Origin of the sequence: Euryhalocaulis sp., from assembly GCF_013911995.1 — a bacterium.
Taxonomy (GTDB): Bacteria; Pseudomonadota; Alphaproteobacteria; order Caulobacterales; family Maricaulaceae; genus Euryhalocaulis; species Euryhalocaulis caribicus.
Genome location: NZ_JACESD010000024.1, coordinates 1 through 43,018, shown reverse-complemented (window position 1 = coordinate 43,018; position 43,018 = coordinate 1). Strand labels below are relative to the sequence as shown.

The following is a 43,018-nucleotide window of genomic DNA, read 5'->3' as shown; positions in this document are numbered from 1 at the left end:
CGCAACCCCGCTATGGGCCGAGAGAAGGCGTTCCAGCAGCGTCGTGCCCGAGCGCGCGGTCCCCGCAACGAAAATCGGGCGCGTGCTGTCGTGGCGCCCCTGCTCCGCCCCTTTCGCCATGGCTTCGGCGGAATGCGCCTGCCGAGAGGCGTCCGCGAACTGACGCACCCGGGCGGGATCGTAATTGCCGGTGGAGGCGAACAGACGATTGGCCTTCGAGAAGTGCTCGAACGATGAATCCGTGTCTCCGGCGCGGTCATTCATGACGCCGAGCGCAAATTCAAAAAGCGCCGTCTGCTTGGGATCGGAATCGCCAGCGGCGCGATAGACGTCCATGAAGCGGTCGAACCGGGCGCCTTCATCCTTCGACAGGCCCTTGAGCACGGCCAGCTGATACCAGCTTTCCGCCGAATTCGGCTCCAGCTCCAGGATTTCCTCGTGCTTGGCGCGCGCCTCGTCGAACCGGCCCAGATGGGCCAGCGCCACGGCGGCGCGCAGCTTCAGCTTGGCGTAGCCCGGATTCTGCTTTTCAAGCCGGGTCAGGACTTCCAGGGCCTTCTCGTCGCGGCCGAACTCGATCAGGTAATGGGAGAGCTGATAGACCCGGTTGAGATCGCGCGGATCCTCTTCCTGATTTTTCATCGCGCACTGAACAGCGGCGCCAGAATCGCGAAGGTCCCCGGCCAGATGCGCCAGCGGCCCCCACGCGCCCTTGCGGATGGCTTCGGGCTGCTCCAGCGCCCGGCGGATGATCTGAACCGCCTGCGCCGGTTCGCCGTTCTTCACGGCGGCCTGCGCCCCCTTGACGGCGGGCACCTTGCCGCCGCGCTCCTGATTGCCGTTCGCGCCTGCCTGCTTGTTGCTCATTATCTTACGTCTTCCCCCGGGAGTTCGCGGCCCGCCTTTGGCCTGTCGCCGCGTCGTTTGCGCGCCTTCTTAATCGTCTTGCAGGCGCCTTGTCATCCCGCGAGGCTGCGCGATGGCCGCGCGATGGCCGCAGAGACGATCTTGACCCGCCGATAAGAGCGTGGTGAGGCTCGCCGCGATCTAACGCACATGGAGACGCTTCATGCCCGCCCCCCTTATGGACACCTATGCCCCGCCGCCCGTCGTTTTCGATCACGGCAAGGGGGTCTATCTCTACAGCGACGATAACGAGGAATATCTCGACTTCATCGCTGGCATCTCGGTGAACGCGCTGGGCCACGCCCATCCTAAAGCTGTCGAGGCGCTGACGGCGCAGGCCGGCAAGCTGTGGCACCTCTCCAACATGTTCCGCGTGCCGGGGCAGGTCGAACTGGCGAACAAATACATCAAGGCGACCGGCTGGGCCGAGCGCGTCTTCTTCACCAATTCGGGAACCGAGGCGATTGAATGCGCGCTGAAAACGGCGCGCAAATACCAGTTCGTGAACGGCCATCCCGAGCGTTACCGGATCATCAGCTTCACCGGCGCTTTCCATGGCCGCACCTATGGCGCGATCAATGCCGGCGGCAACCCGAAATATCTCGAAGGCTTCGGCCCCGCCATGCCCGGCTTCGATCAGGTGGAATTTGGCGATCTGGAGGCCGTGAAAGCAGCGATTTCCGATGAAACCGCGGCGATCATCGTTGAGCCGGTGCAGGGCGAAGGCGGCGTTCGCGCCCTGCCCGAGGAATTCCTGCGCGCCCTGCGCGATCTCTGCGACGAACACGGCCTGATGCTGATCTATGACGAGGTGCAATGCGGCGCCGGGCGCACCGGCAAGCTGTTCGCCTATGAATGGGCCGGCGCGGACGATGCGCGGCCGGACATCATGGCGGTCGCAAAGGGCGTGGGCGGCGGTTTCCCGATGGGCGCCTGCCTTGCGACCGACGCCGCGGCGGCCGGGATGCAGATCGGCTCCCACGGCTCCACCTTCGGCGGCAATCCGCTGGCCATGGCGGTCGGCAACGTGGTCATCGACGAGCTGACCAAGGACGGCTTCATGGACCACGTCGTGAAGGTGTCCAATTTCCTGCGCCAGCAGGTGGCCGGGCTGGCCGATGAATATTCCGACCTGGTCGAGGACGTGCGCGGCAAGGGCCTGCTGATGGGCCTGAAGCTGAACGAGCGCGTGGTGAACAAGGACGTCGCCGCGCTGGCGCGTGACGAGAAGCTCCTGGTCGGCGCGGCCGGCGACAATGTGCTGCGCATGGCGCCGCCGCTGATCATCGAGGAAAAGCACGCCCGCGAAGCGGTCGAGAAACTGGACCGCGCGTTCGCCAAAGCGCGTGAGAAACTGTCGGACTGACCCGCATGGATACGCCGCGTTCCAACAGCCCCGCCGGACTGGACGATCTGGCTGCGACCGACGACACCGTCGCGCCGTTCCAGATTGAAAAACAGCCCGTGCGCGGCCGCGTGGTCCGCATGGGCCCGGCGCTGGACCAGATTCTCACCGCCCACGACTACCCGGAGCCGGTCGCCCGGCTGCTGGGCGAGGCGGTGCTGATCACGGTTCTGATCGGCGCGTCGCTGAAATTCGACGGCCGGCTGATCCTGCAGGCCAGCGGCGACGGGCCGGTGTCCTTCCTGGTGGCGGATTACGCCACCAGCGGGGCGATCCGCGCCTATGTGAAGCTGGATCCCGAGCGCGTGGACGCCGCCATCGAGGCGGCTCAGGAGGGTCTGGGCGCGCTTCTTGGCGAAGGCACGATGGCCATGACCATCGACCAGGGTCCGGACATGGACCGTTATCAGGGCGTTGTGCCGCTGGAAGGCGAGACGATCGCCGAAGCCGCCGAAGCCTATTTCGCCCAGTCGGAGCAGATTCCCACCCGCATCAAGTCCGCCATCGGTCGCTGGCAGGGCGAGGGCAAAGCCACGCACTGGCGCGGCGGCGCCATGATGATCCAGCAGATCGCCGCCGACGATGCGCGCGGCGACGCGGGCGAGGCGTGGAACACGGCCCGCGCCCTGTTCGACACGCTGGCCGATGACGAGCTGATCGATCCGGAGCTTTCCGGCGGTCGCGTGCTGTTCCGCCTGTTCCATGAGGACGGCGTGCGCCTGATGGATTCGCAAGCCATCCGGTTCGAGTGCCGCTGCTCCCGCGACAGCGTGCGCAATCTTCTGTCCAGCTTCTCCGAAGAGGAAATCGGGGAGATGGTGGAGGATGGCGCGGTCAGCGCGACCTGCGAATATTGCAATACGCAATACGCCTTCGACGCGGCGGAACTGGCCCCCGGTCAGCCGCGCCAGTAGGCGGGCGACAGCAGGACCAGCACGGTCACGACCTCCAGCCGGCCGACGAACATTCCCGCCGCCATGGCCCATTTTGCCGCGTCGGGAAGCGGCTGGAACGTGCCCGCCGGCCCGATGATCGTACCCAGCCCCGGCCCGACATTGGCAACGCTGGTCGCCGCGCCCGACAGCGCGGTCACCAGGTCCAGCCCGATGGCGGACAGGAATATGGCCAGCGCGGCAAAGCACAGGAAAAACAGGAAGAAAAAGCTGAGGACCGAGAAGATCGTGTCCTCCGGCACCACGCGGCCATTATATTTCAGCCGCGCCACCACGTTGGGCCGCGCCATCTCCAGCACATAGGTCTTCAGCGCCAGGAAGGCGATCTGGTAGCGGAAAATCTTGATGCTGCAGGAGGTCGATCCCGCGCACCCGCCTATGAACATCAGGCAGAAAAAGAAGGCGTTCGCGAACCCGCCCCACAGCGCATAATCGGCCGTGGCGTAGCCGGTTCCGGTCATGATCGACACGGCGTTGAACGCGGCCAGGCGCACCCCGCGCACCGGCTGATGGATTTCCGCCAGCCACAGATAGAAGGTCAGGATCAGCGTGACGGTCAGGAAAATGCCCAGATAGACCCGCACCTGCGAGTCGGTCAGGAAGGCGTCGGGCCGCCCGCGCGCCGCCATCATATAGAGCACGAACGGCACGCCGCCCGCGAACATGAAGATCGTCCCTACAATATCCGCCCCGCCGGTCATGAACGCGCCCATGGAGCGGTCGGAGGTAGAGAACCCGCCCGTGGCGATGGTTGTCATCGCGTGGCACACCGCGTCGAACAGACTCATGCCCGTCGCCCAGTAGGAAATGGCGCAGGCCATGGTCAGGGCGATATAGATGCCGCCGATAAAGGCGGCGATCTGGGTGGCGCGGGGCAGGATCTTCTCCGACTTGTCGGAGGATTCGAGGCGGAACAGCTGCATCCCGCCGACCCGCAGCATGGGCAGAACGGCCAGCGCGGTGACAATGATGCCGATGCCGCCCATCCATTGCAGGATGGACCGCCACAGCAGGACGCCCGGCGGCATGTCGTCAAGCCCGGTCAGAATCGTGGCCCCGGTAGTGGTCAGGCCCGATGTCGACTCAAAAAACGCATCGGTGACCGACAGGCCCAGATCGCTGATCACGAAGGGAATGGCCCCGAAGGCGGCCAGCAGGACCCAGGTCAGCGAGACCAGCAGGAAGGCAGTGCGCACGGTCAGGCGCTTGCCATGCCCCCAGTTTGCCAGCGCCAGCCCGCCGCCCAGGAACATCGAAAGCCCGCCGCCCGTCGCAAAGGCGCGCCAGTCCTTCGACCCGGCGATCAGGTCGGCCAGCATCGGCAGCATCATCGCCGCGCCCAGCCCGGACAGCAGCACGCCAATCACCAGCATAACGGGCCGTACATCCATCACGTTGAGCTGGTTTCCCCCGAAAAACACGCGGCGCGCTTGATCCCCCGCGCCGTTCGACCTTAAGCCTGTTCGACAACGCGCCCAAGCGCGAGTCGGGACAACAGCGCCATTTCATGACAGGCATACTCCCCAGCCAGACCCTGGCCCAGATGATCGAAAGCGGCGCGCTTGCCGCCACAGACGGATTCGAGCCGGGCCAGATCCAGCCCGCCAGCCTTGATCTGCGGCTGGGGCGCACCGCCTACCGGCTGCGCGCCAGTTTCCTGCCCGGCGCGGGACGCACGGTGGAAGACCGCCTAAACGGCGACATCGTCATGCACCGGATCGACCTCAGCGAAGGCGCGGTTCTGGAGACGGGCTGCGTCTATCTCGTCCCGCTGGCCGAGCGTCTGGCCCTGCCGGAAGACGTCTCCTGCGCGGCCAATCCGAAAAGCTCCACCGGCCGTATCGACGTGTTCACGCGCGTCATCACCGACGGCGCGCAGGCCTTCGACGCCGCGCCCGCCGGCTATCAAGGCCCGCTCTATCTGGAAATCAGCCCGCGCACCTTCTCGGTTCTGGTGCGGCCGGGCGCGCGTCTGGCGCAGATCCGCCTGCGCCGCGGAAGCCCGGCGCCGCTGAAGGAAATCACTCTGGGCGTAGACCTGACGGGCGGCGAATCCGGGGTCATCGGCTATCGCGCGCGCCGCCACTCCGGCCTGATTGATCTTGAGAATCTCGGCGGTCACGACCCCGCCGATTTCTGGGAGCCCGTGCCCGCGCGCGGCGGACGCATGGTTCTGGATCCGGACGAATTTTATATTCTCGCCTCCGCCGAAAGCGCCTCCGTCGCGCCGGACGAGGCGGCGGAAATGGCCCCCATCGCCACCGAGATCGGCGAATTCCGCGCCCATTACGCCGGCTTCTTCGACCCCGGATTCGGCTGGGAATCCGCCGGCGGCGCAGGCTCCCGCGCCGTGCTGGAAGTGCGCGGCCGCGATGTGCCCTTCATGCTGGAGCACGGACAGGCCGCGGCCCGCCTCGTCTATGAAGCGCTGGAAGCCCCGGCGGACGCGGTTTACGGCGCCAGCGGCTCCCACTACCAGGCCCAGGGCCTGAAACTCTCGAAACATTTCGGCGGGTGGGGCTAAACTTCTAGGCCGCCCGCCCCACCGTTTCGACGAGCGAATCCACTATCTTCTCGACCTTCCGGGCGTCGTCGCCCTCGGCCATGATGCGGATCAGGGGCTCGGTGCCGGATTTGCGGATGACGAGGCGGCCTGAATCGCCCAGCTCGGCCTCGGCCTCGCGGATCGCCTCTTTCACTTCATCGGCCTCCAGCGGCGCGCCGGACTTGTAGCGGACATTCTTCAGGATCTGCGGGGCCGGTTCGAACTGGCGCAGTATCTGGCTGGCCGGCTTGTCGGCCTCCACCATCGCGGCCAGCACCTGCAACGCCGCCATCAGGCCGTCGCCGGTGGTGGCGAAATCCGACAGCACGACATGGCCGGACTGTTCGCCGCCCAGATTGTAACCGTCGGCGCGCATCTTCTCGACAACATAGCGGTCGCCGACCTGCACGCGCTCGAGAGCGAGTCCGTCCTCTTTCAGGCATCGCTCCAGCCCCAGATTGGACATGATGGTCGCCACGATGCCGGGCCTGGCGAGGCGCTCGCGCTTGTGCCAGGACCGCGCGATCAGGGCGAGGATCTGGTCGCCGTCGACGATCTCCCCGTGTTCGTCACAGACGATGATGCGATCGGCGTCGCCATCCAGCGCCAGCCCGATATCGGCGCGCATTTCCTTGACCTTGGCGGCCATCGCGCCGGGATGGGTGGAGCCGACCTCGTCATTGATGTTGAAACCGTTCGGGCTGACGCCGACCGAGATAACCTCCGCCCCCAGCTCCCACAGCGCGGCCGGGGCAACCTTGTAGGCCGCGCCATTGGCGCAATCGACCACCACGCGAAGCCCGTTCAGGCGCAGGCGTCGCGGCAGGGTGGCCTTCACGATCTCCACATATCGCGCCTGCGCGTCATCCACGCGCTTGGCGCGGCCCAGCTTGTCGGCCGGGGCGAGTTCTTCCTCCAGCCCGCGATCCATCAGGCTCTCGATTTCCAGCTCCGTGGAATCGTCCAGCTTGTAGGCGTCCGGCCCGAACAGCTTGATGCCGTTGTCGTGATAGGCGTTGTGCGAGGCGGAAATCATCACGCCCAGATCAGCGCGGAGCGAGCGCGTCATCATCGCCACGCCCGGCGTCGGAAGCGGGCCGAACTGGAAGACGTCCATCCCGACCGAGGTGAAACCCGCCACCAGCGCTGTCTCGATCATGTAGCCTGACAGGCGCGTATCCTTGCCGATCACCACCGAATGGCGGCGGCCCGTATCGCGCCGGAAATAGCGCCCCGCCGCCTGGCCGAGGCGCAATGCGGTTTCCGCGGTCATTGGCGGCTTGTTGGTCAGGCCGCGCACGCCGTCGGTTCCGAAATAGCGTTTTTCCATTCTGGCGCCTCTTTTTTCGCCGTAATTCAATTGCAGGCAACATGACTCGGTCGCCATTTACCTTTGCCGGGTTATAGCGTCCATGACCTGACGAATCGCTAAAGGGATCAGTTCAATGTGCGGAATTATCGGAATTGTCGGTGACAAGCCGGTCGCAGAGCGGCTTCTGGACGGCCTGCGGCGGCTGGAATACCGCGGTTACGATTCCGCCGGACTGGCCGTACTGGACGACGGCAAGGCCGCGCGCCGGCGCGCCGCCGGCAAGATCAAGGCGCTGGAATCCGCATTCGAGGCCGATCCCGTCGACGCCCATATCGGCATCGCCCATACGCGCTGGGCCACGCACGGCGCGCCGAATGAGACCAACGCCCATCCCCATCGCGCCGGCCGTGTCACGGTCATCCATAACGGCATCATCGAGAATTTCCGGGAGTTGAAGGACGAGCTGCACGCCAAGGGCCGCACTTTCGTCACCCAGACCGATTCCGAAGCGGTGGCCGTGCTGGTCGACCAGGCGATGGACGAGGGAATGACGCCCCGCGAAGCCGTGCAGGGCGCGCTGTCGCGGCTGGAGGGAGCCTTTGCGCTGGTCTTCCTGTTCGATGGCGAGGATGACCTTCTGATCGGCGCCCGGCGCGGCTCTCCGCTGGTCGTCGGGCTGGGCGACGGGGAAACCTATCTGGGCTCGGACGCCATGGCCGTCGGCCCGCTGACCCGCCGCGTGATCTATCTGAAAGAGGGCGACTGGGCGGTCGCCACGCGCGCCGGCGCAACCGTCTATGACGAGAACAATCAGGAAGTGACGCGCCCTGTCGCGCTGCTGGAAGCCAATCAGGCCGTGGCGGCGAAGGGCAATCACCGCCACTTCATGGAAAAGGAAATCTACGAACAGCCGGAGGTGGTGGCCCGCACCCTCTCGGCCTATGTGAACGAGGACCTGACGATCAGCCTGCGCGACGGTCTGGATTTCTCACAATATAGCCGCGTCCTTATCACGGCCTGCGGCACGGCCAGCTTCGCCGGCGAGATCGCCCGCTACTGGTTCGAGCAGGTGGCGAAGCTTCCCGTCGAGGTCGATATCGCCTCCGAGTTCCGCTACCGCGAACCGGCGCTGGACACCGGCGCGCTGGCCCTGTTCATCAGCCAGTCGGGCGAGACCGCCGATACGCTGGCCGCCCTGCGCTATTGCAAGGAGGCGGGCCTGACCACCGCGGCGCTGGTGAACGTGCCCGAATCCTCCATCGCGCGGGAGGCGGACATCGTCCTGCCCACCCTGGCGGGGCCGGAGATCGGCGTCGCCTCCACCAAGGCCTTCACCTGCCAGCTGGCCGCGCTGGCCGCGCTGGCCGTGGCGGCGGGCGCGCAGCGTGGCGCGCTGTCGAAAGACGAGGCCGCCGCCCATGCCCGTTCGCTGATGCACGCGCCGCATTTGATGAACAAGGCGCTGGAGAGCGAAACCGATATTCAGGCCATGGCGCAGGAACTCTCCCGCGCCCGGGACGTGCTGTATCTTGGCCGCGGGGTCTATTTCCCGCTGGCGCTGGAAGGCGCGCTGAAACTCAAAGAGATCAGCTATATCCATGCGGAGGGTTACGCCGCCGGCGAGCTGAAGCACGGCCCCATCGCGCTGATCGAGGACGGCACGCCGGTCATCGTCATCGCCCCGCACGACAAGCTGTTCGACAAGACCGCCTCCAACATGCAGGAGGTCGCGGCGCGCGGCGCGCGCCTGGTGCTGATCTCCGATGAAAAGGGCCTGAAGGAAGCCGCCGATCTGGAGCCTGCGGGGATCGCCGCGCCAGAGGCCGATCCCCTGATCGCGCCCATCGTTCACGCCGTCCCGGTGCAGCTACTGGCCTATCACGTGGCTGTCGAGAAAGGCACCGATGTGGACCAGCCCCGGAACCTCGCCAAGTCGGTAACGGTTGAGTAGCCCGCCCCGCGCTTTACCCTGTGCCGGACACGGCCCCCAGCAAGAGTGATAAAATGAAAAAAGTCCGCAAAGCGGTCCTGCCCGTCGCCGGTCTCGGCACGCGCGTCCTGCCCGCAACCAAGTCGATCCCGAAAGAGATGCTGCCGGTCTTCGACCGTCCTGCCATCCAGTATGTGGTGGACGAGGCGCTGGAAGCGGGAATCGAGCATCTGGTCTTCGTCACCGGCCGTAACAAGGGCGCGATCGAGGACTATTTCGACCGCGCCTATGAGCTGGAAACCACGCTCCAGAACAAGGGCAAGGACGACGTGCTGGCGGAGCTGGAAGCCTCAATCCCCGAGCCCGGCTCCATGAGCTTCGTGCGCCAGCAGGCCCCCAAGGGCCTCGGCCACGCCATCTGGTGCGCCCGCGACGTCATAGGGGACGAACCCTTCGCCATCCTGCTGCCGGACGTGCTGGTGAAGGCCGCGCCCTCCTGTCTGGCGCAGATGACCGCCGCCTACGAGCAATCGGGCGGTGGCAACGTGATCGCGGTGGAGGAAGTGGCGCGCGAGGACGTGAACAAATACGGCATCATCGACCCCGAGGGCGGGACCGAGGGCGTCATCAAGATGAAGGGCATGGTGGAAAAGCCGGACGTCGATTCCGCGCCCTCCAACCTCTCCATTACCGGCCGCTACATCCTGCAGCCGGAAATCTTTGAGCTTCTGGCGACGCAGGGGCGCGGCGCGGGCAACGAAATCCAGCTGACCGACGCAATGGCGCGGCTGATGGAGGAGCAGGCCTTCCACGCCGTGAAATATGAGGGCCGCTCATATGATTGTGGCAACAAGATCGGATACCTGACCGCCATCGCGGCCTATGCCCTGAACGATGCCGAATGGGGCGCGGAGGCCCGTCAGGCCTTGGCGGATGCGCTGGACGGCGCGTCCTGAGCGGCGCGCCATTCCTTCAGCCAGTCAACGAAACGCGCCACCCCGTCTTCCAGCGCCACCTTGTTTTCGAAGCCGTAAGCCTCGCGGATATGGGTCACATCGGCGGAGGTGGTCAGCACGTCGCCCTTGTGGCGCGGCAGGTCTTCGCGCCGCGCCGGCTTGCCGACGGCTTTTTCCAGCGCGGTCACCAGCTCCAGAACCGGACGCGCATGTGATCCGCCAATATTGAACAGGCGGTGGCGCCCGCTCTCCGGCGCATCTTCCACGACGCGGACCAGCGTATCGATGACATCGTCGATATAGGTGAAATCGCGCACCATCTCGCCCCCATTAAAAAGATGGATCGGCTCGTCCCGCATCATGGCTTCGGCGAACAGCCAGTAGGCCATGTCCGGCCGGCCCCATGGGCCATAGACGGTGAAGAAGCGCAGCCCCGTCTGGGTCAGGCCATAAAGGCTGGAATAGGCGTTGCTCATCAGCTCGCCGGACCGCTTGGTCGCGGCGTAGAGCGAAGCCGGATCGTCCACCCGGTCCTCTTCGGAGAACGGCGCGGCGTCGCGTTCGCCATAGACGGAGCTGGACGAGGCATAGACAAGGTGGCGCACGCATTCGGCCCGCCGCGCGGCCTCGATCACCGACAGATGCCCCATCATGTTGGAGCGGCCATAGGCCAGCGGATTTTCCAGCGAGTAACGAACCCCCGCCTGCGCGGCGAGGTGCAGGATCCGCTCGGGCTTCACCGCCTTGACCAGCGCCTCCGTGGCCTCCGCATCGGCCAGGTCCAGCTTTTCGAAGGAGAAGGCGTCAGAGCGGCCCAGCTCGGCCAGACGCGCCTGTTTCAGGGCCGGGTCGTAATAATCATTGATGACATCCACGCCCACGATTTCCGCGCCGCGCGCCATCAGCGCGCGGCAAGCGTGGAAGCCGATAAACCCTGCGGCGCCAGTGACGAGAATTTTCATCTTGCTGCGAGATTTCCTGTCAGGCGCGGCCCTTGCGCCGCGTGATGGATTGCCGCGCTTGGTAACCGATCCCGCTGAACCTGTCGATCAAGCGGGCGCAATCGGCGACCGCGATCCATAGGCGATGAAATGCGGATTGGCGAAATCGGAATCCAGCGCCTGCTCGCGCTTGTCATAGCTGAGCGGCTGACCGTCCACCGTGGTCACGCATCCGCCCGCGCTGACCAGCACGGCGTGACCGGCCGCGGTGTCCCATTCCATCGTGCGGCCCAGCCGCGGATAGACATCGGCCGCGCCTTCCGCCACCAGGCAGAATTTCAGGGACGACCCGGCGGAGACCGTATCCGTTACGCCCAGCGCCTTTAGAAAATCGTCCGTCTCGGGCGTCCGGTGGGACCGGCTGGCCACCGCGGTCGGCGGGCTGGCCGGCTGGCGCACGGACATGGGTTTGAGGTCATATTCTCCGGGATTGCGGCAATCGACTTCACCAGTCCTGGCGTGATCGCCACAGCCGACATAGAGCTTCTTCGTGGCCGGCGCATAGACTACCCCGATCACCGGGGTGCGGTCCCGCACCAGGCCGATATTCACCGTGAAATCGCCGCCGCCGCGAATGAATTCCTTGGTGCCGTCCAGCGGATCGACCAGGAAGAAATCCCCGTCCGTATCGGGAATGCGTCCGGCCTCGACAGACTCCTCGGCAACCACCGGACAGTCGGGCGTCAGCTTGGCCAGCTCTTTCAGGATATAGGCCTCGGCCCGCTGGTCGGCGATGGTGACCGGCGAGTCGTCGTCCTTGCGCTCGACTTCGAGGGAATTGCCCTCATAGACGTCCAGGATGATCCGCCCGGCCTCAAGCGCGATGCGCTCCAGGCCCTTGATCAGGTCGGCGTCACAGATCGAATTTGTGGCCGACATAGCCCAGAAGCTCCTCTACGCATTCCTCGACGCTGCGCTCGGCGGTGCGCAGGGTAAAATCGGCCTCGGCCGGTTCTTCATACGGCGCGGAAACGCCGGTGAAGTCCTTGATCTCGCCCGAACGCGCCTTCTTGTAGAGGCCCTTGGGATCGCGTTCCTCGCACACTTCCAGCGGGGTCGCGACATAGATCTCGTGGAAGCCCTCGCCCACCGAATCCCGCGCCCGCTGACGGTCGGAGCGATACGGGGAAATGAAGGATGAGAGCACGATCACGCCGGCGTCGGAGAACAGCGAGGCGACCTCGCCCACGCGGCGGATATTCTCCGCCCGGTCTTCCGGGGAGAAGCCCAGATTGGCGTTCAGCCCGTAGCGCACATTGTCGCCGTCCAGCACGTAGGTGGAGTAGCCGCGTTCGAACAGCGCCTTTTCCAGCGCCACGGCGATGGTGGATTTGCCCGCGCCCGAAAGCCCGGTGAACCACAGCACCCCGCCCTTGTGATGGTTGCGGCGTTCGCGCGCCGCGCGGTCCACATTGGTGGTGACCTTGTAGATATTGGTGGACTTCACCGTACTCAGCGAGCGCTGATCCGGATAGCCCTCCATGGAGATGATGCCGCCGCCGGCGATGTCGTAGCCATCGACGATCACGAAGCGCCCGGTGTTCGGATTCTCGGTGAACTCGTCCAGCGCTATCATGCGCTTGCAGCGGATGATCACCTCGCCAACCTGGTTGCGCTCGACCTGTTCGGCCTCGCGGTTGGACAGGTCCCCGGTGTCGACGATGCGCTCCACCGACTCGATCTTGGCGTTCGCCTGCAGCGTGCCGATCTTGATCTTGTAGGCTTTCTTGACGCTCAGCGGCTCGCGGCCGAGCCAGAAGATGCGCGCCCGGAAGACGTCTGTCTCCACGGGAGGATTATCCACCTGGCTCATGATCTGGCCGCGCTCGACGAAGATCTGCTCTTCCAGCGTGATGCCCACGCTCTCGCCCGCGGAGGCCGCGGTCGGGTTCTCGCGGCTGTCGGGCCAGGTCTCGATGCTCTTGATGCGTGAGGACTTGTTCAGCGGAGAGAACATCACCCGGTCGCCCACGCGCAGCTTCCCGGACTCGATGCGCCCGGCGATGATGCGGCGGTCGTCAAACTTGTAGACGTCCTGAACCGGCATTCGCAGCGGCTGATGAGACAGCGGCTCGGGCATCTTGAAGCTGTCGAACGCCTCGACAACCGTCGGACCTTCATACCAGTCCATATTGGCTTTTTCGTCGCCATCGGTGCGCATGGCGATCATGTCGCCCTCGCGCGCGGATACCGGCACAACGAAGGTCGCCTCGACCCCGACGGAGTTCAGATACTGACGGTATTCGGCCTCGATTTCATCGAACCGGGCCTGGCTGTAATCCACGCGGTCCATCTTGTTCACCGCGACCGCCACCTGACGCACGCCCATCAGGGACAGAAGATAGCCGTGGCGGCGAGACTGCTCCTGCACGCCCTCGCCCGCGTCGATGACCAGCAGCGCCGCATCGGCCTGCGCCGCGCCGGTGACCATGTTCTTCAGAAACTCGGTATGGCCCGGCGCGTCGATGATCGTGTAGTCGCGCTTTTCGGTGTGGAACCAGATCTGCGAGGTGTCGATCGTGATGCCCTGATCACGCTCGGCCTGCATGGCGTCCATCAGGAAGGCCCATTCGAAGGGCATGCCGCGCTTGCGGCACATCTCGGTGATCGCTTCCATCTTGCCGTCCGGCAGAGAGCCGGTGTCGTGGAACAGGCGGCCGACCAGCGTCGATTTGCCGTGATCCACGTGACCCACGATCACGGTGCGCAGAAGCTCGCGGTTGCGGTCCGCCTCCGCCTGGATTTTAGCGTCTTTGGGCATGGGCATGTCTTTCGTCATCGGACCCGGTGTAAATGGAGAGGGCGCGCGCCGGCGCTAGAGGTAACCGCCTTCGCGGAGACGTTCGAAAGCGTCTTCGGTCTCGTGATCCATGGCGCGGCCGGAGCGTTCGGAAACCTTGGTCGTGCGCAGTTCCTGGATGATCTCCTCGACCGTCGAGGCGTCGGAATCGACCGGGTTGGTGATGTCCTGATCGCCCAGCGAGCGGTAACGCTTGCCGTTCTTGGAGAAATACAGGGAGATCAGCGGGATCTCCTCGCGCTTGGTGTATTCCCAGATATCCAGCTCCGTCCAGTGCAGCAGCGGATGGATGCGGATATGCGTGCCTTCCGGGTAATCGGTCTTGTACTGGTCCCAGAATTCCGGCGGCTGATCGCGGAAATCCCAGTTGCCTTCCAGCCCGCGGGGCGAGAACACCCGTTCCTTGGCGCGCATGGACTGCTCGTCCCGGCGGATGCCGGCGACCAGACCGTTGAAGCCGTGCTTCTGGGTCGCCATGCGCAGGCCGGCCGTCTTGCGGGCCGCGGAGCGCGCGGCCGGGCCAAGGCCCTCGCCGTCGATGTCCTCGATCGGCGGACATTCCTCGCGAATGAAGTCCAGACCCCATTCCTCAGCGTAGCGGTCGCGGAATTCATACATTTCGGGAAATTTCTTGCCCGTATCGACGTGCATCACCGGAAACGGGATGTGACCCAGAAACGCCTTCTTGGCCAGCCAGACCATGACGTTCGAGTCTTTGCCCAGCGACCACAGCAGGGCCATCTTGTCGATGCGATTGAATGCTTCGCGGAAAATATAGACGCTTTGCGCCTCGAGCCTATCGAGCCGATCCATGACTGGCCGTCCGTTCCCTTTAGATTTGGCGTACACGCGAGCCGAAACGGGCGAAATGCTGCGCATCCCGCCCACCGGCGCGCGAACCTAGCGATACGCCGTCATAGGGGCAATCACTAACCAATCATTATTCGCAGCTACGCTGGTTCATTGATTGCATGGCGGGCGCGGTCTAGAGAAACGGCCCTGACGGGATACATCAAAGGGGGACGGCGGTGCGGAGTTCTGCCGCGGCCACACGCGCGAAGAACTGGATGATCGACAAGGCGCTTCCGCTATGGCGGGAACGCGGCGTTGATCCCGCGCGCGGCGGATTTGTCGAACGTCTCACCCTGCAAGGCGAGCCGGACTATCACGCCATCCGGCGCCTGCGCGTACAGGCCCGCCAGATCTATGTTTTCTCCCATGCTTCCATCCTTGGATGGGACAGCGGCGGCAAGACGCTGGCGGCGAACGGATTCGACTATCTGGTCGATCGCGGCTGGCGCGCCGACGGCGAACCCGGCTGGGTTCATCTGCTGACGCCCGAGGGGAAAATCGAGGATCCGCGCCGCGACGCCTATGACCATGCTTTCGTCCTTCTGGCCTGCGCCTGGGCGTACCGCGCCACCGGCGATTCGCAGATTCTGGACGTGGCTGAAGAAACCCTCGCCTATCTGGACGAGGCGATGGGCGCGAAGAATGGCGGCTGGCTGGAAGGCGCGCCGCACGCCGGTCCGCGCCGCCAGAATCCGCACATGCACGCGCTGGAAGCTTTCCTCGCCCTCTATCAGGCCACGGGCGAACAGCGCTGGCTGGACCGGGCGCTGGACGTTTTCAAGCTGTTCGAGACGCACTTCATGTGCGGCGATAGCGGCCGCCTGACCGAGTATTTCGAGGATGATTGGCGTCCCGCCAACGGCGCCCACCGCGACCGGTACGAGCCCGGCCACCACGCCGAGTGGATCTGGCTGCTGCACCGTTACGCTCAGGAAACCGGCGCCGACACCGCGGACCACGCCGCCGCGCTCTATGACTACGCCGTCAATCGCGGCATGGACCGCGACAGCGGCTTCTTCTGGGACGAAGTGACCGGAACGGGCGAAATCCGCCGCGCCAGCCGCCGCTGCTGGCCCCAGACCGAGCTTCTGAAGGCCCGGCTGGCGCGTATCGAGGCCGGCGCCAACGGCGAGGCGCGCGAGGAAGCGGAGGCGACGCTGGACGCCCTCATGGACGTCTATCTGACGCCGCAGCCCGAGGGCGGCTGGATGGACCGGTTCGACGCCAAGGGACGCCCGGCCGCCGACGCCATTCCCGCCAGCACGCTTTACCACCTGATGTGCGCGTTCGCCGAAGCCGACCGGGTTCTGAACGCGAAAGAGGATTCATGACCGACAAGACCGTCGTCACGCCGGTGATCATGTCCGGCGGGTCGGGCACGCGCCTGTGGCCGATGTCGCGGCAGGCCCGGCCCAAACAGCTGCGCGCCCTGATGAGCGATCACACGCTGCTGCAGGAAACCGCCCTGCGCGCTTCCGGCGAGACGGGCGATGTGACGTTCGGCGACCCGATCATCATCTGCAACGCCGCCCATCGCGAGGAAATCGCCACGCAGATGGACGCTGTCGGGATCACCCCGGCCGCCATCGTGCTGGAGCCGGTGGGCCGCAACACCGCGCCCTGCGCCGCCGCGGCCGCCGCCCTGATGGCGGAAACCGGCGAGGACGGCCTGATGCTGCTGCTGCCCGCCGACCATCATATCCGCGACGCGGAAGGCTTCCGCGCCGCCGTGGCGCGCGCGGCCGGCGCGGCGCGGGACGGCGCGCTGGTCACGTTCGGCATCCGCCCGGACGGGCCGGAGACCGGCTATGGCTATATCCGCCGCGGCGAAAAATCCGGCGCGGCCTATTCCGTCGACCAGTTTGTCGAGAAACCGGACCGGAAAACCGCCGAACGCTATCTGGAAGAAGGCCTGTATTCCTGGAACGCCGGCATCTTCCTGTTCCGCGCCGACCGTCTGGCCGAGGAAATGCGCGGCCAGTGCCCGGAGATTCTGGACGCCGCAGCCGCCGCGCTGAAGGCCGCCCTGCGTTCCGACGGCGTGATCGCGCTGGACCCGGCCATCTTCGCCGACTGCCCGTCCGACTCCATCGACTATGCGGTCATGGAAAAGACCAGCCGCGCGGCCGTCCTTCCCATGGATATCGGCTGGAGCGATATCGGCTCCTGGTCGGCGCTGTGGGAGCTGGCGGAAAAGGACGAAGCCGGTCTCGCCGCCCATTCGGACCGCGTGATCGCCATTGGCGCCAGGAACAGCTATGTGCGCAGCGACGGTCCGCTGGTCGCCGCGCTTGGCGTGGAGGATCTTATCGTTGTGGCCTCCGGCGACGCCGTATTGGTCGCCCGCCGCGACGCGGTTCAGGACGTGAAGAAAGTGGTCGAGGAATTGAAAACCCGCAACCGGGACGATCTGGTCTAGCCCGGCTTCACCGACGCTACGCAGCGCGCAATCGAGTCCCGCCAACTTGGCAAGGTGATGCCGGCGGTCTCTTCCAGTTTTGAGCAATCCAGCCGCGAATCCGCCGGCCGCGGCGCCGGCGCGCCCCAGGCCTCGGTGGTGGTCGGCGAAACCGACGCTTCATGGCCCAGGCGGCGCACCTCGTCCGCAATCGCCTCGCCCACTTCGAACCAGCTCGCATCCCCGGCGCCCGCCGCGTGATACAGGCCCGGCTCCGCCGCGCCCTCCAGACGCGCCTCGGCCAGTTTGAAGATTGCCGCGGCGAGATCCGGCGCGAAGGTCGGATTCAGCGTCTGGTCCGCGACGACGTTCGCCTCGCCCGCCTCGATCAGGCGGCCGGCGACGGCGCGCACGAAATTGCGGCCCTCATCGTCAAACACGCCCGACGTGCGGACGATCACCGCTTCGGGGTGCGCCGCGGCGACGGCGGTCTCGCCCGCATATTTGGATTTTCCATAGACCCCCGCCGGATGCGGCGCGTCCTCTTCGGTATAGGGCCGGCGCAGCTGGCCATCGAACACATAATCCGTGGAAACATGGACGAAGGCCGCCCCGGCCTTCTCCACCGCATCGGCCGCGGCCGCCGCGCCTGTTTCGTTCACCGCGAACGCCGCGTCCGGCTCCTCTTCCGCCTTGTCGACGGCGGTGTAGGCGGCGGCGTTGATCACCAGCGCCGGCGCGATCTTGGCGATGGCGTCGCGCACGCTGCGCGGATCGGTCAGGTCCAGCACCGGACGCCCCAGCGCCGTTACCTCAAACCCGCTCTCGCAGCTCTGCAGCGCCCGCGCCAGCTGGCCGGAGCTTCCAAGGATGAGCGCCAGTCTCCGAGCCATGACCCTAAGCGAAGTCCCGCGGCAGGGCGTCCAGCTTCGGCCACTGGGTGTCGCGCTCCGACTGCACCGGCGTTTCCAGCCAGTCCGGCCAGTCGAACCCGATCACCGGATCGTCCCAGGCGATGCCGCGCTCATGTTCGGGCGAATAGAAATCCGTCGCCTTGTAGAGAAGGGTCGTGTTGTCCTCGAGGGTGAGAAAGGCGTGTGCGAACTGTTCGGGCAGGAACAACGCCTCGCGTGATTCGGCGCGCAGCTCATAGGACGCGCTCTGCCCGAAGGTCGGCGAATCGGGGCGCAGATCGACCGCGACATCCAGCACCGCTCCGGACACCACCCAGATCATCTTGCCCTGCGCCATCGGCGGCGCCTGATAGTGAAACCCGCGCAGCGTCCCGCGATTATTGGAAACCGACCAGTTATCCTGAACGAAACGGGCGGGCAGCCCCGCCTCTTCCATCCGACGTTCGGAGAACAGCTCGGAAAACCATCCGCGCGAATCTTCAAAAGCCGGCGGCTTGAGCTTCATGAATCCGGGCAAAGCGAGTTCGGTGGCGAATTCTGCGCTCATAATAGTCCTTCTGGGCGGGAATAAGCTGCTATAAATGCGGGAATTAAGGCTGTCACCGGCTCTGCGGGCTTGTCACCCTTCTATCACACCGCCTAAAGAGGCCCGCAACGCATGGCGTGAGCCAAAGTTCTGGGAAATACAGCGGATAGACGCACATGAAAGTGATCGTACTCGGTGGCGACGGCTTCTGCGGCTGGCCGACCGCGCTGCACCTCTCCAACGCGGGACACGACGTGATCATCGTCGACAATCTGTCCCGCCGGAAAATCGACGTGGAGCTGGAGGTCGAGTCCCTCACCCCCATCCGCCCGATGAGCGAGCGCCTGACGGCGTGGAAGGAAGCCACCGGCAAGGATATCCGCTTCGAGAATTTCGACATCGGCCAGGATTATGACCGTCTGGTCCGCCTGATCGAGGATGAACAGCCCGACAGCATCGTTCACTTCGCCGAGCAGCGCGCAGCGCCCTATTCCATGAAGAGCGCGCGTCACAAGCGTTACACCGTGGACAACAACCTGAACGCCACCAACGACGTTCTGGCCGCCATCGTGGACGCCGAAAAGGACATCCACCTCGTCCATCTCGGCACGATGGGCGTCTATGGCTACGGCACGGCCGGGATGAAGATCCCGGAAGGCTATCTGAAGGTGAAGCTGGATACGCCCGAGGGCGAAGTGGAGAAGGAAATTCTCTACCCGGCCAATCCGGGGTCGATCTATCACATGACCAAGACCCAGGATCAGCTCTTCTTCTATTTCTACAACAAGAATGACGGCGTGAAGATCACCGACCTTCACCAGGGCATTGTCTGGGGAACACAGACAGAGGAGACCCGCAAGGACGAGCGCCTGATCAACCGTTTCGATTATGACGGCGATTACGGCACCGTGCTGAACCGCTTCCTGATGCAGGCCGCCGTCGATTACCCGATGACCGTGCACGGCACGGGCGGCCAGACCCGCGCCTTCATACATATTCAGGACACGGTGCGCTGCATCCAGCTGGCGGTGGAAAACCCGCCCCAGTCCGGCGAGCGCGTGCGCATCCTCAACCAGATGACCGAGACGCACCGCGTCCGCGATCTGGCGAAGATGATTTCCGACATGACCGGCGCGGAAGTGGCCCAGGTCTCCAACCCCCGAAACGAGGCGGACGAGAACGACCTGCATGTGGAGAACGACACCTTCCTGTCCATGGGCCTGAAGCCCATCACCCTGGCCGAAGGCCTGATGGAGGAAGTGACGGAGATCGCGAAAAAATACGCCGGCCGCGCGGACAAGAGCAAAATCCCGTGCACCTCGGTCTGGAATTCCGGCAAGGAAGCCGGTGCGCCCAAGCCCAAACTCGTCGCCGGCTAATCTGAAGGCGGGCCGGATATCATGCCGGCGGTCAGCGTCATCATCGTTGCCTATCAGAGCGCGGACTGCCTGCCGCGCTGCCTGAACGCGCTGGCGCACCAGAGCTTCCGCGATTTCGAGATCATCCTGATCGACAACGCCTCGCCCGATGGCGGGCCGGACGAGTCTGCGCTTCCCGACAACGCGCGCCTGATCCGCAACGCCGAAAACCGGGGCTTCGCCGCCGCCAATAATCAGGGCGCTGCGGAAGCCAAAGGGCGCTGGATCGCGCTTCTCAACCCGGACGCCTTCGCGCGGCCCTCATGGCTGGCCGAACTGGTCGGCGCGGCGGAGCGCCATCCCGATTACCGCATGATCGGCTCTCTGCAACTGATGGACGAGGACGATGACGTTCTGGATGGCGCGGGCGATGTCTATCACGCCTCGGGTCTGGCCTGGCGCGGCGGGCATGGCGACCCGGCCGGCATCGCGCCGATCCGCGATGCGGAAATCTTCGGCCCCTGCGCCGCCGCCGCCCTCTATGACCGGGAGATGTTTCTGGCCGCAGGCGGCTTCGACGAACGCTATTTCTGCTATTTCGAGGACGTGGACTTGGCCCTGCGCCTCAACCTGAAGGGGGAGCGCGCGCTGATCGCGCCCAGGGCCGTGGTGCGCCATGTCGGCTCGGCCAGTTCGGGCGGGCGGCGGTCGGACTTCGCCGTCTATCACGGCTTCCGCAACCGCCTCTGGACCTTCATCAAGTGCACGCCCGCACTCGTTCTGCCGCTGGCCGTTCCATGGCATCTGGCGGCGACGCTGGCGCTGTTGGCGATCCACACGGCGCGCGGCGGCGGCAAGCCGGCGTTCCGGGGCCTGTGGGACGGGCTGCGCGGCGCTGGTGAGTTCTGGCACGCGCGAAAAAGCGCCCTCCCGGCGGAGGACGCTTTCCGCGCCTATGGGCGCGCCGTTTCGTTCAGCCTGACCGCGCCGCTATTTCGCGGCATCCACGAGAAGCCGCTGGACTAGAGCGTCTCCGCGCAATTGTAGTCCGGATCGGGTTGTCCCTGATCGTTCCTCGGCACGTCGTCGCCGTTAAGAACGCCCAGAAGCTCCATGTCGAAGACCAGCGCCGCGTTCGGCGGAATGACCCCGCCCGCGCCTTCCGGGCCGTAGGCCAGTTCCGGATGGGCGTAGAGTTTCCAGCGGTCGCCCGGCTTCATCATGGACAGCGCCTCGATCCAGGCCGGGATAAAGCCCGCCGCCGGATAGGCCAGCGGTTTGCGTCCGCCCTCGCGGGAGGAATCGAACACCGTCCCGTCCACCAGTTCGCCGGTATAATGCGCGCAAACCCAGTCGAACGGGCTGGGCGACTCGCCGTCTTCCGGCCCGGCTTCCAGAACCTCGTACTGCAATCCGGATTCGGTGACCTGAACCTCATCGCGCTCCGCGTTCTCCGCCAGCCACGCCTCGGCCTCTTGCAGATTCTCGTCCGCTTCGGTCTCGCCCTGTTCCGGGGCCAGATCCACCGGCCCGGCGTCCGCCTCCCCGCCATCGGCTTCTGGAGTATCACTCCCGGCGTCAGCCATTTCGGTTTCGGCCGGGGCTACGTCTTGCGCGGCGGCGTCGGTGTCGGCGTCCTGCTGGCCGCAGGCCGCGGTGAGAAGCGCCGCCACGGCGGCGGCGGAAAGAGACAGTGCAATACGCATCGGCGGGCTCCAGTCGGAAATGCAAAAGGGCGGGCACGTTACCGCACCCGCCCGTCCGCTTCGAGAGGCTTGAAGCCGATTATCTGTAGACAAAGGCCAGCGCGATGGCGGCCAGAATGAAGGGCGTCCCGCTGATCACGCCCGACAGGATCGTCGGCCCGGGCGGCAGCGACGACCAGCCCGATACAATCGCGTAATGGCCAATCGCCAGCACCCAGAGAAACAGGCCGTAGAGAAGACCGCTCATCCACCAGCCATCGGTCACGGCCACGCGCGGATACAGCCAGGCCGCCGCCAGCGACAGGATCACGAACCCCGCGATCATGGCCGGGAACCCCGCCGCAGCGGTTTCCGCTGATCGCATCAATGGACCGAACCGGTCCTTGAACACCGGCGTCAGCACCAGATTGGCCAGCGCCCCGCTGGCCAAAAACGAAACGATGAAAAAGGCCCCCGCGCCCAGAACGAATTTCAGCATTATGCACTCCCCATTTCCGACAAAGCTCTGTTAGACAGTGTCTATCTGGATTTAATTAGACACTGTCTATTTGGTCAAACGAAAAATGCCCGACGCCCGCAAACCCGGACAGAAATACGAAGACGGCGATTTGCGCGCCGCCTTGCTGGAGGCGACGGAAACGCTGGTCGGAAAGCACGGCCCCAACGCCGTATCGCTGCGCGAAGTGGCGCGAATGGCGGGGGTCAGCCACGGCGCGCCCGCCTACCATTTCGGCGACAAGCGCGGCCTGTTCGCCGCCTTCGCCTCGGACGGCTGGGCGCGCATGGGCGCGACCATACTGGAGGAGCTGGAGCGCCGTTCGCCCGAAAACGCCGCCGCCATGCTGGCCGCCATTGGCGACGCCTATATTGATTTCGCGCTGCGCAATCCGGGCCGGTTCGACGTGATGTTCCGGCGCGACTTGTTCGACCTTGAAAACCCCGCCTATGTGGCCGAAGGCGACGCCGCGTGGTCGCTGCTGGACGAGACAATCCAGCGCGCCGTGGAGGAAGGCCGGGCGGAGGCGGCCGAGGCCGATGACCTCGCCTTCATGGCCTGGTCGATGGTTCATGGCTTCGCCGCGCTTTGGAATTCGGGCCGGGTTGCCTCCCGCAAGGAAAAGCTGGACCCGCGCGCGCTGGCAAAGCGCATGAACGCCATGTTCGTGCGGGAGGTGATGACGAAGAAAAAAGGCCGGAGCGGATAGCCCCGGCCTTTCCCCTCTCTGTCTCCGGGACGCACTATTGCGCGTTCAGCACCTTGTCCAGGAACAGCGTTTCCGCCTCCGACTGGTAGTCGCGGTTGGACTTCTTGCGGAAGCCGTGCCCCTCGTCCATGGCCAGCAAATACCAGGCTTCCACGCCGTTCTCGCGCGCAGCCTCCAGCATCTGCTCGGCCTCGCTGGCCGGCACGCGCGGGTCGTTGGCGCCCTGGATGATGAACAGCGGCACGCGGATCTTGTCCGCCTGGTTCAGCGGCGCGATCTCTTCCAGATAGGCCCGCATTTCCGGATCACGCTCATCGCCATACTCGGCGCGGCGCAGGTCGCGGCGATAGCCTTTCGTGTTCTCGAGGAAGGTCACGAAATTGGAGATGCCGACGATATCCACCGCTCCGGCCAGCCGGTCGGAATAATCCACCGCCGAGGCCAGAACCATATAGCCGCCATAGGAGCCGCCATAGACGACCACGCGGTCGCTATCGAACGCCGCCCGGCCGCCGATCCAGTCCAGCAGCGCGCCGATATCCTTCACCGAATCCTTGCGCAACATGGCGTTGTCCAGCCGCACATAGTCCTTGCCGTAGCCGGAGGACCCGCGGACGTTCGGCGCGATCACCGCCGCGCCCAGCTCGTTCACCCAGTACTGGAAGGTGGAGGAGAAGCCGGGGCGGTACTGCCCTTCCGGCCCGCCATGAATATAGACGATCACCGGGTGCGGTCCTTCGCCCGCCGGCTCATAGACCCAGGCCGGGATTTCGCGCCCGTCGAAGCTTTCGAACTTCACCAGCTCCGGCTCCACGAAACTGTCGGCGTCCAGACCGCCCAGCTCGCTGTCCGTCCAGCGGGTCAGCGCGCCGCTCCCCATGTCCAGAACCCAGACATCGCCCGACGAGGTCGCCGAGGAGAAGCTGAAGCCCAGCCGGTCGCCGTCATCGTCGAAATCGACCGAGGAGATCAGCCCAGCCGGCAGGTCCGGCCCGTTGCGGCTCTCGCCGGTCTCCAGGTCCAGGAAGTACAGCGTCTCCGTGCCGCCCTCGTTCAGCGTATAGGCGACCGTCCGGTTATCCGGCGACAGGACGATATTCTCCACATCCCACTCGATATCGGGCGTCAGCACCTCGATCTCGTCGGTCGCCGGGTCCACCGCCACGATGCGCTGGAACTGGCTGTCCTCGTCGCTGACGCTCAGAACGCGGCCATCGGGCAGGAACTCCCCGCCGCCCCAGGCGACCTCCACCTCGGGCCGGATCTCGTCCAGCTCGCCCGTCTGCGGGTCCAGCGTGTAGAGGTGTGAGCGATTGATCGACTCATATTTGCCGATCAGCAGCGTCTCGCCGTCCGCGGCAAAATCCAGCGGATACATCGCGCCATCGCCTTCCAGCACGACCTCGCGCGAATCCGGGTTTTCCGGATTGGCCATCAGGATATCCCAGTCCGGCTCGGCCGCGGTGGAGCGGAACCACGCCACCCGCGCGCCGTCATCGGACCACAGATAGGAGCCGTTGCGCGTGCCCTCTTCGGTGAAATTCACCGTCTCGCCGCTCGCCAGGTCATACAGCCAGCCCTGATAGAATTCGTCGCCGCCCGTGTCCTTGGAGAAGATGAAGGCGTCGCGCGATCCCTCGCGGATGGAGGCGCCGCCCACCGGCTCGTCATAAAAGGTCAGCTGTTTGCGGGCGCCCATCGGGGCGTCCACCTTGTGGATCTGCGCCACCTCGCCGAACCGCGTGGCGATCAGAACGCCGCCATCGGCGGTGAAGCCGTTGAACCCGGCGCTGCGGGCGTTCTCATAGAGCTGACGGCGGTCCTTCACCGATTGCGGGATCTCCGGGATCCCCTCGATCACCAGATTTCCGCGTTCGATGCGCTCCGGCGCGGCGTCTGCCGCCCCTTCGTCCTGCGCCAGCGCAGGGCCGGCCAGCAGGCCCAGGGCGGACGCCGCCCCGATCAGAATGGTCCGTTTCATGTCTTTCTACTCCCCAGTTGTCAGACAGTTATGCCGATCCGTCAGCTCGCCTCCGGCGGCAGGATCTGCACGCGATATTCGTTGGCGGAATCGAATTGTTCCGCGGCCAGAGACTTCAACGTCTCCAGCGTCACGTCCTCGTAATCGGCGCGCTGCGTGCGGTGGCGCATCAGCGCCTGATCGTCGGTCTGCGCCTCGCTGACCACGCCGATCCAGTAGCCGTTCTGCTCCTGGTTCTCCTCGATATTCTCCAGCAGCGGCCGTCGCGCCCGGTCCAGCTCGTCCCCGGTGAACCGGCCCTCGCGCATGTCGGCGGCCAGCTCTTCGGTGATTTCGAAAAACGGGTCCACGTCTTCCGGCTTCAGGTCCAGCATCACCCGGAAATAGCCATAGCCCGGATAGGTGCGGTAGCCGGTATAATAGGCGTTGGGCGAATAGGTCGCCGCCTCCTGCTCGCGCACCCGCTCGGTCAGCTTCAGCTGGAAGATCTCCGCCAGCAGCGACATGTGGCGCGCCCGCCGGGCCTCCTGCCCGTCCGGCGCGGGCCAATAGACCAGCGCCAGCGCCCGGTCCGCCTCGCCCTCGTGCCGCACGGTCGCCGTCTCACCCGTCTCCGGGAATTCGACGGTCCGCACATCCTCGAAATCGCTGCGCGCCGCCGCGCGCTCCGGGATCGCGCCCAGCGTCCGCGCGACCAGCGCCACGGCCTCCTTCTCGGTAATGTCGCCGACAATGCCGATTTCCAGCGCCGCGTTCTGGCGCGCCGGTTCGATGAAGGCGCGGGAATCGTCCAGCGACCAGGTCTCGACCTCTTCCTCGCCGGGGAAGCCGAAGCGCGTGTCGCCCGAATGGATCATCTGGGTGACGTCGCGGTTCATCACGCCCTGCGGGGTGGAGCCCAGCGTTTGATAGAAGATGCGGTAGAGCTGCTGGAACTGGGCCAGCGATTCCGGGCGATAGGCCGGATCGGTCATATAGGCCGCCCACAGCTCCAGCTGCGCCTCCAGATCGCCCGGCGTGGTCCGCGCGCTGGCCTGGAACGCGTCGGACGTCGCCCCGAAGCTCAGGCCCACCGACTTGCCGGCCATCAGGCGCTGAATCTCGTCAAACGAATGTTCGCCCAGACCGCCCTGCGCATAGGCGTTGGAGAACAGGAAGCGTTGCCCGCCCTCGCCCTGCGGGGTTTCCAGCGCGCCGCCGCCAAACCGCATGCGCACGCGCACCACGTCGTCCTCGAAATCGGTCTGCTTGAAATTCAGCATCACGTTGTTTGCGAAACGGATGCGGGTGATTTCCGGGTCTTCCACCACCTCGCGGGAGATCACCTCCCCCACTTCCCCGAAATCCTGATAGGCGAACTCGGCCGCGGCATCATCCTCGCGCGGCTCGACCTCCTGCGACGCGGCGGCCCGGTAGGCGTCCAGAATTTCCGCCTCCGGCTCCTCCAGCGTCTGGCTGGTGGAAAGATACAGCAGCGGCGTTTCGCCTTCCCACTGCTCGCGGAACGCCGTCTCGACGGCCTCAAGGCTCAGCGCATCGGCGTTGGCCTCGAAAATCTCATAGGCGTCGCGCGGATGCACGAACACGTCATCGCCGGAGAACGAGCCGACCAGAGAATTGGCCAGGTTCACGCTCTGCCGCGTATCGGCCTGCTCGGCGGCGTTGCGATAGGCGGTGCGCATATTGGCGATCTGCTCGTCCAGCTCCGCCTGGCTGAAGCCGAACTCCTGCGCCCGGCGCAGCTCGTTCTCGATCACGCCCAGCGCGTCGGCCCATTTCTCCGGCTCCGTGACCGCCGAAACGCTGGCGATGCTGGCGGTCTCCAGGAAATCGCCCTGTCCGGCGCTGGCGCTCAGGAACGGCGCGTCTTCCTGCCGGGAAATCGTCGCGAAGCGGCGGGACAGGATGGCGTTGCCCAGCCCCCGCCGCGTCTGCTCTATCCGGTTTTCCAGCGTGTCGGCCTTGGCCTCATACGGGTCCAGCACATTGATCGCGATGCTGGTGGGGATGCCTTCCTCCTGGAAATATCCCGCCGAAAGCGCGCGGTCGCTTACCCCGCCCAGATCCGGCTCCGGCCCTTCCGCGCCTTCAACGGTCCAGTCGCCGAACGCCTCGCGGATGCGCCCTTCAATCTCCGCGGCGTCGAAATCCCCGACGGCGACGAAGAAGGCCCGCTCGGGCCGGTAATATTTGCGGTAGAGATCGGCAAACCGCTCGCGCTGCGCGTTCGACAGAACCTCCTCGGTCCCGATGGGGAAGCGGCTGGCGGCCAGCGCGTCCGGGAACAGGAAATCGTAGCGCGCCTCGGCGTTGCGGAAGCTCGGCGTGTTCCGCACCCGCTTTTCGGACAGCACGACGCCCCGCTCATTGTCGATGGCGGACTCCGTCATCGTCAGGTCGTCCAGCTCCGACATCAGGAAGAAGGCGGTGTCCAGCGTTTCCTCGTCCGTTTCCGGCAGGTCCAGCTGGTAAACCGTCTCGTCGAACGAGGTATAGGCGTTGGTGTCCGGCCCGAAGGCGAGGCCCGTCCGCTCCAGGATTTTCACCATGTCGCCCTCGGGCACGTTTTCCGAGCCATTGAAGGCCATGTGTTCGATGAAGTGCGCCAGCCCGCGCTGGTCGTCGGCCTCCATCAGCGCGCCCATATCGATCCGCATGCGCAGGGCCGCGGTATTGGTCGGCGTATCGTTTTCCAGAATGGCGTAGCGCAGCCCGTTTTCCAGTTCGCCATAGACGACGTTCTCGTCGACCGGCAGATCGCTGGCCTGGTGCGGGAAGTCCGGTTGTTCGGCCTCATCGGTTTGCGCGGCGGGGGCGGCGGTCGCGGTCAGGCTCATGGCGAGCGCGCTGACCCAGATCGAAGACGCTTTCATTGAGGCGGTGTCCTGACAAGGCTTGAATTCAAGGCCGCGAAGCTTGGCCCAAGCCTGACAGGCGGCGCAAGGCGCGCCTTTATGAAACTGCTGTCATGTCCGCCGCGCTCAACCCCTTCGCGCCTGCCATCGGATCATGCTCGGCCACCCAGTGGCCGGGTTCGATTTCGACCAGTTGCGGCGTGTAGATTTCCCCGCCTTCATCCTCCGGCAGGCGGGATTTCAGGAAGCGCAGCGCGGCGCGCGGATCCATGGGGCTGGGCAAGTCGCCCTCGATCTTGATGCGCTTGCGGCTCTTCTCCCGCACCGGATCGGGGATCGGCACGGCAGAGATCAGCGCCCTGGTATAGGGGTGGCGGGCGTCCTCATAGATCGCCTCGCGGTCCGCCAGCTCGACGATCCGCCCCAGATACAGAACCATGACGCGGTGGGAGACCTCGCGCACCACGCTCAGGTCATGGCTGATGAACATCATGGAGAGGCCGAAATCGGTCTGCAGGTCGATCAGCAGGTCCAGCACCTGCGCCTGCACCGAAACGTCCAAGGCCGAAACGGCCTCATCACAGATCACCAGTCTGGGCTTCAATATCATCGCCCGGGCGATCCCCACGCGCTGGTTCTGCCCGCCCGACAGCTCATGCGGGTAGCGATTGATCATCGCCGGATCCAGACCCACCCGCTCCATGATCGTGCGCACCGCCTCGTCCCGCTCCGCCCGTTTCATGTCCGGCGCAAAGGTCTGCAAGGGCTCGGCGATCGAGGCGCCGATCGACATGCGCGGGTCCAACGAGGCCAGCGGATCCTGAAACACGATCTGCAGATCCTTGCGCGCGCGCCGCAGTTCGCTCTTCTTCAGCTCCGTCAGGTCGGTCCCGAGCCACGAGACAACCCCGCCGCTGACCGGCGCCAGTTGAAGCACCGCCCGCGCCAGCGTCGATTTCCCGCAGCCGGACTCCCCCACGATGCCCAGCGTCTCGCCCGGCCGCAGGTCGAACGTCACCCCGTCCACGGCGCGCAGCGGTTTCACCTTGCCCCATAACCCCTTCCCCGTGCGCACCGGGAAATGCACCTTCACATCCTCGGCCCGCAGCAGCGGCTGGCCGTCTTCCGGCGGGGTATAGGCGGGCAGGCTGGCATGGCCGGGGCGCTCGCTGCGGTCGATGCGCGGCATGGCGTCCAGCAGCATGCGCGAATATTCGGTTTTCGGGGCGTGGAAGACCGCTTCGGCGCTCCCCGCCTCCACATATTGCCCGTCCTTCATCACCTGAACGCGGTCCGCCATGCGCGCCACCACGCCCATATCGTGCGTGATCAGGGCGATGGCCGCCCCGGTATCGCGCTTCAGCTCGTCCATGATGTCCAGAACTTCGGCCTGAACCGTGACGTCCAGCGCCGTGGTCGGCTCGTCGGCGATCAGCAGATCCGGGTCGCACAGCATCGCCATGGCGATCATCACCCGCTGGCGCATCCCCCCGGACAGCTCGTGCGGGTACTGTTTCAGGCGGCGTTCGGCTTCCGGAATATGCACCCGGTCCAGCCAGTTCAGGCATGTCCGGGCCGCTTCCTCGCCCTTTATCCCGGCATGGGCGGCCAGGATTTCCTGCATCTGGGCGCCGATTTTCATGTGCGGGGTCAGCGAAGTGAGCGGATCCTGGAAGATCATCGTCATCTTCTCACCGCGAATCCGGTTCAATTCGCGCTGTTTCAGGCCCAGAATCTCCCCTCCGCGATACCGGATCGACCCCTCTACGCGCCCGTTTTGCGCCAGTAATCCCATGGCGGCGAGGAAAGTCTGGCTCTTGCCGGAGCCGGATTCGCCAACAACGCCAACGCATTCGCCCTCATTCACGGTCAGGTTCACCCCGCGCACGGCGTGAATTTCCCCGTCCGGCGTGTCGAAACGGATGTCCAGATCGGCGATTTCCAGAATGGGCGCTTGTGATGTCATGGAGGAATCAGCCTGTCAGGCGGTCAGGAAACGAACAGCCAAACGCATCAATATTGCCATTCGATTGAGAGATAGAGCTTCTTCCGGTCCGCCGGGCCGCCCGCCCCGCCGTCATAATCGGCGTATTGCAGGCCCGCGCTCCAGTTCTCCGCGAAGCTGAAGCTCACTTCCGCGTTCCATTCATGGCCGAAATCGGCCCCGCCGCGGGTCGGATCGAAGCTGTGAAACGCAGCCTGAAAGCCCAGCTTCCGGCCGAAAGGCGGGCGCGGCCAGTTGGCTTTCGCGCCCAGATAGAGGTCCTCCACGCCCTCGGCGGGAATGTTGGAGAACACGTCCGCCCAGCCCCGGCGCGCATGTTTGCCGGCGAATGGCAGGTCAAACCCGCGTGTTCCGTCGCCTTCCCAATGCTCGAAGCCGCCGAAACCGGCCAGCGGGCCATAGGTGATCGTACCCTCCAGCCCGGCATGATCGAGGGTGAAGTCGGCCGAAGTCCGGTAGTCCTGCTGTCGCGCCAGCACGGCGTCATAGGTGAAAACCGCCGGTCCCGCGGGCAGGTCCCCGGTGGCTCTGGCGCCGAAAGTGGCCGTGCCGGGCCGGTCGTCCAGGTCGATCAGATAGGCAAAACCGGACGCCTTGAACGCGCCCGAACGCACCCAGTCGAGGTGCAAAAGGTGGGAATCGGAGTCGGAATCGGCCCGCGTTCCCAGCGTCTGGTTGACCTTCCAGACATAGGAATAGCTGGCCGTCAGCCCCGGTTTGACGTCGAAATCGATGCGTGCGGCGTCAAAGGTGCGGTCATCCTGCCGCCAGCCGGAATTGCCGATGAAGCGCTGGTCGCCATGGCGCACGATCTGGCGTCCGATCGAGGCGAAAACCCTGTCGGTTTCATAGATCAGTTGCAGCCGGTTCAGGTCCGCGATGGCCGCATCCGGGATCACCGGGCGGTCCTGCCCCGCCGCCGGCGCGGCGAAATAATCCCCGCCCAGCACCGTTACCGCCTCCAGCTCGCCCAGAACGGAGAGGTTTTCGGCGATATCCAGCTCCGCCCCGGCGCGCGTGCGCAGGGTCAGGGCGTCCGAATTATCCGGAAATCCGTCCTGATCGACGCGCTCATAGCGCAGGCGCGCATCGGCAAACGGGGCGAAATCGCCGGTCTCCGCATAGGCGGGCGGGGCGGCGGCGAGGATCAGAAGGGGCAGAAAAGTGCGAATGGTCGGGGCTCCGCGAAGCAGTTTCGCGCCCCTTATAACCGCAAACCGATGCTCCGGGCACGCCCTTCCCTGCGGACTTCGCTTTAGGCTTTCTGCGCTTTCAGGAAGGCTTCCAGCTTCGGCCAGGCGTCCGGTTCGGTCATGAAGGGCGCATGGCCGACCCCGGCGACCTCCACGACCGCCAGATCGGGTTTGATTTCCTGCATTCTCGCCACCGTTTCCGGGTCCAGAAGATCGGTGATCGCGCCCCGGAACAGCAGGGTCGGGACGGGTTTCAGCGCCTCGAAAAACGGCCACATGTCCGGCGGCGCGGTCTCGCCCTTGGAGACATTGCCGCTGATGGCCGTGTCATAGTCCAGAACCAGCCCGTCCGGCGTCTCGCGATAGAGCCGCCAGGCGAAACGCTCCCAGAATTCCTGCGTTTCGCCCGGAAAGGCCACGCCATTGACCCCTTTTGTGCGCTCCGCGGCTTCCCTCCAGTCCTTGGCCGGACCAGAATCGCCGCAGACATAGGATTCGATCCGGGTGATCCCCTCGGTCTGAAGCTCCGGTCCGATATCGTTGATGGCCGCCGCGGCAACCTTTTCGGGGTCGGAATGGGCCGCGATCATGGTGATCAGACCGCCCATGGAGGTCCCCACCCACAACGCCTTTTCGACGTTCAGGTCCTCAAGAAGCGCCAGAACATCGGCCACATAGACCGCCGGATTATAGCGTTCGGGCTGCGGATCGGCGTCGGAGCGGCCGCGGCCGCGCATCTCCGGCACGATCACCCGCCGCCCGGTCGCCTCCGCGATCATCGGGGCCAGTTCCTCGAAATCCCGGCTGTTGCGGGTCAGGCCGTGCAGACAGAGCACGGGCGCGATGTCCGGATTGCCGTCATACAGGCGATAGCGCACCACCGGCCCGTCGGCGGTTTTCAGCTCGCCCCACCTGTATCCGCCGGATGCGTTTCCGGTCTTTTTCTCGCGTTTCAGCAAGCCGAACATGCGCTTAGCCTTTTCTTGCCATTAGATCGGATCGGTCACGGGCAAGGCGTCTTCCTCCTCGTCCCGCGCTTCCCAGTCGCGCTCGATCGTGCGCGCGGCCAGCAGGAACAGCCCGCCGGCCAGAAGGTTGAACCCGGCGATGATCATCACCGCGAATTTCAGGGAATCCTCGCCCATCGCCGCGCGCAGACCATCGGAAATGGCCCCCGTCACCAGCGGCCCCAGTCCCAGACCGATAATATTGACGATGAACAGCATCACCGCGCTGGCCATCGCCCGAAGCCCCGGCGCGACAAGGTTCTGGATGGTCGCGAACAGCGGCCCGTACCACATCGCGCCCAGCGCGGTCGGGATCAGCAGGGCCAGCACCGAAACGATGAAAACCGGCGTCATGATCGCGCCCAGATAGATCGGCAGCGCGACCAGCATGGCGATCCCGGGAATGACGGCGTAAGCCTTCAGCCCCAGCCGCCCGCCGGCGAACTTGTCGGTCAGCCAGCCGCCGATCCAGGTGCCCGCGCCGCCGCCAATGCCGATGACAAAAGCGTATGGGAGGGCGGCCGTGGTCACCGCTTCGCGCACCGGCATGTAGTCGTCCAGCCCGCGCACGAAGAAGGAAAACAGCCATGGAAACAGGCCGTAACCCACCATGGAGGCGATGGCCGCGCCAAAGGACAGGATCCAGAAACTGGGCTTTTTCGCCAGCGCTGAGACCACCTTGGAAATCGGCGGCTGCGTCATGTCGGCGTGGCGGTCATAGGAGCCGCGCTTGGGCTCGCCCACCGTGAACCAGAGAATAAGGCCCAGGATCACGCCCGGAATACCCACCAGAAGGAAGGGCGCGCGCCACGCGGAATCCGCGCCAATGGCCGCAAGCCAGCCGGGCGCGCCGTTGGCGGCGTAATAGTCCCCGACCCAGCCATAGAGATACGACCCCATCAGGATGCCGACCACCGAGCCGAGCGGGATGCCCAGCGCATAGATCGCCAGCGCCCGGGCCCGCTGTTTGGACGGGAAATAGTCGGACAGCAGAGAATGGGTCGGCGGCGAACAGCCGGCCTCCCCCACCCCGACGCCGATGCGCGTCAGGATCAGGAACAGGAAGGACTGCGACAGGCCGAACAGCGCGGTAAACCCGCTCCACAACGCCAGCGAAATGGAGATGATCGAGATGCGGTTCAGCCGGTCCGCCAGCCGCGCGATGGGCAGGCCCAGCATGGTGTAGAACAGCGCGAACGCCGTGCCGGTCATCAGACCCAGCTGCCAGTCCGCCAGGCCGAATTCCGCCTTGATCGGCTCCTGCAACACGCCGACGATCTGCCGGTCGATGAAATTGAAGATGTAAACGACCAGAAGGGCGCCCAGTACGTAGGATTTATAGCCGCCCGAAACTGTTCGCGGATCTATGCGCCGCGCCTCACTCATTTGTCCTGCCCCATCGTATTCTTGTTGATGGTCACAGTGTCAGCCGCCCTCCCAATCCTTGGCAAGGCGCCGCGCGGCGAAAAAGAAAAGAATCGCGGCCATGAGATAGAAGCCCGACCCCGCGAGGATGGAATAGCGCAGGGATTCGTCGCCGAAATACGGTCTCAGACGCTCTGAAAACTCGCCCAGGATATAAACGCCCCCGCCGATCCCCAGCAGATTATTGATCAGCAGGAACAGCGCCGAGGCCGTGGCCCGCATATCGGGGCGCACCAGATGCTGGAACGCCGACAGGACAGGCCCCAGCCACATCAGGCCCAGCGCCACCGGAACAGAGAACAGCAGGATCGCCACCACTGGCGTCGATGACAGCACGCCCAGCGCATAGAAAGGCACGGTGAACAGGAAGGCGACGGCCGGGACCAGCGCGTATGCCGCGCGGTTCTTTTCGCCCAGCTTGTCGCCCAGCGCGCCGCCGGCCCACACGCCGATAATGCCGCCAACCAGCAGAATGCCCCCGAACAGCAGCGAGGCCTCCAGAATATCCACCTGGAAACTGCGCACGAAGAAGGAGGGCAGCCAGAAGAAGATGCCATAGCCCATCATGGAGCTGCAGGACGCGCCCAGCGTCAGCAGGAAGAAGCTGGGCTTCTTCATCAGCACGGCGAAAACCTCGCCCAGTTTCGCCCGTTCGGTGGTCTGGCGCGGCGGATCGAAACGGCCGCGTTCAGGCTCCCTGACGGTCAGCTTGAATATGGGCGCCAGAACCAGGCCCGCGACGCCGACAATGATGAACGCCGCGCGCCAGTCGATCCATGAAGCGACAAAGCCGCCGAATACGATGCCGACCGCGCTGCCGATGGGAATCCCGAAGGAATAGATGGCCAGCGCACGCGCGCGCTGATTGGGCGGGAAAAAGTCCGCGACCAGCGAATAGGCCGGCGCCACGCCCCCGGCTTCCCCTACGCCCACGCCCAGACGCGCGGCGAAAAGCTGCCAGAAATTGTTCACCATTCCGCAGGCCGCGGTCATCAGCGACCACGCGGCCAGCGCAATGGTCATGATCCAGGTGCGGTTCACGCGGTCGGCCAGAAGGGCGATGGGCACGCCCAGCGTGGAATAGAACAGGGCGAACGCGATGCCGCCCATCAGGCCCAGCTGGCGGTCGCTCAGCCCCAGCTCCGCCTGGATCGGAACGGCCAGGATGCCGATGATCTGGCGGTCGATGAAATTGAACGTGTAGACGACGACCAGGATGAACAGGACATAGCCGCGATACAGCTTGCTGTCGGCCTTCGCCTCGGCCGCGGCGGGCGTTGCGGCCGTCACGAAGCGCCGCCCGTCAGGAAGGTTTTGGCGTCCGCGGCGGTGCGGGCGGCGTCTTCTTCCTGCGGCACATGGCCCAGATCGTCATACAGGATGACGCTTGCATCCGGGATGGCCTGTTCGGCGCGGGGCGCCTGGTCGGGCGTGATCATGGCGTCCTTGCCGCCCCACAGGATCAAGGTCGGCGCGGTGATTTGCGCCAGCATGTCCGCCGGGTCCGGCATGGTGAATTCGCCGATATGGGCGACATAGGCCTCGCCATTGCCCTCGCGCCGCATCATGTCGCCGATTTCCTGCGCCCGTTCGTCGGTCAGCCGGGACGGGTCGCCATAAGTCATGCGCGTGGCGCTGATCACGCCCGCCTGCGGGGCCAGCGTGAGGAAGGTCTTCATGGCGGCCGGCGCCTCTGAAGGTTCATCGCCGACCTGGTTGAACTGATAGATGCCCGCATCAATCAGGATCAGCTTTTCCACCCGGTCCGGATAGGTCGCGGCGAACCGCCAGGCGATGGTGCCGCCCAGCGAATTGCCGGCGATGCTGGCGCGTTCGATCCCCAGACTGTCCATAAGCTCGGCCAGAAATTCCGCGCGCTCCTGCGGGGCATAACGCTGCTGCGGGTCCGGGCCGGTGAGGCCGTGGCCCAGAAGGTCATAGCGGATCACCCGGAAATCGCCCGACAGCGCTTCGGCCCATCCGTCCCAGGTTTCAAGACTGGACGTGAAGCCGTGGATCAGGATGACGGGCGGGGCGTCCGCCTGGCCTTCTTCCCGCACGCGCACCTGCGCGCCGGCCACGCTCACATAACGGTCGTCGGCGGTCATATATTTCGCTTCCAGCGCATCGGTGGCGGGGCCGCGGAGACTGATCACGAACCAGACGATGAGCGCGGCGACAAGCGCCAGGATAACGACTCCGAAAATGACGAGCATGCGATTCACGAGCTTTCACCCTCTCCTGACGAAAAACGGCAAGGCGCCCCTCACGCTGCGCTGGGCGGCGCGAGGGGACATCCCGCCCCCGCGGACCGGCGGCGCATGAACGCCGCCGGCCAGTTGGCGCTTAGTAGCGGTAGGAGACGGTCGCTGTCACCGTGCGTGGATCGCCGTAATAGGCGGTCAGCGTGCCTTCCAGGCCCAGCTCCGGCGCCAGCGTGTCGTTGTTCACGAAGTCATAGCCGGCGACCTTGTAGCGCTCGTCCGTCAGGTTGCGGCCATGGACGCCGAAGCCCCAGTGATCGCCCTGCCAGGTGATAGACGCGTTCCACAGCGTGTAGGATTCCTGGTCCAGCAGCGGGAACGGCACTTCGAACTGGGTCGAGTCGCCGCGATAGGACAGCGTCGTGCTGGCCGTCAGCTCGCCGCCGCGCAGCGGGGCGAAATAGGCCGCGGTGCCGCTGGCCGTCCAGTCCGGCGTGTTCTGGATCTCCACCTGATCGGAAATATCCACGCCGAACGCGTCGATGAACTTGTCATACTCGCCGTCCAGATAGCCGAGCGACCAGCTGAAATTCAGGCCGTCGGCCGGGGTGAACATGTCCTCGGCGACCGCCAGACGGCCTTCATATTCGACGCCCTTCAGGGTCGCCGCGCCCGCATTGGTGGTGACGCCGGTAAAGGTGTCGGAGACGCCGTCGCCATCGGTGTCGACGCCGACCGAACCCGGCACCTGAACATCCTTGTAGTCGGCGTAGAACACGGCCAGCGAATGACTGTAGCGGCCATTGGAGAACTTCCAGCCCAGCTCATAGGAATCGACTTCTTCCGGCTCGAAATTCATGAACTGGAAGACTTCGTCATCGCTGACCACGCCATCGCCGTTGAAGTCAGGCGCGGCCGTCGTCTGTCCGCGCGGATCGAAGCTGCCGCCTTTGAAGCCCTGGCTGTAGGACGCGTAGAGATTGTGCTCCGCATTGGGCTGCCACTGCAGCGAGGCGCGCGGGCTGAAATCCTCATACTCGGCCGAACCGTTGAAGTCGGACGTCGTCGCGATCAGGGTCGGATTGCCGCCGAAGAATTCGGAGAAGCCGCCAATATAGGTGCGCCGCAAAACCTGCGAGGTGCGTTCGTCAGAGGTGTAGCGGCCGCCCAGCGACAGGCTCCACTGATCGGTGAAATCATAGGTGAAGTCGCCGAAGACCGACCAAGTCTCCGTGCCCACATCGCCAAAGGTCTGCGCGTTCAGGCCCGGAAGGCCGACCGCCGCGCCGGTATTGGCCAGCAGCACATCGAACACGGTGGAGGCGTTGGCGTCCAGATAATAGAACCCGATCAGGCCGTTCAGCCGGTCGCCGGAATACAGAAGCTGGAGCTCTTCGGAGAACTGGTCGTTCTTGTAGATCGCAGGAACGTCCAGATCGGCCGATTGCAGGCTGTCGAAATCGATCGGGGAGGTCGATTCATCCTCGCGATAGGCGAGGATGTTCCGCAGCTGCCAGTTATCATTGATATTGAACTCTGCCAGGAACGAACCGCCATAGGATTCGACTTCCTGATCAACGACATTGAGACCCGCGCGGGTATCGAATTCATCGTCCAGCACCGGCGCGCCGGTCAGCTGACCGGCAATCAGGCGGTGGCCCTGACGGGCGTTCGACTCATCTTTGATGTAGTCGCCGGTCAGACGGAAGAAGATGTCGGGGGTCGGCTCGAACTCTGCCGAGGCGCGGGCGCCCCAGAGATCCTTGTTATAGTTTTCCTCGCCGGTGACGATGTTCTCGCCAAAACCGTCGCGGGTCAGGCGCGCCACGGCGCCGCCGACGCGGAACGTGTCGGCCAGCGGAACGCTGCCCGAAACGATCAGGTCTTTCTGGTCATAGCTGCCATATTTGGCCGTGGCCTCGAACGCCGGCTGGTCGCCGAGGCGCTTGGTCACATACTTGATCGCGCCGCCAATCGTGTTGCGGCCATAGAGCGTGCCCTGCGGGCCGCGCAGAACCTCGATCCGCTCCACGTCATAGATGTCCAGAACGGCGGCCTGCGGACGGTTCAGATAGACATCGTCGACATAGACGCCAACGCCGGCCTCAAAGCCCGCGACCGGGTCCTGCTGCCCGACGCCGCGGATGAAGGCCGACAGCGTGGAATTGGTGCCGCGGGAAACTTCCAGCGTCACGTTCGGCGTGGTCTGCGCGACATAGGTGATGTCCTGCGCGCCGACCTGCGCCAGCTGATCGCCGGAATAGGCGGTGACGGCGACCGGAACGTCCTGAAGGGATTCTTCGCGGCGGCGGGCGGTGACGACGATTTCGTCCTGACTGCGGGCCGGGGCGGCTTGCGGAACCGGTTCGGAAACGGCCTGACCTTCGGTCTGGGCCTGGGCGGCGCCCGTCATGGCCAGAACGCCGGCGGAGGCGCTGGCCAGCAGCGCCGCGAGTGTGGATTTATTCATTTGATCCCTCCCTGGAGATACGATGGCGGCGACAGTGGCGTTCTGCGCCGTATTGAAATCTCGAAACCGGACGGACCCCTGCCCGCCCCGCAGCGTTATTATCCCCCAAGGCTTCTTCGACCGGCCTTGCTTGCTAGGCTGCGTTTCGTCGGCCATTATATGAAACATGAATCATGATTCAAGTTACATGAATGACACAGAGCTGAAAACGCCCAAGACGGCGCGTGGCCTGAAGACCCGGAACAAGCTGCTGGACGCGGCGGAGAAGGAGTTCGGCGAAAAGGGATTCCATGACGGCGCAATCAGCGGAATCACGCAGCGCGCGGGCGTGGCGCTGGGCACTTTCTATACATATTTCGAATCGAAAGAGGCCGTGTTCCGGGCGCTGGTCGAGCATATGAGCAACCGCACGCGGACCCATGTCGCCTCCCGCGTGGCCGGGGCGCCGGACCGCCTGACCGCCGAACGCGAAGGAATCGCGGCCTATATCGAGCTGGTCCGCCAGAACGAGGACCTCTACCGCATCATCATGGAGGCGCAGTTCGTCGCGGAGGAAGCCTATCGCGCCCATTATGACCGCTTCGCCCGCGCCTATCAGAAAAACCTGACAGAGGCGGCGGGACGCGGCGAGATCGATCCCGCCCATATAGAGGAACGGGCTTGGGCGCTGATCGGAATAAGCGTATTTCTGGGCCTGCAATATGGCGTGTGGGACAAGGACAAACCGGCCGAAGACGTCGCCGATGCGATTGACGGCTTTGTCCGTTACGGTCTTGATCGCCAGGAACGCTAGATACGCCCTAGAGGATTTTCTCTGACCGCCCATGAGCTGGCGCCTGTTCGATATCACCGCAAAGCGCGCCGAACTGGCGCCCGGCGCCATCGCGTTCGAGGATGCGCGCAGCGGCGAAACCCTGAGCTATGGCGCGCTGGAAACCCGCGCCGCGCAAGCCGCCGCATGGCTGGTACAGCGGGGCGTGAAGCCGGGCGACCGGGTGGGCGTTCTCTGCCGCAACCGCACCGAATTGTTCGAGCTGTTGTTCGCGTGCGGCAAGACGGGCGCGATCCTGGTTCCGCTGAACTGGCGCATGACGGCGGCGGAGCTGACCGGCATGATCGCCGACTGCGCGCCCGCGCTGATCCTTTGTGGCGACAAGGACGCCGGTGCAGCCAAAGCCGCGGCCGGGGACCGCCCGATCGTGCCGCTGGATGTTTTCAACGCCGAGCGCGAAACGCTGACCCCGCATCCGGGCCGCGCCGAATGGCCGGCGGACGAGGCTTGGTTCCTGATCTATACGTCCGGCACCACCGGCGCGCCCAAGGGCGTGATCAATACCTACGGAATGGCGCTGGCCAATTTCGTGAATATCGGCCAGGCGCTGGCGCTGAACGCGGCCGATTCCACCTTTAATCACCTGCCGCTTTTCCACTCCGCCGGCATCAATCTGGTGACGCTGCCGCTATTGATGAGCGGGGGCCGGGCGCTGATCGCGCGGGATTTCGAGGCGGCGGAGACGCTGTCCCTGCTGGGCGCCGGCCGGATCAGCGTGATGTTCAGCGTGCCGACCGTCTATCGGGCGTTATGTGAAGCGCCGGAGTTTGCCGAAACCGGGTTTTCCGCCGTCCGCAGCTGGGCTTGCGGCGGGGCGCCGTTATCGGAGCGGGTGGTCATGCGCTTTGCCGAACGCGGCGCGCTGATCCGTCACGGATTTGGCATGTCGGAGTCCGGGCCGACCACGCTGCTGATGGATGAGGCAAGCGTCCTGGCCAAGCCGGGGGCGGCGGGGCGGCCGCAACTGCTCAGCCGGGCGCGGGTGGTGGATGAGGCCGGTCACGACCTGCCGGACGGCGAAACCGGCGAAATCTGGCTGTCCGGCCCCGGCGTGACCCCCGGCTATTGGGGCCAGCCGGACGAAACGGCGAAAATTTTCAGCGCCGATGGCTGGCTGAAAACCGGCGATCTGGGGCGCCGCGATTCCGAGGGCGACTTTCATATCGTCGGACGGATCAAGGAAATGATCATCAGCGGCGGCGCCAATGTCTTCCCGGCAGAGATCGAAGCGGTGCTGAACCGCCACCCGGACGTGGCCGACGCCGCGGTGATCGGCGCGCCGGACGAGGTCTGGGGCGAGGCCGGACACGCCTTCATCCAACCGCGCCCGGACCGGGCGCCCGGCCGCGGCGAACTGGAGGCGTTTTGCCGCGACCAGCTGGCCGGATACAAAATTCCCAAAACTTTCACCTTTGTGGACACATTTCCCCGCACAGCGTCCGGCAAGATCCAGAAGTCGCGCCTGACCGCGCCGGCGGCGGAAACCGTCTAGGCGCTTCGCCGGACGCTGAAAGTCAGTCATTCCCTAAACGCTTCATAGGCTTGCACGGATTCGCGCAGGGGCTGAGTCTGCTTGCGTTTTACACCGGATTCAGTCATGAGGGCGCTGTAACAGGGGGACGGGGTATGCTGAATCATGCCTCGCTGCGGCCACATTGCGGCGTGAAACCTTACAAACCAGTCATTTTTGTGTGAGAAAACACTCGCACTCCGCACACGCGCGATCCGAGACCTTATGAATAACAATAACGGAGCACGCGCGACCGATCCGAAGACGCCGGACGGCGATCTGAGGTTCGTGATCGCTATCCCGGTTGGCGCCTGGCACGAGAGCCTGGCCGCGACATTTGAATCGCTCGCCATCCAGACGCCCCGCCCGGCGGTGGCGCTGCTGGATGCGTCCGGCGACCCGCGCGTATCCGATCTCGCCGACACGTTCGGCGATCTGTTCGCCTATCGCCGCCACGGCCCCGATGGCGGCCAGACCGCCGCCATCGCCGAGGGCTGGCGCGAGCTGGACGGCGATGTCCTGCACTGGCTGAACGTCGATGACGCGCTGATGCCCGGCGCGCTGGCCGCGGTGCAGCGGAAATTTCACGACCATCCCGAAGCCGACGTCGTCTATGGCCACTCCATCGTGCTGGACGAGGATGGCGGCCTGCGCGGCGCGCATCCAGCGGTCGACCCGAAACGGCTGGACGCCCTGCCCCGCGACTGCGTGATTTCACAGCCCTCCTGTTTCGCGCGCCGCGAGGCGGTCGACAGGGCCGGCGGCCTGAACGAGCATTTTCACTATGTGATGGACTGGGATCTCTGGACCCGGCTCTACCGCACCGGCGCGACGTTTGAGTTCCTGAACGAGTTTCTCTCTCAGGTCGTCTGGGGCGCGGATACAAAGACCGCCCATCTGAACGCGCGCAAGCTGCGCGAGATGTTCACCATCGTCAGCCGCACGCGCAAACCGGTCTGGATCCTGCGCACGCTGGGCGCGGCGGCGCGGCAGATCCTGATCGATTACCACATCAACCCGATCTTCCACCGCAAGCCCTTCTACTGGCGCAACGGCACGCGGCTGCCCTACGTCAATTTCGGGCGCGGCGACGCGGTCGGCATCGAGATCACGCTGGAGACCGAAGGGTTCGCAGGCGCGACCTCCACCGACCGTCTGGAAGTCTTCGATCCGCAGAGCGCGCTTATTCCGTCCAGCGCCGGGGAGTGGAAGCTGAACGGCGCGGGCGACCAGCTGGAAATCGCGTTCGCCGACGAGATCGGCACCGGCGATCCGATCTGGATCCGCACCGATGACGATGCGCTGCAGCGCCGGGTGCGCCGTATTCGCTGGGTCTATGACACTACGGACAATAGCGGCGCGTCCGCCGGCAACGACTAGAGCCGGATCGACAGCCCGTCGGCCAGCGAATTGCGGAAGGCCCGCCACGCCGGGATGACGCCCAGCAGGGCGGAGGCGGCGGTGACGGCCAAAATCACGTAAATCTCGAACAGGCTCGGGCCGAGCCCCATCAAGGCCAGACCCAGCCGGGATTCGGCCAGCGGCGCCAGCACGGCCATCGCCCCGTGAACCAGCACGACGCCCAGCGCCGCGCCGATAAAGGCCAGGCCCGCCGCCTCGCTGACCAGAAGCGCGAAGATATGCCAGGGCCGCGCCCCGACCGAGCGCAGGATCGCCATTTCGCGCCGCCGCTCGTTCAGCGTGGTCAGGATGCTGGTGAGAATGGTCAGCAGCCCGACGAACACAACGAACACCGAAATGGCGCCGAGCACCCGCTCCACCGTGCCGATCACGCTCCAGAGCTGGTTCAGCGCCAGCCCCGGAACCACCGCCAGCAGCGGCTCGCCCTCATAGGTGTTGATTTCGCGCCGCAGGCTCAGCATCGCGCCCTTCGACTCGAGGCCGACAAAGAAGGCCGTGATCTCGTCTGTCCGGAGCGGCATGGAGGCCACGTCTTCGGCGCTGGCGGCGCGGGCGAGCGCCGATGGCGCGCCGCTTTCCCACCCGACATGGATGGCTTCCATGCCCTGAAGCGTGATGTGGACCGTGCGGTCCACAGGCGTCCCGGTCGGTTGCAGAATTCCGGTGACCTTGAACGGCCTGTTGTCGTGATCGTGGAACCCGACCTCGCCGATCCCATGGCTGAGGGTGATCTCCTCGCCAAGCTCATAGTCCAGCTCCCGCGCCACGGCGGCGCCCAGCACCGCGTCATAGACGCCGGAATAGGGATCCCCGGCCGCCATCTCCAGCCGGCTGCCGCCGCCATACTGGTAATGTTCGAAATAGTTCTGATCCGAACCCAGGACCCGGTAGCCCTTGTGCGCATCGCCCAGCGATATGGGGATGGTCCAGGCGATTTCCGGCCGGTCCGCGAATTCCTGATAGCTGTCCCAGCTGATCGAACTGGTCGGGTCGCCGATCCGGAAAACGGTGTAGAGCAGCAGATTCACCGGCCCCGTCCGCGCGCCAACGATCAGGTCCGTTCCGCTGATCGTGCGCTCGAATCCGGCGCGCGCGCCTTCGCGCATTTTCTCCACGCCCACGAACAGGCTGACGCTGAGCGCGACCGCGATGATCGTCAGGATCGCCGTCAGGCGGCGATTGAAGGCGCTTTTCAACGCAAGGCTGAGCACCGGCGCATTCATGCCGCCACCCCGGCGCGGTTGAGGTCGGGCAGGATCAGGCTGCGGTCGAAATGATCGGCCAGACGCGCATCATGGCTGACGAACAGAAGCGTCGCGCCGCTGGCCGCCGCCTGCTCCGCCAGCA

The 43,018-nt window shown here is 65.1% G+C and carries 33 protein-coding genes and 1 pseudogene; 13 read left to right on the top strand and 21 right to left on the bottom strand.

Going from position 1 to position 43,018, the window contains the following annotated elements:
• On the bottom strand, positions 1 to 867 hold an 867-nt coding region (locus H2040_RS08170; RefSeq protein ID WP_287156681.1), incomplete at its 3' end, for a tetratricopeptide repeat protein.
• Between the two features lie 202 nt (positions 868 to 1,069).
• Here H2040_RS08170 and H2040_RS08165 point away from each other — a divergent pair.
• Positions 1,070 to 2,272: an aspartate aminotransferase family protein gene (locus tag H2040_RS08165; RefSeq protein WP_022698861.1), complete on the top strand. Its 1,203-nt coding sequence runs from the start codon at positions 1,070 to 1,072 to the stop codon at positions 2,270 to 2,272.
• 5 nt (positions 2,273 to 2,277) lie between these two features.
• Entirely contained in the window at positions 2,278 to 3,225 is a 948-nt protein-coding gene (locus H2040_RS08160) for an Hsp33 family molecular chaperone (RefSeq protein WP_287156677.1), read from the top strand.
• Here the strand turns inward: H2040_RS08160 and H2040_RS08155 are convergent.
• Positions 3,210 to 4,685 carry a TrkH family potassium uptake protein gene (locus tag H2040_RS08155; RefSeq protein WP_022698863.1) on the bottom strand — a complete coding sequence of 492 codons (1,476 nt, stop codon included), beginning with the start codon at positions 4,683 to 4,685 and terminating at the stop codon, positions 3,210 to 3,212. The genes H2040_RS08160 and H2040_RS08155 overlap by 16 nt on opposite strands.
• 86 nt (positions 4,686 to 4,771) lie before the next feature.
• On the opposite strand from H2040_RS08155, the gene H2040_RS08150 reads away from it, so the two are divergent.
• The gene (locus tag H2040_RS08150; RefSeq protein ID WP_287156674.1) at positions 4,772 to 5,788 is read left to right on the top strand and encodes a 2'-deoxycytidine 5'-triphosphate deaminase; all 1,017 of its coding nucleotides are present in this window, start codon (positions 4,772 to 4,774) and stop codon (positions 5,786 to 5,788) included.
• 4 nt (positions 5,789 to 5,792) lie between these two features.
• On the opposite strand, the gene glmM is transcribed toward H2040_RS08150, so the two are convergent.
• Positions 5,793 to 7,139 carry a phosphoglucosamine mutase gene (glmM, locus tag H2040_RS08145; protein WP_287156672.1) on the bottom strand — a complete coding sequence of 449 codons (1,347 nt, stop codon included), beginning with the start codon at positions 7,137 to 7,139 and terminating at the stop codon, positions 5,793 to 5,795.
• A 115-nt stretch (positions 7,140 to 7,254) separates the two neighbouring features.
• Here glmM and glmS point away from each other — a divergent pair, with 115 nt between their 5' ends.
• A complete protein-coding gene (gene glmS / locus H2040_RS08140; RefSeq protein ID WP_287156671.1) occupies positions 7,255 to 9,072 on the top strand; it encodes a glutamine--fructose-6-phosphate transaminase (isomerizing) in 1,818 nt (605 codons plus the stop codon).
• Between the two features lie 53 nt (positions 9,073 to 9,125).
• Positions 9,126 to 10,007: a UTP--glucose-1-phosphate uridylyltransferase GalU gene (gene galU, locus H2040_RS08135; protein WP_287156669.1), complete on the top strand. Its 882-nt coding sequence runs from the start codon at positions 9,126 to 9,128 to the stop codon at positions 10,005 to 10,007.
• Here galU and H2040_RS08130 read toward each other — a convergent pair.
• From H2040_RS08130 to cysD, 4 genes are all read right to left on the bottom strand, one after another.
• The gene (locus H2040_RS08130; RefSeq protein ID WP_287156668.1) at positions 9,971 to 10,969 is read right to left on the bottom strand and encodes an SDR family NAD(P)-dependent oxidoreductase; all 999 of its coding nucleotides are present in this window, start codon (positions 10,967 to 10,969) and stop codon (positions 9,971 to 9,973) included. The two genes, galU and H2040_RS08130, sit on opposite strands and share 37 nt — an antisense overlap.
• A gap of 87 nt (positions 10,970 to 11,056) precedes the next feature.
• Positions 11,057 to 11,887, bottom strand: a complete 831-nt coding sequence (gene cysQ, locus H2040_RS08125) for a 3'(2'),5'-bisphosphate nucleotidase CysQ (RefSeq protein ID WP_287156667.1) — start codon at positions 11,885 to 11,887, stop codon at positions 11,057 to 11,059.
• A complete protein-coding gene (gene cysC, locus H2040_RS08120; RefSeq protein ID WP_287156666.1) occupies positions 11,862 to 13,769 on the bottom strand; it encodes an adenylyl-sulfate kinase in 1,908 nt (635 codons plus the stop codon). Before cysC ends, cysQ begins: the two co-directional genes overlap by 26 nt.
• A gap of 54 nt (positions 13,770 to 13,823) precedes the next feature.
• On the bottom strand, positions 13,824 to 14,687 hold the full coding sequence (gene cysD / locus H2040_RS08115; protein ID WP_422110948.1) for a sulfate adenylyltransferase subunit CysD: 864 nt from the start codon (positions 14,685 to 14,687) through the stop codon (positions 13,824 to 13,826).
• Positions 14,688 to 14,875: 188 nt separating this feature from the next.
• Between cysD and H2040_RS08110 the strand changes: the two genes are divergently transcribed.
• Positions 14,876 to 15,991 carry an AGE family epimerase/isomerase gene (locus tag H2040_RS08110; RefSeq protein ID WP_287156663.1) on the top strand — a complete coding sequence of 372 codons (1,116 nt, stop codon included), beginning with the start codon at positions 14,876 to 14,878 and terminating at the stop codon, positions 15,989 to 15,991.
• Positions 15,988 to 17,079 carry a mannose-1-phosphate guanylyltransferase/mannose-6-phosphate isomerase gene (locus H2040_RS08105; RefSeq protein ID WP_287156661.1) on the top strand — a complete coding sequence of 364 codons (1,092 nt, stop codon included), beginning with the start codon at positions 15,988 to 15,990 and terminating at the stop codon, positions 17,077 to 17,079. The genes H2040_RS08110 and H2040_RS08105 overlap by 4 nt, the downstream gene beginning before the upstream one ends.
• On the opposite strand, the gene rfbD is transcribed toward H2040_RS08105, so the two are convergent.
• Positions 17,076 to 17,951, bottom strand: coding sequence for a dTDP-4-dehydrorhamnose reductase (gene rfbD / locus H2040_RS08100; protein ID WP_287156659.1), 876 nt, complete (start codon positions 17,949 to 17,951; stop codon positions 17,076 to 17,078). The genes H2040_RS08105 and rfbD overlap by 4 nt on opposite strands.
• Positions 17,952 to 17,955: 4 nt before the next feature.
• Positions 17,956 to 18,519, bottom strand: a complete 564-nt coding sequence (gene rfbC / locus H2040_RS08095; protein WP_287156658.1) for a dTDP-4-dehydrorhamnose 3,5-epimerase — start codon at positions 18,517 to 18,519, stop codon at positions 17,956 to 17,958.
• Positions 18,520 to 18,674: 155 nt separating this feature from the next.
• On the opposite strand from rfbC, the gene H2040_RS08090 reads away from it, so the two are divergent.
• Both H2040_RS08090 and H2040_RS08085 read left to right on the top strand, forming a co-directional pair.
• The gene (locus H2040_RS08090) at positions 18,675 to 19,877 is read left to right on the top strand and encodes an NAD-dependent epimerase/dehydratase family protein (RefSeq protein ID WP_022698878.1); all 1,203 of its coding nucleotides are present in this window, start codon (positions 18,675 to 18,677) and stop codon (positions 19,875 to 19,877) included.
• 21 nt (positions 19,878 to 19,898) lie between these two features.
• Positions 19,899 to 20,882, top strand: a complete 984-nt coding sequence (locus tag H2040_RS08085) for a glycosyltransferase family 2 protein (protein ID WP_287156657.1) — start codon at positions 19,899 to 19,901, stop codon at positions 20,880 to 20,882.
• Between the two features lie 68 nt (positions 20,883 to 20,950).
• Here H2040_RS08085 and H2040_RS08080 read toward each other — a convergent pair.
• Positions 20,951 to 21,562, bottom strand: a pseudogene (locus tag H2040_RS08080) (FKBP-type peptidyl-prolyl cis-trans isomerase); the annotation flags it as partial.
• A 79-nt stretch (positions 21,563 to 21,641) separates the two neighbouring features.
• Positions 21,642 to 22,040 (bottom strand): hypothetical protein, encoded by a 399-nt coding sequence (locus tag H2040_RS08075; RefSeq protein ID WP_287156654.1) that lies wholly within the window; start codon positions 22,038 to 22,040, stop codon positions 21,642 to 21,644.
• Positions 22,041 to 22,125: 85 nt separating this feature from the next.
• Between H2040_RS08075 and H2040_RS08070 the strand changes: the two genes are divergently transcribed.
• Entirely contained in the window at positions 22,126 to 22,767 is a 642-nt protein-coding gene (locus H2040_RS08070) for a WHG domain-containing protein (RefSeq protein ID WP_287156653.1), read from the top strand.
• Between the two features lie 34 nt (positions 22,768 to 22,801).
• Here the strand turns inward: H2040_RS08070 and H2040_RS08065 are convergent, their stop codons facing one another.
• The 9 genes from H2040_RS08065 to H2040_RS08025 all read right to left on the bottom strand — a co-directional run bounded on the left by H2040_RS08065 (position 22,802) and on the right by H2040_RS08025 (position 37,907).
• A complete protein-coding gene (locus H2040_RS08065; RefSeq protein ID WP_287156652.1) occupies positions 22,802 to 24,748 on the bottom strand; it encodes a S9 family peptidase in 1,947 nt (648 codons plus the stop codon).
• A 41-nt stretch (positions 24,749 to 24,789) separates the two neighbouring features.
• Entirely contained in the window at positions 24,790 to 27,621 is a 2,832-nt protein-coding gene (locus H2040_RS08060; protein WP_287156651.1) for a M16 family metallopeptidase, read from the bottom strand.
• A 79-nt stretch (positions 27,622 to 27,700) separates the two neighbouring features.
• A complete protein-coding gene (locus H2040_RS08055) occupies positions 27,701 to 29,569 on the bottom strand; it encodes an ABC transporter ATP-binding protein (protein WP_287156649.1) in 1,869 nt (622 codons plus the stop codon).
• A 47-nt stretch (positions 29,570 to 29,616) separates the two neighbouring features.
• Positions 29,617 to 30,558: an alginate export family protein gene (locus H2040_RS08050; RefSeq protein WP_287156647.1), complete on the bottom strand. Its 942-nt coding sequence runs from the start codon at positions 30,556 to 30,558 to the stop codon at positions 29,617 to 29,619.
• Positions 30,559 to 30,863: 305 nt separating this feature from the next.
• Entirely contained in the window at positions 30,864 to 31,769 is a 906-nt protein-coding gene (locus tag H2040_RS08045) for an alpha/beta fold hydrolase (RefSeq protein ID WP_287156646.1), read from the bottom strand.
• A gap of 21 nt (positions 31,770 to 31,790) precedes the next feature.
• A complete protein-coding gene (locus H2040_RS08040) occupies positions 31,791 to 33,194 on the bottom strand; it encodes a spinster family MFS transporter (RefSeq protein ID WP_022698886.1) in 1,404 nt (467 codons plus the stop codon).
• A 39-nt stretch (positions 33,195 to 33,233) separates the two neighbouring features.
• Positions 33,234 to 34,523 carry a spinster family MFS transporter gene (locus H2040_RS08035; protein WP_022698887.1) on the bottom strand — a complete coding sequence of 430 codons (1,290 nt, stop codon included), beginning with the start codon at positions 34,521 to 34,523 and terminating at the stop codon, positions 33,234 to 33,236.
• Complete coding sequence (locus H2040_RS08030; protein WP_287156683.1) at positions 34,520 to 35,449, bottom strand: alpha/beta fold hydrolase; 930 nt, start codon at positions 35,447 to 35,449, stop codon at positions 34,520 to 34,522. Before H2040_RS08030 ends, H2040_RS08035 begins: the two co-directional genes overlap by 4 nt.
• Positions 35,450 to 35,579: 130 nt before the next feature.
• Positions 35,580 to 37,907, bottom strand: coding sequence for a TonB-dependent receptor (locus H2040_RS08025; RefSeq protein ID WP_287156642.1), 2,328 nt, complete (start codon positions 37,905 to 37,907; stop codon positions 35,580 to 35,582).
• A gap of 187 nt (positions 37,908 to 38,094) precedes the next feature.
• On the opposite strand from H2040_RS08025, the gene H2040_RS08020 reads away from it, so the two are divergent.
• The 3 genes from H2040_RS08020 to H2040_RS08010 all read left to right on the top strand — a co-directional run bounded on the left by H2040_RS08020 (position 38,095) and on the right by H2040_RS08010 (position 41,629).
• Positions 38,095 to 38,700: a TetR/AcrR family transcriptional regulator gene (locus H2040_RS08020; RefSeq protein WP_287156640.1), complete on the top strand. Its 606-nt coding sequence runs from the start codon at positions 38,095 to 38,097 to the stop codon at positions 38,698 to 38,700.
• A 31-nt stretch (positions 38,701 to 38,731) separates the two neighbouring features.
• Positions 38,732 to 40,231 carry a class I adenylate-forming enzyme family protein gene (locus tag H2040_RS08015; RefSeq protein WP_287156638.1) on the top strand — a complete coding sequence of 500 codons (1,500 nt, stop codon included), beginning with the start codon at positions 38,732 to 38,734 and terminating at the stop codon, positions 40,229 to 40,231.
• A gap of 243 nt (positions 40,232 to 40,474) precedes the next feature.
• Positions 40,475 to 41,629, top strand: coding sequence for a glycosyltransferase (locus H2040_RS08010; protein ID WP_287156635.1), 1,155 nt, complete (start codon positions 40,475 to 40,477; stop codon positions 41,627 to 41,629).
• On the opposite strand, the gene H2040_RS08005 is transcribed toward H2040_RS08010, so the two are convergent.
• A complete protein-coding gene (locus tag H2040_RS08005) occupies positions 41,626 to 42,894 on the bottom strand; it encodes an ABC transporter permease (protein ID WP_287156633.1) in 1,269 nt (422 codons plus the stop codon). The two genes, H2040_RS08010 and H2040_RS08005, sit on opposite strands and share 4 nt — an antisense overlap.
• Between the last annotated feature and the right edge of the window lie 124 nt (positions 42,895 to 43,018).

Bases quoted from the DNA above. Each gene is read 5' to 3' on its own strand.
- H2040_RS08165 (WP_022698861.1), top strand. From the start codon at position 1,070: ATGCCCGCCCCCCTTATGGACACCTATGCCCCGCCGCCCGTCGTTTTC.
- H2040_RS08160 (WP_287156677.1), top strand. From the start codon at position 2,278: ATGGATACGCCGCGTTCCAACAGCCCCGCCGGACTGGACGATCTGGCT.
- H2040_RS08150 (WP_287156674.1), top strand. From the start codon at position 4,772: ATGACAGGCATACTCCCCAGCCAGACCCTGGCCCAGATGATCGAAAGC.
- glmM (WP_287156672.1), bottom strand. From the start codon at position 7,139: ATGGAAAAACGCTATTTCGGAACCGACGGCGTGCGCGGCCTGACCAAC.
- glmS (WP_287156671.1), top strand. From the start codon at position 7,255: ATGTGCGGAATTATCGGAATTGTCGGTGACAAGCCGGTCGCAGAGCGG.
- galU (WP_287156669.1), top strand. From the start codon at position 9,126: ATGAAAAAAGTCCGCAAAGCGGTCCTGCCCGTCGCCGGTCTCGGCACG.
- H2040_RS08130 (WP_287156668.1), bottom strand. From the start codon at position 10,969: ATGAAAATTCTCGTCACTGGCGCCGCAGGGTTTATCGGCTTCCACGCT.
- cysQ (WP_287156667.1), bottom strand. From the start codon at position 11,887: ATGTCGGCCACAAATTCGATCTGTGACGCCGACCTGATCAAGGGCCTG.
- cysC (WP_287156666.1), bottom strand. From the start codon at position 13,769: ATGCCCAAAGACGCTAAAATCCAGGCGGAGGCGGACCGCAACCGCGAG.
- cysD (WP_422110948.1), bottom strand. From the start codon at position 14,687: ATGCGCAGCATTTCGCCCGTTTCGGCTCGCGTGTACGCCAAATCTAAA.
- H2040_RS08110 (WP_287156663.1), top strand. From the start codon at position 14,876: ATGATCGACAAGGCGCTTCCGCTATGGCGGGAACGCGGCGTTGATCCC.
- H2040_RS08105 (WP_287156661.1), top strand. From the start codon at position 15,988: ATGACCGACAAGACCGTCGTCACGCCGGTGATCATGTCCGGCGGGTCG.
- rfbD (WP_287156659.1), bottom strand. From the start codon at position 17,951: ATGGCTCGGAGACTGGCGCTCATCCTTGGAAGCTCCGGCCAGCTGGCG.
- rfbC (WP_287156658.1), bottom strand. From the start codon at position 18,519: ATGAGCGCAGAATTCGCCACCGAACTCGCTTTGCCCGGATTCATGAAG.
- H2040_RS08090 (WP_022698878.1), top strand. From the start codon at position 18,675: ATGAAAGTGATCGTACTCGGTGGCGACGGCTTCTGCGGCTGGCCGACC.
- H2040_RS08085 (WP_287156657.1), top strand. From the start codon at position 19,899: ATGCCGGCGGTCAGCGTCATCATCGTTGCCTATCAGAGCGCGGACTGC.
- H2040_RS08075 (WP_287156654.1), bottom strand. From the start codon at position 22,040: ATGCTGAAATTCGTTCTGGGCGCGGGGGCCTTTTTCATCGTTTCGTTT.
- H2040_RS08070 (WP_287156653.1), top strand. From the start codon at position 22,126: ATGCCCGACGCCCGCAAACCCGGACAGAAATACGAAGACGGCGATTTG.
- H2040_RS08065 (WP_287156652.1), bottom strand. From the start codon at position 24,748: ATGAAACGGACCATTCTGATCGGGGCGGCGTCCGCCCTGGGCCTGCTG.
- H2040_RS08060 (WP_287156651.1), bottom strand. From the start codon at position 27,621: ATGAAAGCGTCTTCGATCTGGGTCAGCGCGCTCGCCATGAGCCTGACC.
- H2040_RS08055 (WP_287156649.1), bottom strand. From the start codon at position 29,569: ATGACATCACAAGCGCCCATTCTGGAAATCGCCGATCTGGACATCCGT.
- H2040_RS08045 (WP_287156646.1), bottom strand. From the start codon at position 31,769: ATGTTCGGCTTGCTGAAACGCGAGAAAAAGACCGGAAACGCATCCGGC.
- H2040_RS08040 (WP_022698886.1), bottom strand. From the start codon at position 33,194: ATGAGTGAGGCGCGGCGCATAGATCCGCGAACAGTTTCGGGCGGCTAT.
- H2040_RS08030 (WP_287156683.1), bottom strand. From the start codon at position 35,449: ATGCTCGTCATTTTCGGAGTCGTTATCCTGGCGCTTGTCGCCGCGCTC.
- H2040_RS08025 (WP_287156642.1), bottom strand. From the start codon at position 37,907: ATGAATAAATCCACACTCGCGGCGCTGCTGGCCAGCGCCTCCGCCGGC.
- H2040_RS08020 (WP_287156640.1), top strand. From the start codon at position 38,095: ATGAATGACACAGAGCTGAAAACGCCCAAGACGGCGCGTGGCCTGAAG.
- H2040_RS08015 (WP_287156638.1), top strand. From the start codon at position 38,732: ATGAGCTGGCGCCTGTTCGATATCACCGCAAAGCGCGCCGAACTGGCG.
- H2040_RS08010 (WP_287156635.1), top strand. From the start codon at position 40,475: ATGAATAACAATAACGGAGCACGCGCGACCGATCCGAAGACGCCGGAC.
- H2040_RS08005 (WP_287156633.1), bottom strand. From the start codon at position 42,894: ATGAATGCGCCGGTGCTCAGCCTTGCGTTGAAAAGCGCCTTCAATCGC.